Annotated in this window: 50 protein-coding genes and 5 pseudogenes (2 of these 55 only partly in view); 41 read left to right on the top strand and 14 right to left on the bottom strand. The window is 38.9% G+C overall.

Annotation, left to right across the window (positions count from 1 at the left end; genetic code table 11):
• A protein-coding gene (hslO, locus tag B6D67_RS00740; RefSeq protein WP_010921808.1) for an Hsp33 family molecular chaperone HslO crosses the window boundary here: on the bottom strand, positions 1 to 546 show its 5' portion. The gene continues 327 nt to the left of window position 1, outside the view; 546 of the gene's 873 nt are visible here — the first part of the coding sequence; its start codon is at positions 544 to 546; the stop codon falls past the left edge of the window.
• Between the two features lie 146 nt (positions 547 to 692).
• Positions 693 to 2,186, bottom strand: coding sequence for a transcriptional regulator RofA (gene rofA / locus B6D67_RS00745; RefSeq protein ID WP_029714181.1), 1,494 nt, complete (start codon positions 2,184 to 2,186; stop codon positions 693 to 695).
• 262 nt (positions 2,187 to 2,448) lie between these two features.
• Between rofA and cpa the strand changes: the two genes are divergently transcribed.
• The 5 genes from cpa to fctB are packed head-to-tail and all read left to right on the top strand — an operon-like array spanning position 2,449 to position 7,719.
• Positions 2,449 to 4,722: an FCT-2 pilus tip adhesin gene (cpa, locus tag B6D67_RS00755; RefSeq protein WP_029714186.1), complete on the top strand. Its 2,274-nt coding sequence runs from the start codon at positions 2,449 to 2,451 to the stop codon at positions 4,720 to 4,722.
• The gene (gene sipA, locus B6D67_RS00760) at positions 4,715 to 5,272 is read left to right on the top strand and encodes a signal peptidase-like pilus assembly factor SipA (protein ID WP_011285358.1); all 558 of its coding nucleotides are present in this window, start codon (positions 4,715 to 4,717) and stop codon (positions 5,270 to 5,272) included. The genes cpa and sipA overlap by 8 nt, the downstream gene beginning before the upstream one ends.
• Positions 5,273 to 5,304: 32 nt before the next feature.
• A complete protein-coding gene (gene fctA, locus B6D67_RS00765; RefSeq protein ID WP_010921811.1) occupies positions 5,305 to 6,327 on the top strand; it encodes an FCT-2 pilus major pilin FctA/T1 in 1,023 nt (340 codons plus the stop codon).
• Positions 6,328 to 6,336: 9 nt separating this feature from the next.
• Positions 6,337 to 7,050, top strand: coding sequence for an FCT-2 pilus polymerization class B sortase SrtC1 (gene srtC1 / locus B6D67_RS00770; RefSeq protein WP_010921812.1), 714 nt, complete (start codon positions 6,337 to 6,339; stop codon positions 7,048 to 7,050).
• A gap of 21 nt (positions 7,051 to 7,071) precedes the next feature.
• Positions 7,072 to 7,719 carry an FCT-2 pilus minor pilin FctB gene (fctB, locus tag B6D67_RS00775; RefSeq protein WP_010921813.1) on the top strand — a complete coding sequence of 216 codons (648 nt, stop codon included), beginning with the start codon at positions 7,072 to 7,074 and terminating at the stop codon, positions 7,717 to 7,719.
• Between the two features lie 186 nt (positions 7,720 to 7,905).
• Here the strand turns inward: fctB and B6D67_RS00780 are convergent, their stop codons facing one another.
• The 4 genes and pseudogenes from B6D67_RS00780 to B6D67_RS10340 form a co-directional block, all read right to left on the bottom strand.
• Positions 7,906 to 9,258, bottom strand: a complete 1,353-nt coding sequence (locus tag B6D67_RS00780; protein ID WP_010921814.1) for an IS66-like element short variant transposase — start codon at positions 9,256 to 9,258, stop codon at positions 7,906 to 7,908.
• A complete protein-coding gene (locus tag B6D67_RS00785) occupies positions 9,191 to 9,418 on the bottom strand; it encodes an IS66 family transposase (protein WP_015055898.1) in 228 nt (75 codons plus the stop codon). The genes B6D67_RS00780 and B6D67_RS00785 overlap by 68 nt, the downstream gene beginning before the upstream one ends.
• 50 nt (positions 9,419 to 9,468) lie before the next feature.
• Positions 9,469 to 9,819, bottom strand: coding sequence for an IS66 family insertion sequence element accessory protein TnpB (gene tnpB / locus B6D67_RS00790; RefSeq protein ID WP_010921815.1), 351 nt, complete (start codon positions 9,817 to 9,819; stop codon positions 9,469 to 9,471).
• Positions 9,800 to 9,984, bottom strand: a pseudogene (locus B6D67_RS10340) (hypothetical protein). The gene tnpB and the pseudogene B6D67_RS10340 overlap by 20 nt, the downstream one beginning before the upstream one ends.
• Positions 9,985 to 10,048: 64 nt before the next feature.
• Between B6D67_RS10340 and B6D67_RS00800 the strand changes: the two are divergent.
• Positions 10,049 to 10,878 (top strand): annotated as a pseudogene (locus tag B6D67_RS00800) (class C sortase).
• 193 nt (positions 10,879 to 11,071) lie between these two features.
• Here the strand turns inward: B6D67_RS00800 and B6D67_RS00805 are convergent.
• On the bottom strand, positions 11,072 to 11,737 hold the full coding sequence (locus B6D67_RS00805) for a hypothetical protein (RefSeq protein ID WP_010921817.1): 666 nt from the start codon (positions 11,735 to 11,737) through the stop codon (positions 11,072 to 11,074).
• A 348-nt stretch (positions 11,738 to 12,085) separates the two neighbouring features.
• Between B6D67_RS00805 and B6D67_RS00810 the strand changes: the two genes are divergently transcribed.
• Positions 12,086 to 13,492: a short-chain fatty acid transporter gene (locus tag B6D67_RS00810; RefSeq protein WP_029714188.1), complete on the top strand. Its 1,407-nt coding sequence runs from the start codon at positions 12,086 to 12,088 to the stop codon at positions 13,490 to 13,492.
• A 67-nt stretch (positions 13,493 to 13,559) separates the two neighbouring features.
• Here the strand turns inward: B6D67_RS00810 and B6D67_RS00815 are convergent.
• A pseudogene (locus B6D67_RS00815) lies at positions 13,560 to 14,470 on the bottom strand (LysR family transcriptional regulator).
• Between the two features lie 120 nt (positions 14,471 to 14,590).
• Here B6D67_RS00815 and B6D67_RS00820 point away from each other — a divergent pair.
• The 3 genes from B6D67_RS00820 to B6D67_RS00830 are packed head-to-tail and all read left to right on the top strand — an operon-like array spanning position 14,591 to position 17,096.
• Entirely contained in the window at positions 14,591 to 15,775 is a 1,185-nt protein-coding gene (locus B6D67_RS00820; RefSeq protein WP_010921819.1) for an acetyl-CoA C-acetyltransferase, read from the top strand.
• Positions 15,776 to 15,786: 11 nt separating this feature from the next.
• Entirely contained in the window at positions 15,787 to 16,446 is a 660-nt protein-coding gene (locus tag B6D67_RS00825; RefSeq protein ID WP_010921820.1) for a CoA transferase subunit A, read from the top strand.
• 2 nt (positions 16,447 to 16,448) lie between these two features.
• The gene (locus B6D67_RS00830) at positions 16,449 to 17,096 is read left to right on the top strand and encodes a 3-oxoacid CoA-transferase subunit B (protein ID WP_002987854.1); all 648 of its coding nucleotides are present in this window, start codon (positions 16,449 to 16,451) and stop codon (positions 17,094 to 17,096) included.
• Between the two features lie 121 nt (positions 17,097 to 17,217).
• On the opposite strand, the gene B6D67_RS00835 is transcribed toward B6D67_RS00830, so the two are convergent.
• The gene (locus B6D67_RS00835) at positions 17,218 to 17,898 is read right to left on the bottom strand and encodes a helix-turn-helix transcriptional regulator (protein WP_002986450.1); all 681 of its coding nucleotides are present in this window, start codon (positions 17,896 to 17,898) and stop codon (positions 17,218 to 17,220) included.
• 173 nt (positions 17,899 to 18,071) lie between these two features.
• Here B6D67_RS00835 and B6D67_RS00840 point away from each other — a divergent pair, with 173 nt between their 5' ends.
• From B6D67_RS00840 to B6D67_RS00890, 11 genes are all read left to right on the top strand, one after another.
• Complete coding sequence (locus tag B6D67_RS00840; protein WP_002986446.1) at positions 18,072 to 18,437, top strand: RidA family protein; 366 nt, start codon at positions 18,072 to 18,074, stop codon at positions 18,435 to 18,437.
• A 36-nt stretch (positions 18,438 to 18,473) separates the two neighbouring features.
• Positions 18,474 to 19,493: a PTS fructose transporter subunit IIC gene (locus B6D67_RS00845; RefSeq protein ID WP_002986443.1), complete on the top strand. Its 1,020-nt coding sequence runs from the start codon at positions 18,474 to 18,476 to the stop codon at positions 19,491 to 19,493.
• Positions 19,494 to 19,947: 454 nt separating this feature from the next.
• A complete protein-coding gene (locus tag B6D67_RS00850) occupies positions 19,948 to 20,268 on the top strand; it encodes a hypothetical protein (RefSeq protein WP_002986440.1) in 321 nt (106 codons plus the stop codon).
• A complete protein-coding gene (locus B6D67_RS00855) occupies positions 20,258 to 22,258 on the top strand; it encodes a V-type ATP synthase subunit I (RefSeq protein ID WP_010921821.1) in 2,001 nt (666 codons plus the stop codon). Before B6D67_RS00850 ends, B6D67_RS00855 begins: the two co-directional genes overlap by 11 nt.
• A 1-nt stretch (position 22,259) precedes the next feature.
• Positions 22,260 to 22,739 carry a V-type ATP synthase subunit K gene (locus tag B6D67_RS00860; RefSeq protein ID WP_002993834.1) on the top strand — a complete coding sequence of 160 codons (480 nt, stop codon included), beginning with the start codon at positions 22,260 to 22,262 and terminating at the stop codon, positions 22,737 to 22,739.
• Positions 22,740 to 22,806: 67 nt separating this feature from the next.
• Positions 22,807 to 23,391, top strand: a complete 585-nt coding sequence (locus B6D67_RS00865) for a V-type ATP synthase subunit E (RefSeq protein ID WP_002986431.1) — start codon at positions 22,807 to 22,809, stop codon at positions 23,389 to 23,391.
• A gap of 15 nt (positions 23,392 to 23,406) precedes the next feature.
• Complete coding sequence (locus B6D67_RS00870) at positions 23,407 to 24,405, top strand: V-type ATPase subunit (protein WP_010921822.1); 999 nt, start codon at positions 23,407 to 23,409, stop codon at positions 24,403 to 24,405.
• On the top strand, positions 24,402 to 24,722 hold the full coding sequence (locus B6D67_RS00875) for a V-type ATP synthase subunit F (protein WP_002987866.1): 321 nt from the start codon (positions 24,402 to 24,404) through the stop codon (positions 24,720 to 24,722). The genes B6D67_RS00870 and B6D67_RS00875 overlap by 4 nt, the downstream gene beginning before the upstream one ends.
• A gap of 200 nt (positions 24,723 to 24,922) precedes the next feature.
• Positions 24,923 to 26,698, top strand: coding sequence for a V-type ATP synthase subunit A (locus B6D67_RS00880; protein WP_010921823.1), 1,776 nt, complete (start codon positions 24,923 to 24,925; stop codon positions 26,696 to 26,698).
• Positions 26,699 to 28,114 (top strand): V-type ATP synthase subunit B, encoded by a 1,416-nt coding sequence (locus B6D67_RS00885; RefSeq protein WP_002986419.1) that lies wholly within the window; start codon positions 26,699 to 26,701, stop codon positions 28,112 to 28,114.
• A 44-nt stretch (positions 28,115 to 28,158) separates the two neighbouring features.
• Entirely contained in the window at positions 28,159 to 28,785 is a 627-nt protein-coding gene (locus B6D67_RS00890; RefSeq protein WP_010921824.1) for a V-type ATP synthase subunit D, read from the top strand.
• Positions 28,786 to 28,904: 119 nt separating this feature from the next.
• Here B6D67_RS00890 and B6D67_RS00895 read toward each other — a convergent pair whose 3' ends face one another.
• Positions 28,905 to 30,167, bottom strand: coding sequence for a toxic anion resistance protein (locus B6D67_RS00895; protein WP_010921825.1), 1,263 nt, complete (start codon positions 30,165 to 30,167; stop codon positions 28,905 to 28,907).
• 12 nt (positions 30,168 to 30,179) lie between these two features.
• Positions 30,180 to 31,058: a hypothetical protein gene (locus B6D67_RS00900; protein ID WP_010921826.1), complete on the bottom strand. Its 879-nt coding sequence runs from the start codon at positions 31,056 to 31,058 to the stop codon at positions 30,180 to 30,182.
• Positions 31,059 to 31,495: 437 nt separating this feature from the next.
• On the opposite strand from B6D67_RS00900, the gene B6D67_RS00905 reads away from it, so the two are divergent.
• From B6D67_RS00905 to B6D67_RS00935, 7 genes and pseudogenes are all read left to right on the top strand, one after another.
• Positions 31,496 to 32,788, top strand: a complete 1,293-nt coding sequence (locus B6D67_RS00905) for an adenylosuccinate synthase (RefSeq protein ID WP_010921827.1) — start codon at positions 31,496 to 31,498, stop codon at positions 32,786 to 32,788.
• Between the two features lie 326 nt (positions 32,789 to 33,114).
• On the top strand, positions 33,115 to 34,158 hold the full coding sequence (locus tag B6D67_RS00910) for a BMP family lipoprotein (protein WP_011528187.1): 1,044 nt from the start codon (positions 33,115 to 33,117) through the stop codon (positions 34,156 to 34,158).
• 172 nt (positions 34,159 to 34,330) lie between these two features.
• On the top strand, positions 34,331 to 34,870 hold the full coding sequence (gene nusG / locus B6D67_RS00915; RefSeq protein ID WP_002987881.1) for a transcription termination/antitermination protein NusG: 540 nt from the start codon (positions 34,331 to 34,333) through the stop codon (positions 34,868 to 34,870).
• A gap of 371 nt (positions 34,871 to 35,241) precedes the next feature.
• Positions 35,242 to 36,585: a nicotine adenine dinucleotide glycohydrolase gene (nga, locus tag B6D67_RS00920; protein WP_010921829.1), complete on the top strand. Its 1,344-nt coding sequence runs from the start codon at positions 35,242 to 35,244 to the stop codon at positions 36,583 to 36,585.
• A gap of 4 nt (positions 36,586 to 36,589) precedes the next feature.
• Positions 36,590 to 37,075, top strand: a pseudogene (locus B6D67_RS00925) (NAD glycohydrolase inhibitor).
• A gap of 23 nt (positions 37,076 to 37,098) precedes the next feature.
• Positions 37,099 to 38,813: pseudogene (gene slo / locus B6D67_RS00930) on the top strand (cholesterol-dependent cytolysin streptolysin O).
• A 249-nt stretch (positions 38,814 to 39,062) separates the two neighbouring features.
• On the top strand, positions 39,063 to 39,491 hold the full coding sequence (locus B6D67_RS00935) for a hypothetical protein (protein WP_029714194.1): 429 nt from the start codon (positions 39,063 to 39,065) through the stop codon (positions 39,489 to 39,491).
• A 201-nt stretch (positions 39,492 to 39,692) separates the two neighbouring features.
• Here B6D67_RS00935 and B6D67_RS00940 read toward each other — a convergent pair whose 3' ends face one another.
• The 3 genes from B6D67_RS00940 to B6D67_RS00950 all read right to left on the bottom strand — a co-directional run bounded on the left by B6D67_RS00940 (position 39,693) and on the right by B6D67_RS00950 (position 40,983).
• Positions 39,693 to 39,893 carry a SpoV family signaling peptide gene (locus tag B6D67_RS00940; protein ID WP_010921833.1) on the bottom strand — a complete coding sequence of 67 codons (201 nt, stop codon included), beginning with the start codon at positions 39,891 to 39,893 and terminating at the stop codon, positions 39,693 to 39,695.
• A 411-nt stretch (positions 39,894 to 40,304) separates the two neighbouring features.
• Positions 40,305 to 40,472 (bottom strand): SpoV family signaling peptide, encoded by a 168-nt coding sequence (locus tag B6D67_RS00945; RefSeq protein WP_010921834.1) that lies wholly within the window; start codon positions 40,470 to 40,472, stop codon positions 40,305 to 40,307.
• 184 nt (positions 40,473 to 40,656) lie between these two features.
• A complete protein-coding gene (locus tag B6D67_RS00950) occupies positions 40,657 to 40,983 on the bottom strand; it encodes a SpoV family signaling peptide (RefSeq protein WP_010921835.1) in 327 nt (108 codons plus the stop codon).
• Positions 40,984 to 41,466: 483 nt separating this feature from the next.
• Here B6D67_RS00950 and B6D67_RS00955 point away from each other — a divergent pair, with 483 nt between their 5' ends.
• The 13 genes from B6D67_RS00955 to polA all read left to right on the top strand — a co-directional run.
• Positions 41,467 to 42,606: a trans-sulfuration enzyme family protein gene (locus B6D67_RS00955; RefSeq protein WP_010921836.1), complete on the top strand. Its 1,140-nt coding sequence runs from the start codon at positions 41,467 to 41,469 to the stop codon at positions 42,604 to 42,606.
• Positions 42,607 to 42,780: 174 nt separating this feature from the next.
• Positions 42,781 to 45,282 carry a leucine--tRNA ligase gene (gene leuS, locus B6D67_RS00960; protein WP_010921837.1) on the top strand — a complete coding sequence of 834 codons (2,502 nt, stop codon included), beginning with the start codon at positions 42,781 to 42,783 and terminating at the stop codon, positions 45,280 to 45,282.
• 306 nt (positions 45,283 to 45,588) lie between these two features.
• Complete coding sequence (locus B6D67_RS00965; protein WP_009880700.1) at positions 45,589 to 47,022, top strand: PTS sugar transporter subunit IIC; 1,434 nt, start codon at positions 45,589 to 45,591, stop codon at positions 47,020 to 47,022.
• A gap of 70 nt (positions 47,023 to 47,092) precedes the next feature.
• Positions 47,093 to 47,371: a PTS sugar transporter subunit IIB gene (locus tag B6D67_RS00970; protein ID WP_002986367.1), complete on the top strand. Its 279-nt coding sequence runs from the start codon at positions 47,093 to 47,095 to the stop codon at positions 47,369 to 47,371.
• Between the two features lie 121 nt (positions 47,372 to 47,492).
• Positions 47,493 to 47,978, top strand: a complete 486-nt coding sequence (locus B6D67_RS00975) for a PTS sugar transporter subunit IIA (RefSeq protein WP_002992541.1) — start codon at positions 47,493 to 47,495, stop codon at positions 47,976 to 47,978.
• A 90-nt stretch (positions 47,979 to 48,068) separates the two neighbouring features.
• Positions 48,069 to 48,731, top strand: a complete 663-nt coding sequence (locus B6D67_RS00980) for a 3-keto-L-gulonate-6-phosphate decarboxylase UlaD (RefSeq protein WP_010921839.1) — start codon at positions 48,069 to 48,071, stop codon at positions 48,729 to 48,731.
• Positions 48,732 to 48,735: 4 nt separating this feature from the next.
• Complete coding sequence (locus B6D67_RS00985; protein ID WP_010921840.1) at positions 48,736 to 49,599, top strand: L-ribulose-5-phosphate 3-epimerase; 864 nt, start codon at positions 48,736 to 48,738, stop codon at positions 49,597 to 49,599.
• Position 49,600: 1 nt separating this feature from the next.
• Complete coding sequence (locus tag B6D67_RS00990; RefSeq protein ID WP_002987910.1) at positions 49,601 to 50,305, top strand: L-ribulose-5-phosphate 4-epimerase; 705 nt, start codon at positions 49,601 to 49,603, stop codon at positions 50,303 to 50,305.
• A 324-nt stretch (positions 50,306 to 50,629) separates the two neighbouring features.
• Positions 50,630 to 52,276, top strand: coding sequence for a BglG family transcription antiterminator (locus B6D67_RS01000; protein WP_029714196.1), 1,647 nt, complete (start codon positions 50,630 to 50,632; stop codon positions 52,274 to 52,276).
• Between the two features lie 252 nt (positions 52,277 to 52,528).
• Positions 52,529 to 53,620, top strand: a complete 1,092-nt coding sequence (gene ulaG / locus B6D67_RS01005) for an L-ascorbate 6-phosphate lactonase (protein ID WP_002986347.1) — start codon at positions 52,529 to 52,531, stop codon at positions 53,618 to 53,620.
• A 487-nt stretch (positions 53,621 to 54,107) separates the two neighbouring features.
• Positions 54,108 to 55,304 carry a quaternary amine ABC transporter ATP-binding protein gene (locus B6D67_RS01010; RefSeq protein ID WP_002986345.1) on the top strand — a complete coding sequence of 399 codons (1,197 nt, stop codon included), beginning with the start codon at positions 54,108 to 54,110 and terminating at the stop codon, positions 55,302 to 55,304.
• Positions 55,305 to 55,319: 15 nt separating this feature from the next.
• A complete protein-coding gene (locus B6D67_RS01015; protein WP_010921843.1) occupies positions 55,320 to 57,047 on the top strand; it encodes an ABC transporter permease/substrate binding protein in 1,728 nt (575 codons plus the stop codon).
• 130 nt (positions 57,048 to 57,177) lie between these two features.
• Positions 57,178 to 57,671, top strand: partial view of a DNA polymerase I gene (gene polA, locus B6D67_RS01020; RefSeq protein ID WP_010921844.1) — the 5' end (the start) only. 2,149 nt of this gene lie beyond the right edge of the window; 494 of the gene's 2,643 nt are visible here — the first part of the coding sequence; it begins with the start codon at positions 57,178 to 57,180; its stop codon lies beyond the right edge, outside the window.

A 57,671-nucleotide genomic window follows, 5' to 3' on the forward strand; every position in this document is an offset into this window, starting at 1 on the left:
AGCGCCTGGTAGCACCTGCACCATAAAGCCACCAGCAACCTTAACCTTATCATTTTCATCTAAAAGCACATTAAGTCCGATTGCAGATGGTGTTTGCTCTGATTCGGTTAAGTAGTAGGCAAAATCCTCACCAATTTCCCCAGTAATAAGAGGCGTTGTTGAGGTGTAAGGGTTACCTGTGCCATAATCAATAATCGTCACAAAATGACCATTCCCCATAAAAGGCCCAACAAGGACTTCACCTGTTGCGGTCTTTTTAATATCGACACCAGTATTTTGAATGTAACCTTTCACATGTCCTTTGGTATCTGCCACAGAGATAATGTGTCCAAAAGAAGAATCACCAATCACTTTGACGGTGATTTTACTATCGCCTTTTTGATTAGCCGCCAAAATCTGGTTGGCGATCAAGGTACGGCCAAGCGCAACAGTAGACGATGACAGCGTGTTGTGTTTTTCTTGAGCTAATGCAACCGTCTCAGTGCTATCAAGGACATAAGCCCTAAAAGCCCCTGATTGTGCTATTGATTTAATTATTTTATCCATAACTTAGATTATAGCATAAAGTGTAAAACTTGTATTGACAGGATTGCTTGAAAAATCAATACAGATAGACAGTAAAAAATCCCAGAGAATGACTCGGGATTAAGTTAAGGTGTGGTCTAAAGTCGCGCAATGTGGTGACATGGCGCTTATGTTAATTGCTTGGTTAAATCAGCTTGGAATTTTTCCTCTTTAACTTGATACATCAATTCTTGGATAGACAGAATCGATTCATCAAAAGATATTTCAGCAACAGCAATTCCTTTTGTAAGTTCATGGTGAACAAAAGGAATCAGTTGACTGTGAGTGATGACCAAATCTGGCTTTAAATCAGGAATTTGATAAACATTATCTTGCAATAGATAATAGGAATGAAAATCAATGCTTTTATCCGAGAAATACCTTGGAAAAGAATCCGTTAGGAGATGAGCACTGATAAAATTACTGGCTACGAAAACAACAACTAAAGGAGGTTGGATATTTCTTAGACTTTGCTCGACATAGTGGCAAAAAAGATGAAAATGCTTATGGTTCAAGTCACGCTTACCAGGAAGTTTGGCCATCCACTCTTCGACAATTAACTTTAAGGACGTATAGAGTTTTTGGTTTCCTTTATAGTACGGAGAAACGAATAAGTTGGTCTCAGGAATAAAATGTTGCAGATTAAACAAGAATGATTTTGAAAAAAACATAAGAGCTTTTACTAAACTAGCCTTTTGCTCTTTTAGGTTAGGTAAAAGAGTGATGATAGGATTTAAAAGCAGGCGAAAAGTATCATTTTCTTCAAAAAGTTGACAACATTGTCTGATATGCTCAGGTGTCCATTGTAAGCTCGCAAAAGAATTATTAGCGGTGATATAAATTAAATAGAGGTAGTCCAAATCTCCTGCTGAAAAGTTTAGTTGGCAGTAAGTTTCGATAATATCATGGCTACTTTTTTTCAAAGAATCGTAGACAAAAAGTTTTTTTAATTGTTGAAAAATTCTGGTTTGGGGAATAGTTACCGAAAATTGATGCCGCTTCCACGATAAAGCTAATAAAATGTCATAGAAAGAAAACGATTCCGATAACCAAGGAGAGGTTTTAAGGTGGGTGGAACTATGGGATAAAAAGCTATGAATAGTGTTTTTGTCTTGCTGCGTCAAGTCATAAACTTTAATGCCAAACTTACTATATAGCAGAGCGATGAGGTAACGGATGCGATATTCCTCACCGACAATCTTGTTCTTAGAGAGTTTTAATTCAAAGTTTCTTAATAAAGGAATCAATGCTTCGCGCATCCGATAAGCTGAGGAGTTTGATAAAAAATGACTTCTTGCAAAATCCGTAAGGGGACGAGAGTGGGAACCATTTTTTATTAAAAAGGCTAGTAATTGTAAGACATTAGATGATGCATAGAGTTGGTAAAGATAAGTTTCTTTAAAAGGATGTGTAAATTGGCAAGATATCATCCTTTTTTGGATGGTCATAGACAGACTACCAGGGAAAAAGGCATTCAGTTCCTCACAATAATGGTTTAGTTGTAAAAAGGTTAAGCCAGTTTTTTCTGCTACCTCAGTTATTGGCAAATAAGATGTCTTAAAAAACAAGACAATTAACTGACATTTTGATTCGATTGATGATTCCAAGTATTTTTCTATCAAGGAAAGGGACCTCTCTTCCTACACTTAGAAAGCCAAATAAGTCTTTGATAAGTGTATTCTCCTATTTCAATTCTATCTAAGCTAAAAATAGAAGTCAAATCTAATGGTTTTTGGTAAAAAGTCGAAACCTTTTGAAATAGCTTTAAAGCAATATTTTCTCAAAAAATCATTTTCAAAAACACTAATTTGGTGAAAAACTTAGTACGAATATATTTCTTTGACTTCAATAGAATGATATGATGTCACATTGAGAGGAGAGAAAATGAAAAAAACAAGGTTTCCAAATAAGCTTAATACTCTTAATACTCAAAGGGTATTAAGTAAAAACTCAAAACGATTTACTGTCACTTTAGTGGGAGTCTTTTTAATGATCTTCGCTTTGGTAACTTCCATGGTTGGTGCTAAGACTGTTTTTGGTTTAGTAGAATCCTCGACGCCAAACGCAATAAATCCAGATTCAAGTTCGGAATACAGATGGTATGGATATGAATCTTATGTAAGAGGGCATCCATATTATAAACAGTTTAGAGTAGCACACGATTTAAGGGTTAACTTAGAAGGAAGTAGAAGTTATCAAGTTTATTGCTTTAATTTAAAGAAAGCATTTCCTCTCGGATCAGATAGTAGTGTTAAAAAGTGGTATAAAAAACATGATGGAATCTCTACAAAATTTGAAGATTATGCGATGAGCCCTAGAATTACGGGAGATGAGCTAAATCAGAAGTTACGAGCTGTTATGTATAATGGACATCCACAAAATGCCAATGGTATTATGGAAGGCTTGGAACCCTTGAATGCTATCAGAGTTACACAAGAGGCGGTATGGTACTATTCTGATAATGCTCCTATTTCTAATCCAGATGAAAGTTTTAAAAGGGAGTCAGAAAGTAACTTGGTTAGTACTTCTCAATTATCTTTGATGCGTCAAGCTTTGAAGCAACTGATTGATCCGAATTTGGCAACTAAAATGCCAAAACAAGTTCCGGATGATTTTCAGCTAAGTATTTTTGAGTCTGAGGACAAGGGAGATAAATATAATAAAGGATACCAAAATCTTTTGAGTGGTGGTTTAGTTCCTACTAAACCACCAACTCCAGGAGACCCACCAATGCCTCCAAATCAACCTCAAACGACTTCAGTACTTATTAGAAAGTATGCTATAGGTGATTACTCTAAATTGCTTGAAGGTGCAACATTACAGTTGACAGGGGATAACGTGAATAGTTTTCAAGCGAGAGTGTTTAGCAGTAATGATATTGGAGAAAGAATTGAACTATCAGATGGAACTTATACTTTAACTGAATTGAATTCTCCAGCTGGTTATAGTATCGCAGAGCCAATCACTTTTAAGGTTGAAGCTGGCAAAGTGTATACTATTATTGATGGAAAACAGATTGAAAATCCCAATAAAGAGATAGTAGAGCCTTACTCAGTAGAAGCATATAATGATTTTGAAGAATTTAGCGTTTTAACTACACAAAACTATGCAAAATTTTATTATGCAAAAAATAAAAATGGAAGTTCACAGGTTGTCTATTGCTTTAATGCAGATCTAAAATCTCCACCAGACTCTGAAGATGGTGGGAAAACAATGACTCCAGACTTTACAACAGGAGAAGTAAAATACACTCATATTGCAGGTCGTGACCTCTTTAAATATACTGTGAAACCAAGAGATACCGATCCTGACACTTTCTTAAAACATATCAAAAAAGTAATTGAGAAGGGTTACAGGGAAAAAGGACAAGCTATTGAGTATAGTGGTCTAACTGAGACACAATTGCGTGCGGCTACTCAGTTAGCAATATATTATTTCACTGATAGTGCTGAATTAGATAAGGATAAACTAAAAGACTATCATGGTTTTGGAGACATGAATGATAGTACTTTAGCAGTTGCTAAAATCCTTGTAGAATACGCTCAAGATAGTAATCCTCCACAGCTAACTGACCTTGATTTCTTTATTCCGAATAACAATAAATATCAATCTCTTATTGGAACTCAGTGGCATCCAGAAGATTTAGTTGATATTATTCGTATGGAAGATAAAAAAGAAGTTATACCTGTAACTCATAATTTAACATTGAGAAAAACGGTGACTGGTTTAGCTGGTGACAGAACTAAAGATTTCCATTTTGAAATTGAATTAAAAAATAATAAGCAAGAATTGCTTTCTCAAACTGTTAAAACAGATAAAACAAACCTCGAATTTAAAGATGGTAAAGCAACCATTAATTTAAAACATGGGGAAAGTTTAACACTTCAAGGTTTACCAGAAGGTTATTCTTACCTTGTCAAAGAAACAGATTCTGAAGGCTATAAGGTTAAAGTTAATAGCCAAGAAGTAGCAAATGCTACAGTTTCAAAAACAGGAATAACAAGTGATGAGACACTTGCTTTTGAAAATAATAAAGAGCCTGTTGTTCCTACAGGAGTTGATCAAAAGATCAATGGCTATCTAGCTTTGATAGTTATCGCTGGTATCAGTTTGGGGATCTGGGGAATTCACACGATAAGGATAAGAAAACATGACTAGAGCTGATTTCAGAACTTCTAATTCATCTGGAGAACTTAACAAACTATCATTTTCAGATAAAGAAGCAATAAAGCCCTTACTCATAGGACTTGTTAAAAAAATAGCCCTTATTCTTATTGGCGGCTATCTACTTTTTCACTTTGTTTTTGGATTTATGATTATCAAAAGAAACGATATGGCTCCTAGTGTAAAAGCAGGAGATGCTATTTTATTTTATCGCTTATCTCAGACTTATAAAGTAGAAGAAGCAGTTGTTTATGAGGACTCTAAAACATCTATAACGAAAGTCGGTCGGATTATTGCTCAAGCAGGTGATGAAGTGGACCTGACAGAACAAGGTGAATTAAAAATTAATGGCCATATTCAAAATGAAGGACTAACTTTTATAAAATCAAGAGAAGCTAATTATCCGTATCGAATTGCTGATAATAGTTATTTGATACTCAATGATTACTATAGCCAAGAGAGTGAGAATTACCTACAAGATGCAATTGCTAAAGATGCTATAAAAGGCACGATTAATACACTTATTCGATTAAGAAACCATTAAGCTAAAGGCTTATTTAAAAAAGGAGAGAAACAATGAAATTACGTCACTTACTATTAACGGGAGCAGCCCTAACTAGTTTTGCTGCTACAACAGTTCACGGGGAGACTGTTGTAAACGGAGCCAAACTAACAGTTACAAAAAACCTTGATTTAGTTAATAGCAATGCATTAATTCCAAATACAGATTTTACATTTAAAATCGAACCTGATACTACTGTCAACGAAGACGGAAATAAGTTTAAAGGTGTAGCTTTGAACACACCGATGACTAAAGTCACTTACACCAATTCAGATAAAGGTGGATCAAATACGAAAACTGCAGAATTTGATTTTTCAGAAGTTACTTTTGAAAAACCAGGTGTTTATTATTACAAAGTAACTGAGGAGAAGATAGATAAAGTTCCTGGTGTTTCTTATGATACAACATCTTACACTGTTCAAGTTCATGTCTTGTGGAATGAAGAGCAACAAAAACCAGTAGCTACTTATATTGTTGGTTATAAAGAAGGTAGTAAGGTGCCAATTCAGTTCAAAAATAGCTTAGATTCTACTACATTAACGGTGAAGAAAAAAGTTTCAGGTACCGGTGGAGATCGCTCTAAAGATTTTAATTTTGGTCTGACTTTAAAAGCAAATCAGTATTATAAGGCGTCAGAAAAAGTCATGATTGAGAAGACAACTAAAGGTGGTCAAGCTCCTGTTCAAACAGAGGCTAGTATAGATCAACTCTATCATTTTACCTTGAAAGATGGTGAATCAATCAAAGTCACAAATCTTCCAGTAGGTGTGGATTATGTTGTCACTGAAGACGATTACAAATCAGAAAAATATACAACCAACGTGGAAGTTAGTCCTCAAGATGGAGCTGTAAAAAATATCGCAGGTAATTCAACTGAACAAGAGACATCTACTGATAAAGATATGACCATTACTTTTACAAATAAAAAAGACTTTGAAGTGCCAACAGGAGTAGCAATGACTGTGGCACCATATATTGCTTTAGGAATTGTAGCAGTTGGTGGAGCTCTTTACTTTGTTAAAAAGAAAAATGCTTAAATTATTATTATGATAGTAAGACTGATTAAGCTCCTTGACAAGTTGATAAACGTCATTGTTCTTTGTTTCTTCTTTCTTTGTTTATTGATTGCGGCACTTGGAATCTACGATGCTTTAACAGTTTATCAAGGAGCTAATGCTACTAACTATCAACAATATAAGAAAAAGGGTGTTCAGTTTGACGATTTATTAGCTATTAATTCTGATGTTATGGCATGGCTGACTGTTAAAGGAACGCATATTGATTATCCAATTGTACAGGGAGAGAATAATTTAGAATATATCAACAAATCAGTAGAAGGAGAGTACTCCTTATCAGGAAGTGTTTTTCTAGATTATCGTAATAAAGTAACTTTTGAAGATAAATACTCATTAATCTATGCACATCATATGGCTGGAAATGTTATGTTTGGCGAATTACCTAACTTTAGGAAAAAATCATTTTTTAATAAACACAAAGAATTTAGTATTGAAACCAAAACAAAGCAAAAACTGAAAATCAATATTTTTGCATGTATCCAAACAGATGCTTTTGACAGTTTACTGTTTAATCCAATTGATGTTGATATTTCTAGTAAAAATGAATTTTTAAACCATATCAAGCAAAAATCGGTACAGTATCGTGAAATATTGACAACAAATGAAAGTCGTTTTGTTGCCTTATCAACCTGTGAGGATATGACAACAGATGGTAGGATTATCGTTATTGGACAAATTGAATAATTGTAAGAGAAAGGAGGTCATATGAAAAAATCTATATTAAGAATTTTAGCTATTGGTTATTTACTTATGAGTTTTTGTTTGTTAGACTCCGTAGAGGCAGAGAACCTCACTGCAAGCATTAATATTGAAGTTATTAATCAAGTTGATGTTGCTACCAACAAACAATCCTCTGACATAGATGAAACGTTTATGTTTGTAATTGAAGCGTTAGATAAAGAAAGTCCTTTACCTAATTCGGTAACTACTTCTGTTAAGGGAAATGGGAAAACATCATTTGAACAGTTGACTTTTTCAGAAGTTGGACAATATCATTATAAAATTCATCAACTGTTAGGTAAGAATAGTCAATATCATTATGATGAAACAGTATATGAAGTTGTTATTTACGTATTGTATAATGAGCAAAGTGGTGCTTTAGAAACTAACCTAGTTTCTAACAAACTTGGAGAAACCGAAAAATCGGAGCTTATTTTTAAACAAGAATATAGTGAAAAAACACCGGAACCTCATCAACCAGATACAACTGAGAAGGAAAAACCTCAGAAAAAACGTAATGGTATTTTGCCATCAACTGGTGAAATGGTGAGTTACGTATCTGCTTTAGGAATTGTCTTAGTGGCTACCATTACTTTGTATTCTATTTATAAAAAGCTAAAGACAAGCAAATAGATTCAATTTTAAGCAGAGTAATTCTCCTTGAGGATTTAGGAAAGATATGTAAGAAAAACCAAAAATTCCTTTACTTAATGATAAAGGAATTTTTTATTGCCCCACGACAGCAAATTGTTCGTAAGCGTCCAATAACAAGGTATATTGAAAACCTCCAAAGTTTCTAATTGACTCTGGAGGTTTTGATTATTGACAATTTGTTTGTACTTTTTTAGCCCATGGCAAATAAGCTTCTAGCACTTCTCTTTTAGCGAGAGTTTCTTCATTAGGAAGGCGGTCTAGAAGGTAGCTAATATATTTTTCGGAGTTCAGTCCATGTCGCTTAGCCGTTTCAAGCAAACTCATGATGATAGCTGCCGCTTTGGCTCCTTCAAAACTTTGAGAAAACAACCAATTTTTTCGGCCCATCACTAAGGATTTGATAGCTCTCTCTGCCATATTGTTAGACAGAACAATATGGCCATCCTCTAAAACAGTTCTAAAGGTTCTTTCATGCTTGAGACTATAAGCGATAGCGAGACCCAGCTTCGATCCTGAAAGGACAACTTGCTCGCGACACCAATCAAAGAAGGTGGTCATTAATGGCGTCAAGATTTCTTTGCGTTTAACCAGACGCTCTTGAGGGGGTAACTCACACCATTCAGCTTCTAAGGCGAACAACTTGTCACAGTAAACAAGTCCTTTACGCCCTAGAGAAGTCTTATCAGCTTGCTTCGGGGTGGCCTCAAAGAACTTCCGCCTCACATGTGCCCAACAACCAACAAGCTTGGCATGCTCTAATTGACGATAAGCCCCATGCATATCACAATGCACATAACCTGAGTAATCGCCGAGAACCTCTTGAGTAACGAGGCCGCTACGCCTTTTATCATGATGGTAAAGGGTAATCCCTTTTTTCTCATGCTTACCAGACAAAAAAGTCCAGTAATAGGTCAACTGAGTGTCACTTTCAAGAACTCTATAAGATGTCTCATCCGCATGAATGACCTCTTGACTTAATAAGATGTCACGAAGCAAGTCATAAAGAGGCTCAAAATAATACTGGCTAGACTTGATATGCCAGTTAGCGATTTCCTTGCGACTAATGGACAGTCCTAATTTATTCCAATCCTCTTCCTGTCTGTAGTTAGGAACTTTAAGGGTGAATTTTTGATGAACGGTATGGGCAATAATAGAAGCCGAACCAAGGCTATGAGCTAATGGTGCCTTAGGAACAGGCGCTTTGATGATCTTGTCACTGAGGCTATTATCGCTACAAGTTTGGCACTTATAAGCGTGTTGCACATGATTTATACGTTTCAATTGTGCTGGGATAAAGACTAATTCTTGACGTTGAACCACCGAGCCAATTTCTGTCAATGTTCCATGACAATCCGGACAAGTACAGCTGTCACCAATTAATTCGTGGTGAACAAGCTCAGGTTCAAATTGAGCTAGAATAGCTTGACGTCTTCCTTTGATTTTCTTGCGTCTATAAGTAATGTCTTCTGTTTCTACTGGGCAAGTCATCCGCTTCTTCTGGTAATTGGTCCTGGTCAAAGAGACTGAGTTGACCGGTCATAGGCATAGCTTTTTCAGAAGATTTCCCATAAAGCTTTTGAGTTAAATAAGCCACTTGTTCACGCAGGAGGGCTAGCTCATTAGCCATTGTTTCAATGGTTTTGGCTTGTGTTTTAATGACTTTATCTTGTGAACTCATGGTCTTCCTCCTGATATTTTCTTCATTATACCTGAAGAAAAGCCATGAGTTCAATAGAAATCATGACTTTTTGAAATTTTTATGTTAGGACTAATGAAAAATCCCTTCATAAGCCAGTCCACCTGTACAGCTGTCAAGCATTTGACCTCATCCCTATTTCTTGGCCAGGCTAGTTTCCCATTTTCAAAGCGTTTATAAAGTAACCAGAAACCTTGACCATCCCAGTAAAGCGCTTTGAACCGATCACGTCGCCCACCACAGAAGAGATAAACAGCACCTGAAAAGAGATCTAACTCATGTTGGGATTTGACAAGATAGGCTAGGGAATCAATGCCTTGTCGCATATCTGTTTTTCCACAAACCAGATAAACTTGTCCTAGGTCATTTAGCCGAATGGTCATCGTTCAGTACCTTATCCAAAATGCTTTCCAACAAGTCCTGATTGAGTGCTTGAAATAAACTAAGTTCCAGTTTTCCAAGGCGAACTTTAAGCAAGATATCATTTCTGTTTTTTTCTCAAATCGACGAGATTGGGGAACTTCCAAAGGAACAATAGGGTGTGATATTTAAATTATCCTCCGATAGACTAGTTTTACTAACAGTATACTGGAGGATTGAGAATCACGGTAGATACCCTGTTATTGGACGCTTACATTATTTTTATTGGGAACAGCCATTTTTCTTTACCCTACGTTAAGTAGTCAGTGGAATGCTATCGTGATCGTCAATTGTTATCAACTTATCACAAACAAGTGACTCAAAAGAAGCCCTCAGAAATGGAGGAGGTGTGGCAAAAGGCTAAGGCGTATAACGCTAGGCTTGGGATTCAGCCTGTTCCAGATGCTTTTTCATTTAGGGATGGCATTCATGATAAAAACTACGAAAGCCTACTTCAAATTGAAAACAATGATATTATGGGATATGTTGAAGTGCCCTCTATTAAAGTGACGTTACCCATATACCACTATACGACAGACGAGGTGCTAACTAAAGGAGCAGGTCACTTATTTGGAAGTGCCTTACCAGTTGGTGGTGACGGGACTCACACGGTTATTTCTGCTCATAGAGGCCTTCCATCGGCAGAAATGTTTACTAATTTGAATTTAGTGAAAAAGGGAGATACTTTTTACTTTCGTGTGTTAAATAAAGTATTGGCTTATAAAGTTGATCAGATACTAACTGTTGAACCAGATCAAGTCACATCACTTTCTGGAGTCATGGGGAAAGATTATGCTACTTTGGTTACCTGCACACCATATGGTGTTAACACCAAGCGTCTATTGGTCCGAGGTCATAGAATTGCATATCATTATAAAAAGTATCAACAGGCTAAAAAAGCAATGAAACTCGTGGATAAATCAAGAATGTGGGCAGAAGTAGTGTGTGCTGCTTTCGGGGTGGTTATAGCTATTATTTTAGTGTTTATGTATTCGCGAGTAAGTGCTAAGAAAAGCAAGTGATAGTTAAATAAGAGATTGTAATAGAAACTGGTGGACTTTGCCCACCAGTTTTTTGGGGTACGGTGGGGATATCGTACAGAAGAGCTCCTTCGGTTACTTTAAGTATAATAAAAGAAATAAAAAGAGTCTGAGCAATCATGTTGTCTTAGACTCTGACTGTATTATGCAAAAGATGATGGACTGGCAGCTTCATTTACTCACCGAATTCCCCTTTATAACTTGGGAATGATGCTGCTAATGGGTTGTTTTGTTTAATACCTGCTATAAACGGTAATTTATCCCATTTATTTTTGTAATTATCTTCAAGCTCAGTTTTAAACTTCCAAACCATTTTATGAGAAAAATAAGTGTGTGATTGACGGCCATAGGTATCTACTAAAACGTGAGAAAATTTTCCGTCGTTTTTTAGTTTGTAAAATTTATCTAGAGAAGGACTCCAACCAGTATAACCAGGGAATTTATCAAATTCTTGATTAAAATTTGTTTGTTGGCTTTTCCAATCATAATGCCATTGTGTATTATTGCGTGTTTCAGAACGAACTGTACCGTCCCAATAATGATGCTCATAAGTTATCTCTGTAGGAGCTTTTACACCCTTAGGAAGAAAAACTGAGAAATCAGGGTAAACCCATTGTTCTTTAGCTGAATTAAAGGTTACAGTCCATTCAATATTTTTATCGCTATCGACCAATTTTTTAGTATAGTCGACATAGTTATCAACATAGTAATTTCCCTGCCAGTAAAGGTGCACTTTACCTTTCTCATCAATGTTATCATGGGCATGTACTGATTTATACGAACTAAACAGCATCGAAGCTGCTAGTAGTGAAGTGAAGAGATATTTATTACATCGTTTCATATCATGAAAAACCTTTCTTTTAATACTAATATATTATAACAAAAAAACTAAAAAGTAAATTATTTTTTAGTTTTTTATCATAATTATTTAATTATTCAAATATAACAAAGATATTGTTGATGAGTGAAGCGCCATTCTTTTTGCTATAAATAAGGGTTATGGAAGCAATAAAAAAATCATAGTTGTTTATGAAAACGCTGTCATAATAAAAAGGGGACAAAAGTGTTTTTTGTGGATTTAAACTTATTGATAACTAAATGAACTAAAGAAACGCTTATTAATATTATCGACAGGTTACTGGTCAAAAGAATAAAAGTGCTTTTGGACAATGTGAAAGGAATTGACAACATGAATAACATCAAAACCAAAAAAAGGTTTATGGATCGCTATATTGATGGCTTTATGAAATGGATGCCAGAATCGCTTTTTATCTGTTTTATTTTAACCTTTTTAGTCGTTACTATGTCTGTGTTGATGACGGATAGTCCCTTTATTGGTACGGAAAAGACGGGCGGGATTATCTATGGCTGGGTAAATGGTTTTTGGGGGCTGTTGTCCTTTGCCATGCAGATGACTATTTTACTTGCGACAGGGAATGCTGTAGCGAGTTCTCCACCTGCTCATAAGATGTTTAAGTCCCTTGCCAAACTGCCTCAAACCAGGACTCAGATTTTTATCTTTTCCATTGTAGTAGGCTCTATCTTTGGCTTTTTACACTGGGGTCTTGGTATGATGGTTGCTATTGTGTTTGGGAAAGAGTTGCTTGTTCAGGCTAGGCAAAAAGGGATTAAGGTGCATACGCCTTTGTTTGTTGCTACTTTATTTTTTACCTTTTTACCAGCTACTTCTGGTCTATCTGGTGCTGCGGTGCTTTATTCGGCTACTCCAGATTATTTGCGAAATAGTGTCGCAGATGCTTATAAACAGGTTGTTCCTGAAAGTGTTCCTCTGACAGAATCAGTTTTGAATCTTCCATTTATCAGTCTTTTAGTGGTGTGTATGCTGGTACCGCTTTGCTTTGCTTTATTGGCGCACCCAAAAGATGAAACTAAAATCATGGAACTTGATGATGAGATCTATCACCATAGTCTTGATACCGCTTCACATGTTGTTATTGCAAGAAACACACCTGCTGAAAAGATGAACGCATCTCGCTTAGTGATGTATCTTGTTGGTGGGGCCATTGTTAGCTATAGCCTTTATCATTTTTCGGTGGTGGGCTTGTCTGGTCTAGATCTCAATTGTTTTAACTTTTTATTTTTAGGCTTAGGCTTGCTTCTTTGTGGTCAACAAGGACCAGAATATTATGGTTCCTTATTCAAAGATGGGGTCATGTCATCTTGGGGCTTGGTGCTTCAGTTTCCATTTTACGCTGGTATTTTTGGAATCATTCAAAGTACAGGTTTAGGATTAGAGATTTCCCATTTCTTTGTCGCTATTTCAAATGGGACAACATGGCCGGTCTTTGCTTATCTTTACTCGGCTTTGCTGAATATTGCGGTACCATCAGGAGGCTCAAAATTTGTGATTGAAGCTCCCTATATCGTCCCTGCAACTATCGAAGTTGGTAATGACTTAGGTAAGATTTTGCAGGCTTATCAATTAGGAGATGCCACAACAAACTTGATAGTTCCTTTTTGGGCCTTATCTTACCTCTCAAACTTCAAACTAAAATTCAATCAAATTGTGGCTTATACTATTCCTTGTGTCTTGGTGGTCACAGGTATTGCCATCATTTACCTATTTGTATTTTAGGAAATAACTACATGAAACGCTTGGGATTGTTTCCTTCAGGCGTTTTTTTAAGGTCTGAGTCCAGCAATTAGAAGCGCTGGTTCATGAAATAATCTAAGATGGTGTGCTTGATATAATGTTTTAAATGGCTTGTTTTGTTGTGCTTGAGAGAGGCTAGAACAACTTCCCATTTTGGATGTTCGGTCAGTTGGACCTCCACTAAACCGTCCATATGAGCAAAATGAGTAATAGGTCTTGGTAGGATTGTTAGGTAAGAGGAATAGCGCGTGCAATTTAATAAAAAATCCCACGAGGCAGAATAACATTTGACTACAGGAAGACTATTTGCTTCTTCAAATAAGGTGGTAAGCTGATGATTAATCATAAAGGTTTTATCAAAAGTTACTAAGTTTTGACGATGTAATGCTTTGATAGAGATGTTAGGATTACTATCAAACGTCTCTTGAAAGGTTTTGTGACTCATATAAAGGCAGAGTTGATCTCTTAGGAGAATGTCGATATCAGCAATAGTAGCATCTAGTGTAGTGGGTGTTAATAAAATCGCAAAATCGACTTCTTTTAGAAACAGTTTTTTTGCAGTTCATAAGCACCCGTTTCTACAATATGAAATTTAACTTCGGGATTTTCTTCGATGAGTTTTGGAATGAGCTCAGAAAAAACAATGCCAGAGATGAGTTGAGGAATACCGATTGAAATTTCTCCTTTGTATTTTTTGGATTCACTCCGCAAATCAGCCATTAATTGCTCATGTGATGCGATAACCACCTTAGCATTTTCAAAAAAGCGTTCGCCGACTGAAGTTAGTCCAACTAGACGCCCTTTTTGACGCTGGAATAAAACGACTCCTTCTTCTTTTTCGATAGTCTTGATATAACTACTAAGGGCGGGTTGCGAAATATGACTTTTTTGGGCTGCTTTGGTTAAGTTAAAGTCACAATTAACAATCTCAATAAAATAAGCCAAGCTTGAGATATTCATATTTTCCTCTTTCGATAACGTTTAGTTATAGCATATATAAAAAAACGATATTTGTTTATTATAGTTCACATTATATAATAAAAATGTAAGCGTTTCAATAATGAAAAAGGAGAAGTTTCTATGACTAAAGAAGTGGTGATCACATCTGCTTATCGTACCCCGATAGGAAATTTTGGAGGAGTCTTTAAATCTTTATCAGCCGTAGATTTGGGGGTGACAGTTGTTACAAAAATTTTAGCTGATACCGGTCTTAAAAGTGATGCCATTGATGAAGTGATCTTTGGGAATGTGTTACATGCAGGTCTGGGTCAAAATGTTGCCCGGCAAGTAGCGCTAAATGCGGGGCTTTCTTATGATACCCCTGCTTTTACGATTGATATGGTCTGTGGTTCTGGCTTAAAAGCAGTTGAGTTAGGTGCTCAAAAGATTCAAACGGGCAACGCTGATATTGTTTTAGTTGGTGGTACCGAAAACATGAGTCAAGCACCTTACGTTTTACAAGGCCAACGTTGGGGATCTCGTATGGGAGATAGTAAAGTAGTAGATACCATGCTTAAAGATGGGTTGAGTGATGCTTTTGCAGGTTATCACATGGGTATAACAGCCGAAAATATTGTGCAACAGTATGGACTGACCAGAGAAGAACAAGATGCCTTTGCAGCTGATAGCCAACGTAAAGCCCAACTTGCCATAGAAAAAGGTCGTTTCAAAGAAGAGATTGCACCTGTCACTATTCCTCAGCGTAAAGGTGAACCTTTACTCGTTGATCAAGATGAATACCCTAAATTTGGAACGACAGTGGATAAGTTAGCAAAGTTACGCCCTGCTTTTATCAAAGATGAGGGGACAGTAACTGCTGGTAATGCTTCAGGAATCAATGATGGAGCAGCGGCAATTTTATTGATGAGTAAAGAAAAAGCTGAAGAATTAGGGCTCCCTATTTTAGCTAAAATCACTAGTTATGCAAGTGCAGGTGTAGACCCAAGTATTATGGGCTGCGGACCAATACCTGCTACGAAAAAGGCTCTTGCAAAGGCTCAGCTGACAATTGATGACATTGATTTGATTGAAGCAAACGAAGCTTTTGCTGCTCAGGCTTTAGCGGTTTCACGAGACCTTGGTTTTGACAATGAAAAAGTTAATGTCAATGGAGGAGCTATTGCTTTGGGTCACCCGATTGGAGCATCAGGTGCTCGTATTTTAGTCACCTTATTAGCAGAAATGGCTAAGCGTGATGTGAGACATGGCTTAGCAACGCTTTGTATTGGTGGTGGCCAAGGTCAAAGTATCATCGTAACAAGATAGAAGGTAACCGTATGAAAGAGAATAAAAGAATAGCAATAGCAGAAGCTATCAGTCATATTAAAGATGGTGACACGATTATGGTCGGTGGTTTTATGGCTAATGGAACACCAGAAGCGTTAATTGATGCACTGGTTGACAAAGGCACAAAAGACTTAACCTTGATCTGTAATGATGCTGGTTTTGTTGATCGCGGTGTTGGAAAAATGGTGGCTAATCATCAATTCAAAACCATTTATGCAACACATATTGGATTAAATAAAGAAGCTGGGCGCCAAATGACTGCCGGTGAAACGACGATTGAGCTCATTCCTCAAGGAACCTTCGCCGAAAAAATTCGCATCGGAGCTTATGGCATTGGTGGCTTTTACACGCCAACAGGGGTAGGAACCTTAGTGGCAGAAGGCAAGGAAACAAAAACCATCAAGGGAAAAACCTATCTCTTAGAATACCCATTTGAGGCAGATGTCGCCTTGATATTTGCTAATCAAGCTGATGAAATGGGAAATTTACAGTATAGTGGTTCTGAAAATAATTTTAATCAATTGATGGCAGCTTGTGCAAAAACAACAATTGTTCAGGCGCGAGAAATAGTACCAGTCGGCACCATACAACCAGAATGCGTTCATACACCACATATTTTTGTAGATTACATTGTTAAAGAAGGAGTATAGTTATGGCGGTTGCATTAAGTAAAGAAGAGATTCAAAATCGTATTGCAAAGCGTGTGGCCAAAGAATTAGAAGATGGTACTTTGGTAAATTTAGGTATTGGTCTACCAACCAAAGTAGCAAATTTTGTGCCTGAAGAAATGACAGTGTATTTTCAATCTGAAAATGGGTTTATTGGACTAGGTCCTAAGTCAGATGATCCGAATTCGACTATCGTTAATGCAGGAGGACAGCCTGTGACGGTTTATCCAGGAGCCGCTTTCTTTAATAGTGCAGATTCTTTTGGCATTATACGTGGTGGTCATGTTGATTTGACCGTCTTGGGTGCTTTAGAAATTGCAGAAAATGGAGATATCGCCAATTACCTGATTCCAGGCAAAATGGTTCCTGGTATGGGAGGAGCGATGGATTTATTAGTTGGTGCTAAAAAAGTCATCGTAGCTATGGAGCATACCAATAAAGGAAAGCATAAGCTCCTAAAAGAATGTACCTTACCTTTAACAGCAAAAGGTGTGGTTGACCTTATTATCACAGAAATGGGTGTGTTTAAAGTAACGCCAGATGGTATCCAAGTAATTGAAATCAGTGAAGGGTTTACTTTTGATGAGGTTCAAGCTGCGACAGGTGTACCTCTAAGCATAGCTGAAGGTTAATGACCAGTAGCCTTTTCTTGCCATAAAGGCATATTGAGTAAAAAAAACGTCAGTCATCGGTATATCAGAGATTGTGATGCTTATCTGAAATACTTTTAACTGGCGTTTTATGGTGATTTGGTTATTGATCGGCTTCAATTTTTTTAAGGTAGCGGTAAACACTTGGTTCGGAAATACATAGAATATCAGCGACTTTTGAGACGGCTCCTTTTAGCTGAAAGACCCCTTTTTCATAAAGCTTGGCAACAATGTCTATTTTGACATCTTGGCTAAGATGTACATTGTGTCTCAGTAACGAGGGATCAATAATTTGACCGATAATATCTTGGATGTTAGAGGTTAAAATTTCAACAGCTTCTTCTGGCTGGGGTGTGACTGTTTTAGGCTCTTTAGCAGTTGGGATGAAATGTTCTAAATTGAGATTGACAAGTTTTAAGAGGTCCCTAGCTACTCCTTGATAGGCTGAAATATCTAAGTTAATACATAGCATTCCCTCGAGATTACCCTTTTTATCTTTAATAAAAAAAGTAGATCCCCGAACTTCTTTGTGCTGAGGACTAACGATTGCTTTGTAATTGGTCACAAAATCTTTTTCCTTATAGACTTTATTAGTAATCAAATCAAGAGCAAAGGTGGTGAGAGGAGACTGTTTAGACCGTCCACTGATATGACTATTAACGAGTTCTCCAATATAGATATCATTTTTATCAATCACATGTAAAATAATTTCATAGTTATCACCTAAGACATCGTGAAGAAATGTGATAACCGTTTTCCAGTAGTTTAGCGTTTCTTTATCCATGTCAAACTTCCTATATCTATCTTCTTATTTACAAATATAGTAATACATTTTAGACTAAAAAACAATTGCCAATCACCTTAATAATAATTTTTTATCAAAAAGAGAATTTATTATTGACTGTGAATGCGGTTTCCTGTAAAATTTAACTATATTATCAATGAGGAGGTTCGTATATGAAGAGCTACCCAGAACCAATGGGCCCTTATTCAACTTATACGATTGAAGGACATTTTCTATACACCGCAGGCCAATTACCCCTTAATCCAGTGACAGGTCAATTGTCAGATGGTTTTGAGGCACAGTGTCGCCAGGTTTTTGTTAATTTACAATCTATTTTGGCAGAGCAAAAGTTGGACTTGAATCATATCTATAAGCTAAATGTGTATTTAACAGATGTGACCAATGTGGAAATATTAAATCATGTCATGACTGATTTGTTTGAAGAGCCCTACCCTGTTCGGACAGCGGTTCAAGTGTCGGCGCTTCCTTTGCAAGCTTTGATTGAAGTCGAAGCTGTCGCCAGAGTGAAGCAGTTATAGTGTCTTATGTAATGAGATAGATTGGTGGAATAGATTATGGATATTATTATTGGAACAAGTCTTTTGATTCTTGTTTTAGCTATTTTTAGCTTGTTTAACTATAAGGCTCCTCATGGTGCCAAGGCAATGGGAGCTTTGGCTTCGGCAGCTTGTGCCTCTTTTTTAGTTGAAGCCTTTCAAGATTCTTTTTTTGGTAAGGTTTTAGGCTTTCAGTTTCTAAGTGAAGTAGGCGGAGCAAATGGCTCATTATCAGGGGTAGCTGCTGCTATCTTGGTTGCCATTGCAATTGGTGTGTCTCCAGGTTATGCCGTTTTGATTGGTTTGTCAGTTTCAGGAACGGGTATTATCCCAGGTTTTGTGGCTGGGTATGTGGTATCTTTTTTAATCAAGTGGATGGAAAAAAATATTCCTGGTGGGCTTGATTTAATCTCGATTATTATTGTCGGTGCACCATTAACTCGTTTCTTGGCGCAGTTAATTACGCCAGTGATCAATAGTACTTTATTGACTATTGGAGACATCCTGACCTCAAGTGCTAATAGCAACCCTATTATCATGGGAATGATACTAGGCGGTACGATTGTTGTTGTAGCAACAGCTCCGCTGTCATCAATGGCTTTGACAGCCATGCTTGGTCTAACAGGTATTCCGATGGCTATAGGTGCCTTATCTGTCTTTGGCTCTTCTTTTATGAATGGTGTTCTTTTTTACCGATTAAAATTGGGTGAAAGAAAAGACAATATTGCTTTTGCTATTGAACCACTAACGCAGGCAGATGTGACGTCAGCCAATCCCATTCCGATTTATGTGACTAATTTTGTTGGTGGTGCTGCATGTGGTGTTTTGATCGCCCTAATGAAATTGGTTAATGATACGCCAGGGACAGCTACTCCGATTGCCGGTTTTGCGGTGATGTTTGCCTATAATCCTGTCGCTAAAGTGTTGATAACAGCCCTTGGATGTATTATTATCAGCTTAATTGTGGGTTATATTGGAGGTTCTGTCTTTAAAAATTACCGTTTAGTAACAAAACAAGAATTACAAGCGAGAAACTAATAAACATCTTTTTGACAGGACTTTTAACAAGATAGCAGTTATACTGTTATCACATTGGCTTGGCTATTGGCTGGTAAAGGTACCTTACCGTCAACTAGATCAAGGTTACTAAATGCCTAAAGAAGTATAAGATAACACACGAAAGACAGCAATACAAAGCTTTAGAGTTCTGTGTCATCTTACTGCTTTGACAGGTTTTTAGCTAACCTTTTTCTGAACTAAGCCATTGTTTTTATGGATAGAATTGAAAGCGCTTAACTTAAAGATGCTGTTCGTTTAATTAAGCCATTATCCTATCTCAAAAAAGCTGTTAGTAGATAGGTTAGAGATTTAGCTCTAGCTTATATTCACTGGTTGATTAACCCCCCAAAAGTAGCCTTTCTTGTAGCTTTGTTTTTAAGTACCTAGTGAGTCAAAGAATTAGCAATAGATAAAGATAAGGAGTTGATATGTGATGAATACCCTATTGTCACTAATGAATAGTATCGAACAAGAGGCTAGAACAATTTATGACAGTTACGATGCTAAGAAAAAAGCTCTAGCTGACAAAAAAGAAGAAGAGTTAAAGCAGCTGTTCCTTGAGTACGAACAAGAAACTCAGCTACTATTAGAAGCTAAACGTGAGGTGTTTTTTGAAGCTAATCGTCAAGAACAAAAAGCTTCAAAAAAGAGATTAGCGACGCAACAGCTAGCCCTTCATGCCATTTTAGAAGAGCATAAGCTAACCGTTGTTAGGGAGTTAGTGGATAAGGTGGTGGAGACATATGGCCATTAGTCAAATGAAAAAGCTGGCAATGGTTTTTGAAAAAGATTATCTTGATCTTGTTTTAAAAACACTTCAACAATCTCAATTAGTTGAAGTTCGTGACATGAAGCAACTAAAACATTGGCAAGATGCTTTTAACAAAGGCAACGTCAAGTTGCCACAAATCGTCCAATACGATCTGACGCATCAAAAACCTCTACTAGATGATGAAGCTTTACAATACCTTTTACAAAGCCAACAAGAGTTAGAAAACGGCCTTGCTAGCTTATCAGCGTTTTTACCACCAATAGGAAAGTTAACAGCCTTGAGACAAAAAACGCCATCTCTTTCGTTTAAACAGTTCGAAGAACGCCATCGACAACAAGCAGCTCAAACGGCTTTGAAAATGATGTCACAAAAGATAGAGCGACTAGAGCAGCTGCAAAGCAAAATAGACCAGCTAACAGAATACTGTCAGGAGTTAGAAAAGTGGCGTTCCTTGACTGTTTTGCCTCAGGACTTAGCGCAATTTCATTTTTTGTCGGCAAGAGTTGGAACGATTCCTAGTACAGCAAATAATCATTTTTATCATCAGCTAAAGCAGCACAAAGGTCTTTTTATTGAGGAAGTATACCATACAGAATTTGAGTACGGCCTTGTCTTATTTTGGCAAGCACAAGATACGATTCATTTACAGAAATATCAGTTTAAACCCTTATTATATAAAGAACAGTTACTGCCATCAGAACAACTTCGTATAAACAAAGAGTTACTAACGAATTGGCTAGCTGAAAAAGATAGTCTACTAAAAGAGCTTAGGCAGTCTCAAAAGATACTGGCACAGTTACAGGTTGAAATAGACTATGTCCTTAGTCAGTATCAACGGCAGCAAACTAAAAAGCAATTACTCGGTACAAGACATCTAATAGCCTTAGAAGGGTGGATAGAAGCTGATTCGGTTAACCAATTAAAAGGGCTAATGACTAAGACACTAGGTGATATGTTTTATCTGGATAGTTACGATGTCACGCCAGACGATTGGGAAGATGTTCCCATTAAGCTACGTAATCACCGCTACATTGCACCGTTTGAATTGGTTACAGAAATGTACGCTTTGCCAAAATATCAAGAAAAAGATCCGACACCTTTTTTAGCTCCTTTATACCTTACTTTTTTTGGCATGATGGTAGCTGATTTGGGCTATGGTTTGTTGCTATATGCTGTGACACTAGCTGCATTGGTCTTTTTTAATCTCCAAAAAACCAGTAAACGGTTAGTGACCTTCTTTAATATTTTAGCTATTTCAGTAGCCATATGGGGGCTTATTTACGGTTCTTTCTTTGGTTTTGACTTACCTGTGGCATTATTATCAACTAAAACGGATGTGATTACTATTTTGGTTGTTTCTTTGCTATTTGGGTTTGTTACACTTATATTTGGGCTTTTGTTAGGAGCATGGCAACAAGTAAGGATGAAAGCATATGCTACGGCCTATACGTCAAGTCTAGCTTGGACTTTTATTTTATTAGGTCTGCTGTTATTTATTCTTGGTAAGAATGTATCTGGCCTTGCTTACTTATCGGTTATTGGTAAGTGGCTTGCATTGGGCAATGCCTTTGGGATTTTGGTTGTTTCTTTACTAAAAAGCAAAAGCCTTTTAGGTCTAGGTAGTGGATTATATAATTTATATGGCATTAGCTCTTACTTAAGTGATTTGGTTAGCTTTACTCGTCTAATGGCATTAGGGCTTTCTGGAGCTAGTATTGGAGCGGCTTTTAACATGATTGTTGGGATTTTTCCACCAGTCACGCGCTTTACAGTAGGTATCTTTATTTTTATTCTTTTGCATGCGATCAATATTTTCTTATCAATGCTTTCAGGATATGTGCATGGTGCTCGTCTTATTTTCGTAGAGTTTTTTGGAAAATTTTATGAAGGTGGAGGAAAAGCTTTCAATCCTTTAAAGTTAGCTGATAATTATGTCAATGTCAATGAAGAAACAGATTTGGAGGACAATTAACATGGAACATTTAGCACATTATTTTACAGCACATGGTGGCGTTTTCTTCGCAGCCTTAGGAATTGTTTTAGCCGTAGCTCTTAGTGGCATGGGCTCAGCTTATGGTGTCGGTAAAGGTGGTCAAGCGGCAGCTGCGCTCTTAAAAGAAGAACCCGAAAAATTTACGTCTGCGCTTATCTTGCAACTGTTACCCGGTAGTCAAGGAATCTACGGCTTTGCTATTGGTATTTTAATTTGGATGAAACTGACACCAGAACTTTCAGTTAACCAAGGATTAGCTTACTTTTTGGTATCTCTTCCAATTGCTATTGTTGGTTATTTTTCGGCCAAGCACCAAGGCAATGTTTCTGTAGCTGGTATGCAAATCTTGGCTAAGCGCCCTAAAGACTTTATGAAAGGTGTCATTTTAGCAGCTATGGTTGAAACCTATGCTATTCTTGCCTTTGTCGTCTCCTTTATTCTCTTAAATAAAATTGGATAAGGTATGGTCCTTATCTAGATTTTAAAAAACGGTGACACCACTAACACTATCAAAAGGGGGAAATTAGGTGAATGATATAACACAGTTAAGACAAAACGTTCTTGAAAAAGCACATCAAGAAGGTCAACAGTGCCTAAAGATAGCGACAGATAGTCTTGATACTGACTTTAAAGAGCGTCAACAGCAAGGACTACACGATTTAAAAGCAAAGCGTCAAAAAGAGTTAAAAGCTCTTGAACAGCAATTTCAGGTTGCGCAGCAGCAACTCAAAAATCAAGAAAGACAAGCTCTACTAGCATTAAAACAAGACAGTATAAAGGAGCTATTTGAAGCTTCTTTGGAGAAGATGACGAACTTTTCTAAGGAAGAAGAATTGGCTTTTTTGAAGCAAGTCTTGTCTAAATATCCAGAACAGCCATTGCAAGTTACTTTTGGCGAAAAAACAGGGCAAAAGTTCAGTTCTTATGATTGTGCTGAGCTGAGATTAGCATTTCCTCAATTAAGCTATAATCAAGAGCTAATTCCTCAGGAAGCAGGATTTTTAGTCAGTTTAGACCAAGTCGATGACAATTATTTATACCGTTACCTTTTAGAATCAGTTCTTAAAGAAGAAAGCTCCCGCATCATTGATATGCTTTTTTCAGAGATATAGGAGGTTTGACTAGCGATGCCAACATTTCTAGAATTAAACACTACTATCAGTGTCAAAGAAAAAGAGTTATTGACTAAAGAGCAATTTGATAAGCTATTGCAGGCTCCCAATACAACAACCTTAGCTCGACTGTTGCACCAGTCAGTCTATCACCTAACTGTTGACGATCTCAACGATTTGGATCGGCTAGAATCTATCTTAATGGCTGAGCTAACCAAGACCTATCGCTGGGCTTTTGCAGAAACCCCTCAACCTGACATAGTACAATTATTTACCTTGCGTTACACCTATCATAATGTCAAAGTGTTGTTAAAAGCTAAAGCTAGTCAAGCAGATCTGAGTCACTTATTACTACCAATTGGTGACAAGCCTTTGGTGGCTTTGGAACATTTGATTAGGACGATGACTTCTGATGAGTTTCCAAAAGAGGTGGTAACAGAAATCCAGTCCATTTGGGCCGAATATCAAGATTATCAAGACATACGCGTCTTAGAAATTGGTACTGACTTAGCTTATTTTAAGGCGTTGAAACAAATAGCACAAAGATTAGAGGACCCTGTTTTCCAACAAGCTGTTCTTATTGTGATTGATTTGTATAATCTGATTACCGTCAGACGGGCCAAATCGCAAAATAAACCAATAAGTTTCATGATGCAGTTATTATCTGATGAAGCAAGTAGACCAAGTAAAACATTTATCACACTTGAAGATGATAAGGATCTGATGACGTGGTTTGAAAATGTAACACCTGATAGCTATATGACAGCCCTAAAACCTTATTCAGAGAAACTTCGCCAAGGCACTCTTCAAACGACTGAGTTAGAATACCTTGTTGATGAATGCCTTTACCATTTATTTGCGAAGGCCAAATATCAAGTCGATGGGCCTTATGTGCTTGCTCGCTTTTTGCTCGCTAAATCGTTTGAAGTAAAAAACCTACGGCTTTTAGCGGCTGCTTTAGCTAATGATTTACCCAAAGAACGTGTCATAGAAAGGATGAGACCAATAGCATGACCAAAACATTGTATAAAGTCGGGGTAATTGGTAACAGAGATGTTATTCTACCTTTTCAGATGATTGGGTTTCAAACTTTTCCAGTAATAAAACCACAAGACGCTATTAACCAGTTGCGTCAACTAGCAATGGAAGACTTTGGTATTATTTATATCACAGAAGATATTGCTGCAGCTATTCCAGAAGCCCTCACTCACTATGACAATCAAGTTCTACCAGCAGTCATACCATTACCAACTCATCAAGGAGCGCAAGGGATAGGCCTGTCACGCATACAAGCCATGGTTGAAAAGGCTGTCGGTCAAAATATTTTATAACACTAAGACGTTAGGCAAAGAGGACTTATACTCTGTTTGAGGCTTATGAGTAGCTAACTGATGAAATGCAAGGACAGGAAAATTGGTGAAGTTAGCAGCTGAACGCATAGGATAGTTTGCTGACTATTCAAAATAGTCACATTAAACCTTGACAGTATAGATTAGTTAGTATGATTTGGAAAAAATAAAGGAGGAAAAAGGTGAACCAAGGAAAAATAATAACCGTTTCGGGACCTCTTGTTGTGGCTTCTGGGATGCAAGAAGCTAATATTCAAGATATTTGTCGTGTGGGACATCTTGGCTTAGTCGGAGAAATTATTGAAATGCGTCGCGATCAAGCGTCTATTCAGGTTTATGAGGAAACATCAGGGATCGGTCCAGGAGAACCAGTAGTGACTACTGGTTGTCCTTTGTCGGTCGAGTTAGGCCCGGGCCTGATTTCAGAAATGTTTGACGGTATTCAGCGACCGCTTGATCGTTTTCAAAAAGCAACGGACAGCGACTTTTTAATCCGTGGTGTGGCTATCCCAAGTCTTGATCGAAAGGCTAAGTGGGCATTTATTCCCAAGCTAAGTGTTGGTCAAGAAGTAGTTGCAGGTGATATTTTAGGAACTGTGCAAGAAACAGCTGTCATTGAGCACCGTATCATGGTTCCTTATAAAGTTTCAGGGACCTTGGTGGCTATTCATGCAGGGGACTTCACAGTAACAGATACAGTTTATGAAATTAAGCAGGAAGACGGTTCCATTTACCAAGGTAGCCTCATGCAGACTTGGCCAGTTCGTCAAAGTCGCCCTGTTGCTCAAAAGCTTATCCCAGTCGAACCTTTGGTTACAGGTCAACGGGTTATTGACACCTTTTTCCCTGTTACAAAAGGTGGTGCCGCTGCCGTTCCTGGACCATTTGGGGCAGGAAAAACAGTTGTGCAGCATCAAATAGCTAAATTTGCCAACGTTGATATTGTTATTTATGTCGGTTGTGGGGAACGCGGCAACGAGATGACCGACGTTTTGAATGAGTTTCCAGAGTTAATTGACCCAAATACAGGCCAGTCCATTATGGAGCGCACGGTGTTAATTGCAAACACCTCTAATATGCCAGTAGCAGCGCGTGAAGCGTCGATTTACACAGGTATTACCATTGCCGAATATTTCCGTGATATGGGCTATTCTGTGGCTATCATGGCAGACTCGACATCACGTTGGGCAGAAGCTCTGCGCGAGATGTCAGGACGCCTACAAGAAATGCCTGGTGATGAAGGCTACCCGGCTTACTTAGGGAGTCGTATTGCCGAATATTATGAACGGGCTGGTCGTGTTCGGACCTTGGGAAGTCAAGAACGTGAGGGAACCATTACAGCCATCGGCGCGGTTTCTCCTCCTGGAGGGGATATTTCAGAGCCTGTCACTCAAAACACCCTTCGGATTGTCAAAGTTTTCTGGGGGCTCGACGCGCCTCTTGCGCAACGGCGTCACTTCCCAGCGATTAACTGGCTGACGTCTTATTCATTGTATCAAGATGATGTAGGAAGCTATATTGACCGTAAACAGCAATCTAATTGGTCCAACAAGGTAACTCGTGCCATGGCTATTTTGCAGCGTGAAGCCAGTCTAGAAGAAATTGTACGCTTGGTGGGGCTTGATTCACTGTCTGAACAAGATCGTTTGACCATGGCTGTTGCCCGGCAAATTCGGGAGGATTATCTCCAGCAAAATGCCTTTGATTCGGTGGATACCTTTACTTCCTTTCCGAAACAAGAGGCCATGCTAACCAATATTTTGACCTTTAATGAGGAAGCCAGCAAAGCCCTTTCTTTGGGAGCTTATTTTAATGAGATTATGGAAGGCACTGCTCAGGTACGCGATCGCATCGCACGCAGCAAATTTATCCCAGAAGAAAACTTAGAGCAGATTAAAGGGCTTACTCAGAAGGTTACCAAAGAGATTCACCACGTTTTAGCAAAGGGAGGAATTTAGATGAGCGTTCTCAAAGAATATCGGACGGTTAGCGAAGTGGTTGGCCCTTTGATGATTGTTGATCAAGTTGCAGGAGTGCACTACAACGAATTGGTAGATATTACTTTGCATAATGGAGAAAGGCGTAAAGGTCAAGTCTTAGAAGTCCAAGGTGACAAGGCTATGGTACAGCTATTTGAAGGATCAACTGGCATCAACCTAGCCAAAACCAAGGTTCGATTTACAGGGCATCCTTTGGAATTAGCCGTATCAGAAGATATGGTAGGGCGCATCTTTGATGGAATGGGGCAGCCCATAGACGGCGGTCCAGAACTTATTCCCGAAAAATACCTTGATATTGATGGTCAAGCGATCAATCCTGTCGCTCGTGATTACCCAGACGAATTTATCCAGACAGGTATCTCAGCTATTGATCACCTCAATACCCTCGTTCGTGGTCAAAAGTTACCAGTTTTTTCGGGCTCAGGGTTACCTCATAATGAATTGGCCGCACAGATTGCTCGTCAGGCAACTGTTCTAAACTCTGATGATAACTTTGCGGTTGTGTTTGCAGCTATGGGTATTACTTTTGAAGAGGCAGAATTCTTTATGAATGACTTGCGTGAAACGGGTGCCATTGATCGATCTGTTTTATTTATCAATTTAGCTAATGACCCTGCTATTGAACGCATTGCAACACCACGTATAGCTCTGACAACAGCCGAATACTTGGCTTATGAAAAAGGTATGCATGTTTTAGTCATCATGACAGATATGACAAATTATTGTGAAGCCTTACGAGAAGTATCAGCCGCTCGCAGAGAAGTTCCAGGCAGACGAGGTTATCCTGGCTATCTCTATACTAATCTCTCCACCTTATATGAACGGGCTGGTCGCTTGATCGGGAAAAAAGGGTCAGTGACTCAAATTCCTATTTTAACCATGCCAGAAGATGACATTACCCACCCTATCCCCGATTTGACAGGTTATATTACCGAAGGTCAGATTATTTTGTCGCAAGAACTATATAAAAATGGTTTTAGACCGCCTATTAATGTCTTGCCATCGCTATCTCGCCTAAAAGATAAAGGCTCAGGTGAAGGTAAGACTCGACAAGACCATGCTGCTACAATGAATCAGCTCTTTGCAGCCTATGCCCAAGGAAAACAAGCTAAGGAATTGGCTGTTGTGCTCGGTGAATCAGCCCTTTCTGAAACGGATAAACTATATGTGGCCTTTACCAACCGGTTTGAAGAAGAATACATTAACCAAGGATTTTACACCAACCGTAGCATTGAAGAAAGTCTTGACTTGGGTTGGGAATTGTTGTCGATTTTGCCACGTACCGAATTAAAACGCATTAAAGATGATATGTTAGATCGTTATTTGCCTAAAGCAGATACCACGATGACAAAGGTTTTTGTTGCAAATGATTGAGTTGACCATGCAATTTCAAGCCCTTGACGAAAGGAGTTATATCAATGGCACGATTAAATGTTAAACCAACACGCATGGAACTTAGTAACTTGAAAAATCGCTTGAAGACAGCTACAAGAGGTCATAAATTATTAAAGGACAAGCGGGATGAGTTGATGCGCCGCTTCGTTGATTTAATTCGTGAAAACAATGAGCTTCGGCAAACTATCGAAAAAGAACTTGCTGCCAATATGAAGGAGTTTGTCTTGGCAAAAGCATCCGAAAATAGTCTAATGGTAGAAGAACTCTTTGCTGTTCCAGTCCATGAAGTGACCTTATGGATTGATATTGAAAATATCATGAGTGTCAATGTGCCTAAATTCCATGTCCAGTCTAATACGGCAAGAGAGCAAGAACAAGGTGAGTTTGCTTATAGTTACCTCAGCTCAAATAGTGAGATGGACAATACTATCCAAAAGACAAAAGAACTATTAGAAAAGCTCTTACGGTTAGCTGAAGTTGAAAAAACTTGTCAACTAATGGCTGATGACATTGAAAAGACTAGACGTCGCGTCAATGGCTTAGAGTATTCTATTATCCCGCAACTGAAAGAGACGATTCACTACATTGAGTTGAAATTAGAAGAGGCCGAGCGTGCGAGCCTTGTTCGTATTATGAAAATAACATCATAAAAGATAAGTGTTATATCAAACAAGGCGATTATTCGTTAAGTAGTAAAAAAGCAAGCCATCAAAGGGATTAACCTAACTGATGGCTTGCTTTTTAAGTAGCGTGACAGGTGATGTTTAGCTTATGCGCGAGTTATTTTATCAATTGTTTTTTGAGTTTCCTTGCCTTCACTAAGAAGTGCTTGCACAATATTTTGGTCACGTAGTTTGACAGAATCGTTAATGGTTTCGGCAGACCTGATAATAGCACTTTCTAGTTGTGCTCGTTCTTTGCGTCCATGATCAATCGCCGCAATGATCCCATTATTTTGTGCTACTAAACTTTCTGCCAGACTTGTCACAGATTTCATAGACAAAGTAGGGTTTTGTGCTGATTGTTCCAATGCTGGGATGGCTTCTTTACTTGTTTCTGCTAGCATCTGAAGGGCAGCATTATTAGCATTAATAATGGCATCAGCAGTCATTCCAGATTTAACCGATTGTTGCATCATGCCTAACTGAGCAATAGATAGTTTCATCGTTGGAATGGTATTGCGGCGTAACATGCCTAGTTTTTGACGCATGTCAGAAGAGACCTTGACTAGATTACGCATTTGCGGAGTTGTCGCCCAAGCAACATAGAGGCGACTCAAGTATTCGGTGTGTTGTTGTTCGAGAGTGTTGATGACTTCGGTAGTTCTTGCCAAAAGATCAGCTTTTATTTGATAGTCTGGTGTAGCACTGTCTTTGGTTTTTAGGTCTTTTTGTAAAGCCGCAGCGCGCTGACTAGCTTCTTTTTGACTAGCTTCGATAAAAGCAATGACGCCTACCAAATGTTCAATGGACTTAGTATTATCTTCAATTAACAATTCTGCTGAGACAATATTGCGAGCTAAGGTATCTTCTTGCTTGACAACCGCTGCAGCCATACTATCCATTTTTTGCTCAATGTTTTGAGAATCAAAATAAAACTCTTGCAGGGTATCACGGCTTTGTTTAAAGAGTTTTTGAAGAAAGTTTGGCTTTTTATCAAGGTCCACAGGTGTGGCATCCTTGTATTTAGCGATAAAACCATTGAGTTCACGATTGGTTGATTTTAAAAGATCATCCACTTGTGGAATCTGTAATTTTTTTTGCTCTGCCAAGATATGATTAACCGTTGCATTGACCCCTTCAACAGCAGACTGACCAAAATCAAGTAGCGCATTTTGGTCTGCCAAAAAGGTATCTACCAATGCCGGGGCTTTGGCAGTAATAGCTGTCTGCTGGTCAGCACTTAGTTTCTCAAAAAAAGAGATTTGGCCATTTGTGTCAGTTGGTAAGTCTGAGATAATATCGGTGGTTTTATCGGTTTTGATAACAGCATTGTCAGCAATTTGGTCAATGTCAAAATTAAAATCTGCCATAAAGGGACTCCTTTAGTCTTTTTGGTGATGCGTTGTTCGTCTTTGAGTAGCACCTTGCATGATTCGAAGGCTAATATCAAAATCTTTAAGATCACTTTCATTGAGTCGACGAAGGGTTTCGTCAAGATCTTCATCAAATTGTTGGATAGCTTGTTTGGCTTGTTCTAAACGAGCAGCAGCGTTATAGTAATTTTTAGGCTCTTCTTTGATTTTTAAGTAGCCTGTTAAGATATCCTCAAACCTCCTCATGTTAGCATCATGCAGCGCAAGCAATTCTTCTTGATTGTCGGCTCCTTGGATTTTAGCAAGGATAGCTTGATGATCTGTCTGAATATTATCATAATACGGTTTGAGCTCAGGTGCTTTGTTAATAAGATTAGGAGATGGGGTTTTCAAAGGCTGAGGGTTAAGAGTTGTGGCAATCTGCAGTGTTTCGAGTTGAAGGGTAATATCACTTTCAACGTCATTGGCTTTTTTGGTGATACGACGATAAATTTGGGGATCTAACTGGTCTTTTAACGTAATAGCTTTTGCTTTGATGTCACTAAGTTGTGGTAATAATTGCTGAGCTAGTACGTTATATTGGAAGTCATCATGGTCTGCCAGATAAGTGTCTAACAGCCGAACTTTACGATCAGCTAGCTGAATTTTTGCTTTTAGATCTTCTAATTGTTTGGCAATCTTGGCCTTTGCTAGCCGCTTTTGATGAGATCTAACACGAAAAATAGCATAACCTGTACCACCAATGGCTATGGCAGGCAAAATGTCTAGAAGTGACTCAGTAAAAGAAGAGCCACCTATAAAGCTTGAAATCATAAAAAAAGCAATGATTAGCCAAATCCAGTTTAGTGATTTCTTTTTTGTGCTCGTGCGGTCATACTTTCTAATCATGTGATATTTCCTCGATATGTTTTTACTGGCTATCTCATAGAGGTAACTTACTATTATTTTACCTTAAAACCGCTATTTCTGAAAGAAAAGAGCTAATGTTTTAAGAGAATCGTTTAACCCTGCTAAAGCTTAGGAGAAACGAGGTTAAAAGCTTTTCTCTTATAATGTTCGTTTTTTTAGGATTGTTTACCATGGTTAAAAAAAGAGTTTCTCTTTTTCCTTAATAATGCTAAGAAATCTAGCAGAAAAAATCATTTTTTGCTATAATAAGTTGTAAGATATATGCTAGCAGGTGAGATTCCTGCCTGTTTTCTTTAAATATCAAGAGCTACATTGCTGATCTTACAGATCTGACCTTCTTTTTGGTTTTTAAGCAGTGGTTAGCTTGCCTATGATTTTTATTGAGAATAAGTGTTTCAGAAAGTTAGGACAATGATATGACATCTGTAGTTGTTGTTGGTACCCAGTGGGGTGACGAAGGTAAAGGTAAAATCACTGATTTCTTGTCAGCGGATGCAGAAGTAATTGCACGCTATCAAGGTGGTGATAATGCTGGTCATACGATCGTGATTGATGGTAAGAAGTTTAAACTTCACTTGATCCCATCAGGAATTTTCTTCCCGCAAAAAATTTCCGTTATTGGTAATGGCGTTGTGGTCAACCCCAAATCTTTGGTCAAAGAGTTGGCGTACCTGCATGATGAAGGAGTGACGACAGATAACCTTCGCATTTCAGACCGAGCTCATGTCATTTTACCTTATCATATCCAGCTGGATCAACTGCAAGAAGATGCAAAAGGTGACAATAAAATCGGAACAACTATTAAAGGGATTGGTCCAGCTTATATGGATAAAGCTGCTCGAGTTGGTATCCGTATCGCAGATTTACTGGATAAGGATATCTTTGCAGAGCGCCTACGCATTAATTTAGCTGAGAAAAACCGTTTATTTGAAAAAATGTATGACAGTACACCTCTTGATTTTGATGCTATTTTTGAAGAATACTATGCTTACGGTCAAGAAATCAAGCAATATGTGACAGATACTTCTGTAATTTTAAATGATGCACTTGATGCCGGTAAACGTGTTCTTTTTGAAGGTGCACAAGGGGTTATGCTTGATATTGACCAAGGAACGTACCCATTTGTAACGTCTTCAAACCCAGTTGCTGGTGGTGTAACCATTGGTTCTGGTGTTGGCCCAAATAAAATCAACAAAGTAGTTGGTGTCTGTAAAGCCTACACAAGCCGTGTCGGTGATGGGCCATTCCCTACAGAACTCTTTGATGAAGTGGGTGAGCGCATTCGTGAAGTGGGTCATGAGTACGGGACAACGACCGGCCGTCCACGTCGTGTCGGTTGGTTTGATTCGGTTGTCATGCGCCACAGTCGTCGTGTATCAGGTATTACTAACCTCTCTCTGAATTCAATTGATGTTCTTTCAGGGCTTGATACGGTTAAGATTTGTGTGGCTTATGACCTTGATGGGAAACGTATTGACTATTACCCAGCAAACCTTGAACAACTCAAACGTTGCAAACCAATCTATGAAGAATTACCAGGCTGGCAAGAGGACATCACAGGTGTTCGTAGCCTTGATGAGCTTCCTGAAAATGCCCGCAACTACGTTCGTCGTGTTGGAGAATTGGTTGGCGTTCGCATTTCAACCTTCTCAGTTGGTCCAGGGCGTGAACAGACCAATATTCTTGAGTCAGTCTGGGCATCTATCTAAGGTGTCTAGTATGACAAAGAGTTGGATAGCGTTTCCAGCTCTTTTTACCGTTTGTTGGATTGTATAGTTAGTCATGCTATTACTAGTTGCTTGAGTTTTGTCGTTGTCTTATCTCCTTAAGAGGTGATTTTTAAGGAGATAATGGGTTTTACCAGTTGATCTCACTTTCTCGTTCGGTCATTTTGGTGAAAAAGAGATTTTTCAGCAAAAATAGTAGGATAAAACTGATTTTTTTGATATACTAAACTTTTCGTTCTAGAGCATAAGTAGAACGTTAACAATGACACATCACTTTAGGATTAAACATTTAGGAGGTTCATTTTCACATGAACAAAAAAGTAATGTCACTTGGTCTTGTTTCGACTGCCCTATTCACATTAGGAGGCTGTACCAATAACTCCGCTAAACAAACAACTGACAATTCATTAAAAATCGCTATGATTACTAATCAGACGGGTATTGATGACAAGTCATTTAACCAGTCAGCCTGGGAAGGCTTACAAGCTTGGGGAAAAGAAAATAAACTTGAAAAAGGAAAAGGCTATGATTATTTCCAATCAGCCAATGAATCAGAGTTTACCACAAACCTTGAGTCAGCAGTAACCAATGGTTATAATCTTGTTTTTGGGATTGGATTTCCATTACATGACGCTGTAGAAAAAGTAGCCGCAAACAATCCTGACAACCATTTTGCAATTGTGGATGATGTGATTAAAGGTCAAAAAAATGTTGCAAGTATCACCTTTTCAGACCATGAAGCGGCATACCTAGCCGGTGTTGCAGCAGCTAAAACGACAAAAACCAAGCAAGTTGGTTTTGTAGGTGGTATGGAAGGAGATGTTGTCAAGCGCTTTGAAAAAGGTTTTGAAGCTGGTGTGAAATCAGTAGATGATACCATCAAAGTAAGAGTTGCTTATGCAGGCTCTTTTGCAGATGCTGCCAAAGGCAAGACGATTGCAGCTGCTCAATACGCTGAAGGCGCAGATGTTATTTATCATGCAGCAGGAGGCACAGGGGCGGGTGTCTTTAGCGAAGCTAAGTCTATCAACGAAAAACGTAAAGAAGAAGATAAGGTTTGGGTTATTGGTGTTGACCGTGACCAAAGTGAAGATGGAAAATACACTACAAAAGATGGCAAGTCAGCTAATTTTGTTTTGACCTCAAGTATCAAGGAAGTCGGAAAAGCTTTAGTAAAAGTAGCCGTAAAAACCTCAGAAGACCAATTCCCAGGTGGTCAAATAACCACTTTTGGTTTAAAAGAAGGTGGTGTTAGCCTTACAACGGATGCTCTGACACAAGACACTAAAAAAGCTATTGAGGCTGCTAAAAAAGCGATTATCGAAGGAACCATCACAGTTCCTGAAAACTAAAACTGTACAATACCGTCCAGAGTCGTCACGAACCGACTTTGGACTTTTTAATAAAGGTGTCAAGTAGCTCCACAGATACGTTGACAGCAGCCCTGCCTTTTATTATAATGAAGGTGATAGAAAACAGCGCAAAAGCCAAAAAAAGGGCTTTTTTATAATGAAAGGAAACATCATGCTAGATTCATTTGATAAGGGCTGGTTCGTCCTCCAAACTTACTCAGGCTACGAAAACAAAGTAAAAGAAAACCTCTTGCAACGTGCCCAAACCTATAACATGTTGGACAATATTTTGCGCGTCGAAATTCCGACACAAACGGTTAACGTTGAAAAAAATGGGCAAACCAAAGAAATCGAAGAAAATCGCTTTCCAGGGTATGTCTTGGTTGAAATGGTCATGACAGATGAAGCTTGGTTTGTTGTGCGTAACACACCAAACGTTACAGGTTTTGTGGGATCACACGGGAACCGATCAAAACCAACACCACTTCTTGAAGAAGAAATCCGTGCTATCTTGTTGTCTATGGGTCAAACCATTGATGTCTTTGATACCAATATCAAAGAAGGCGATGTGGTTCAGATCATAGACGGTGCCTTTATGGGACAAGAAGGCCGTGTGGTAGAAATCGAAAACAACAAAGTGAAACTGATGCTCAACATGTTTGGCTCTGAAACAGTAGCAGAAGTTGAACTTTATCAAATTGCAGAACTATAGGCTCTCAAAGGTTTGATGGTATAAGTATTACCATCAGACCTTTTTTAGTTGGAAGTGAAGCGTGTGTACAAACAAACGGATGACTATTGTTAACATCATTGTAATCAGAGATAATTAACAGATCTATTACTGATAACGGTGCTACTATCAAATATTTAACTAGTACTTTTAATCTGGTTTAAATAGAACAGATGTGAAGGTTCTGTGATAATAAGATGGAAATATCCCCTTGAAACTTGTAACAGTTGGCTACTTGTTTTTTTTGTGTTCATTTTTTTGATAGAAAAGCCTAAAACGATGTTAATAAATCGCATTGACAAAAACTATTTGCTAATGTATAGTTTACTTAAAAATAATATAAGGTGGTTTACATGAGAAACAAAAAAGTAACATTAGCTCATATTGTCGCAAAGACAAGTGTTGCTATTGCTTTGGCTGGAGCAATGGGTAGCAGTTTATTAGCTAATAGCACAACGTACGCTGTTAGTGGCAAAGAAAATAAAAAAAGCGATGTCAAATATGAAACGACCAAAGTTATGGAAGCTAACGCAACTTCCTCTAAAGAAGACAATCATGTCATGCACACATTAGACGGCTCAATGAGTACTGTCTGGGAGGAAAATTCACCTGGTGGTGGTGTTGGTGAAGTACTTTCCTACAAGTTTGCGTCCCCGATGCATATTGGGAGAATTTTAATTGTTAATGGAGATACATCTAGCAAGGAGAATTACTACAAGAAAAATAGAATTGCAAAGGCTGATGTTAAATACTATAACAGGAATAAATTGGTCCTCTTTCAAAAAATTGAATTAGGCGACACCTACACTAAAAAACCGCATCACATTGAGATTGATAAAAAATTAGATGTTGATCGTATTGATATTGAGGTAACAGAGGTCCATCAGGGACAAAACAAGGATATTTTAGCCTTGTCAGAGGTCACTTTTGGCAATATAGAACGCGATATTTTTGAAAAAAAGTTTAAAGAAATTAAAGATAAATGGGTAACAGATAAACAAGCAGATGAGTTTATTGAAACTGCCGACAAGTATGCTGATAAAGCTGTTCAGATGTCTGCTGTTGCGTCACGTGCTGAGTATTACCGGATGTACGTTAGCCGCAAATACCACTACAAAAAAGAGTTTGTTGAAAAACTAAAACAAGTCTACAAAGAAAGCGGAGCTTCCCACGTTACAAGCAAAAAAGATGTGATGTTAGCTTTTGACGATGCTAAAAAAAAGTCAACGATTGGTCGACAAGAAAACGGTCTTTTTGTGACAAGTTTTGCTGAGGATATGGCTTTGCTCTTTACTGATCAAGGTAAGTTAAAATCAGCTGACCAAATTGAAAATATAAAAGATGTCGATAGCGGAAAATATAGCGATGGGGTTTATCAATATGAGTACGATTCTGAACTAACAAAAAACATTGATAAGCTAGGCTATATCCGAACAGCTAGCGGAGATACTCCTGGAGCAAATTCGCTCAACGTTCCTGGTTGCCAAACGTGGTCAGGAAAACACATTGAAAATTCAGAAAGTGAATTAATTTTCCCATCGATTAGTGTTAAAGATCTAAAATCTAAAGCTGTCTTAGCAGAGATTGATGCCAAAGGCTATTTTGAAATTATTGATCCTACCATCATTGCTCCAAATGGTGACCATAAAAAAGTAACTGGTCGCTTCAAAATTAAGAAAATGCAAGATAGGAAGTAACAATATGTATAAGGTGCCAAAGGGTTTAGAACATTACCAAAAAATGTTTCAAAAAGAAGTAACTGTTAATGATTAAAAAAAATACTTGATAGGTAGTGACAAAGAGTATCGTATCACTAGAAGAGACTCTTATATGGAAGATATTTCTGATCCAGAAGTTATTTTAGAGTATGGGGTTTACCCTGCTTTCATAAAAGGCTATACCCAATTGAAAGCTAACATCGAAGAAGCATTATTAGAAATGTCAAATAGCGGTCAAGCATTAGACATTTACCAAGCAGTTCAAACCCTAAACGCTGAAAACATGTTATTAAATTATTACGAAAGCTTGCCATTTTATTTAAACCGTCAAAGCATACTAGCTAATATGACCAAAGCGTTAAAAGATGCGCATATTAGAGAGGCTATGGCACATTACAAATTAGGAGAATTTGCTCACTATCAAGATACTATGCTTGATATGGTCGAAAGAACAATAAAAACATTTTAGAATGATAAAAAGGTATGAAGGACATGTCTAATAAAAAAACATTTAAAAAATACAGTCGCGTCGCTGGGCTACTGACGGCAGCTCTTATCATTGGTAACCTTGTTACTGCTAATGCTGAATCGAACAAACAAAACACTGCTAGTACAGAAACCACAACGACAAATGAGCAACCAAAGCCAGAAAGTAGTGAGCTAACTACTGAAAAAGCAGGTCAGAAAACGGATGATATGCTTAACTCTAATGATATGATTAAGCTTGCTCCCAAAGAAATGCCACTAGAATCTGCAGAAAAAGAAGAAAAAAAGTCAGAAGACAAAAAAAGAGCGAAGAAGATCACACTGAAGAAATCAATGACAAGATTTATTCACTAAATTATAATGAGCTTGAAGTACTTGCTAAAAATGGTGAAACCATTGAAAATTTTGTTCCTAAAGAAGGCGTTAAGAAAGCTGATAAATTTATTGTCATTGAAAGAAAGAAAAAAAATATCAACACTACACCAGTCGATATTTCCATTATTGACTCTGTCACTGATAGGACCTATCCAGCAGCCCTTCAGCTGGCTAATAAAGGTTTTACCGAAAACAAACCAGACGCGGTAGTCACCAAGCGAAACCCACAAAAAATCCATATTGATTTACCAGGTATGGGAGACAAAGCAACGGTTGAGGTCAATGACCCTACCTATGCCAATGTTTCAACAGCTATTGATAATCTTGTTAACCAATGGCATGATAATTATTCTGGTGGTAATACGCTTCCTGCCAGAACACAATATACTGAATCAATGGTATATTCTAAGTCACAGATTGAAGCAGCTCTAAATGTTAATAGCAAAATCTTAGATGGTACTTTAGGCATTGATTTCAAGTCGATTTCAAAAGGTGAAAAGAAGGTGATGATTGCAGCATACAAGCAAATTTTTTACACCGTATCAGCAAACCTTCCTAATAATCCTGCGGATGTGTTTGATAAATCGGTGACCTTTAAAGAGTTGCAACGAAAAGGTGTCAGCAATGAAGCTCCGCCACTCTTTGTGAGTAACGTAGCCTATGGTCGAACTGTTTTTGTCAAACTAGAAACAAGTTCTAAAAGTAATGATGTTGAAGCGGCCTTTAGTGCAGCTCTAAAAGGAACAGATGTTAAAACTAATGGAAAATATTCTGATATCTTAGAAAATAGCTCATTTACAGCTGTCGTTTTAGGAGGAGATGCTGCAGAGCACAATAAGGTAGTCACAAAAGACTTTGATGTTATTAGAAACGTTATCAAAGACAATGCTACCTTCAGTAGAAAAAACCCAGCTTATCCTATTTCATACACCAGTGTTTTCCTTAAAAATAATAAAATTGCGGGTGTCAATAACAGAACTGAATACGTTGAAACAACATCTACCGAGTACACTAGTGGAAAAATTAACCTGTCTCATCAAGGCGCGTATGTTGCTCAATATGAAATCCTTTGGGATGAAATCAATTATGATGACAAAGGAAAAGAAGTGATTACAAAACGACGTTGGGACAACAACTGGTATAGTAAGACATCACCATTTAGCACAGTTATCCCACTAGGAGCTAATTCACGAAATATCCGTATCATGGCTAGAGAGTGCACTGGCTTAGCTTGGGAATGGTGGCGAAAAGTGATCGACGAAAGAGATGTGAAACTGTCTAAAGAAATCAATGTCAATATCTCAGGATCAACCTTGAGCCCATATGGTTCGATTACTTATAAGTAGGACTGGTTCAAGAGATAAGCACCTTGATGCTGCTTATCTCTTGAGGCCTTGTGCCCACTCCTCTCACAAATACAGAAAAAAGCTTGTCTATGAGATACCTTCATAGACAAGCTTTTTTGATATACTAATCAAAAAATTATTCTTTTCTCACATCGTGACCTTGAAGCTAAGCTGCTTCTAATCTATAATACTAACAAACTGCTTTTTAACAAGCAAAGCATAACATAAAAGGGAGAGATAACTACTATCATGAAACAACAATCTTACCAGCCTCTACGCTTCGTCTACCTCTTGGTGGCTCTATTTGCTGCTCTGTTGCTTATAGCAAGACCTGTTATGGCAGATGAGGGAACAAATAGTGCTGATGCGGCGTATTATAAAGGGCAAAGTGCTGGAGAAGAAGCAGGGAAAAAAGCTGGAAAAGAAGCTACTTGGACTGATTTGACCCCAACTGTCCCAACTAATCCAGAAACACCTAGTGACATCGGAGAGACTACTAATAAACAGCTCTATAAAGAAGGGTATAAAGATGGGTACAAAGAGGGTTATAATGAAGGCTGGAAATCTCAGTATCCCGTTTTGACTCCGGTCAAGGTTATATGGGATTTGATCTCTTATTGGCTACAGCGATTATTCCCCAATAATCAGTCAAGTACCGCAGCACAAAGCATGTCATAAAAAAATGAATTAAAAACAGCCTTTAACTGCTAATGTGAAAGGCTGTTTTTTTAGGATATGGGAATGAAAAATAAAAAAAGAGTTTGTGAAAGAGTCTCTCGGCCACACAAAAAAGCAATAGCTTTGACGCCATTGCTTTTCTAGCATAATCAAGAGACTACTGTCTCAGACTATGTTGATTTTACTTAAAGCTGTTTGAAATTAGAAGAAACTTGTTACTGCTTTGTACCAGTCTTCTACATTATACTTTAAGCAGGTTAGAGGGCAACAAGTCCAACACACGCTGGCATCTCTAGTTGCGGTCACTTCGTATGCTGAAACAGTTTGGTTTTCTGGTGTTGCAAGGCTAAGGCTTACGACAGCAGCAGTTGCGATCATAAATAAAGATAATTTCTTTTTCATTTGTAACTCCTTAAATTATAGTATACCTATATTATACTCATATTCTATTAATTATTCAACATCACATTTTAATCTTTTTGTGATGTGTTTGACCGAAAAAGGCAAAGAAAGCTAATATTAAAGTATTTCTTTATCTTATACAAATCACATTAATGGCTAATAATATTAATCTGGTTATCATTCTATTTGAGATGTTACAGCTTTTTTGGTGCTGGTTAGCTAGCAACTGTTACGACTTGTGTTTTGGGCTCCTCTCCTTTTATAGGCAGTGTACCTTTTCTTTTTTACCTTGAGGGATCATTGGCAAAAACGTTTTAGCCAATCAAAAAGCCTAAGGCTGCTTATGCAGTCCTAGGCTTTTCATAACCGTAGTCTTACGAAGAAGATAGCTTCTATGTTACGGTATTAGGCTTACCATACAGTGTAAAGTAACCAGCTGTCAGGACCAGTGTGTCCGTAGAAACCGTTACTATAGCTAGCATCATTTGCTGAAACAGTTTGGTGGTCTCCTAGTGTTGCAAGGCTAAGGCCTGCAACAGCAGCAGTTGCGATCATAAATAAAGATAATTTCTTTTTCATAGATAACTCCTTTAATTTGTAGTATGACTATATTATACTAACTTTTTGTTAATAAATCAAGTGTTGTTTTAATGTTTTTATTATTATTTATCTGAATAAGAAATGTGGCGACCTAGGATTAGAAAACCGCCACGAGATGGTTTTTTATTTTAATAGTTAGCGGTAGACTATGCTGTGACTAGTATTACGAAACCCAGCTTTTTATTGTAGTCCAAAGATAATTTAAAAAGCACCAAAACCAATTAGAACAATCATTTTTGGTGCTAGAAGTTTCACTCTCTTTTATGTCTCTATTTTCGTAACCCACACAAATGGTTCCCTTTCCGTCAGCTGTTAATTTACATACTTCACCATCTACGTTTTCGTAGCCAAAACATACTGTTCCGTTTTTATCACATGTCTCAGTTAATGTTACATCACTAGCATGCACGGTCTGGTGATGAGGGGTTGCTAAAGACGGCCCTAGGACAGTTACGGTCGCAAGGGCAACTAAAAATAATTTGTTTTTCACTATATTTCTCTCCTAAAAATAAATAGTACTTTAGCAGTGTACTATAAGACGCATGGTGAAAACAAGTTCTGTTTCTCATTAAATGAAATAAATTGTGACCTTTTAATGAAATTTTGATGGCAATATTGCCCTATTGAGTAGGTGACGATGCAAAGTAGGACTGTCAGTGTGATAAGCTGAGCTTTTGAGACGATGGGGCCAAAGGTAGCTATACTTTAACTTGCTGGAGAGGTGTTGGCAGCTTGGTCAAAGATGATAAAAGGGCTTGCAAACTTAGCTAAAGGTTGTATAATAAACGTAATCGATCTAAAAATGATATTGTTGGAAAAATTCATTATCCATTTAAAAGGTGCCCACTACTTTTCTTATAGGTTAGCAGATCACGCTTTTTTGAAGAGCTTTTTGGTTTGTGCAACCATTGGGGTGGGACCATTGTCTAAAAGAGAGTTCATTGGAGTTAACGCTATTGCGGAGGTGTACGAAATGAGAGAAAATACGACCTTATTACATGGCTATACGGTTATTGATGAGTTTACAGGAGCAGCTTCAGTTCCCATCTATCAGACTTCGACGTTCCACAATTCAGAACTGTATTGTCCTAGTCAAAAACATTTGTACACACGCTTTTCAAACCCAACGACTGAAGCTTTAGAAGACGGGTTAGCCTGTTTAGAAAAAGCGACTTATGCGGTGGCTTATGCATCTGGTATGGCTGCTATTTCAACTGTTTTGATGCTCTTAAAAGCTGGAGATCATGTGATTTTCCCATTGGAGGTCTATGGAGGGACTTGCCAATTTGCGACAGCTATTTTACCCAATTATCAGATTGAAACAAGCTTTGTAGATATGGCTGATTTAGCAACAGTAAAAGCAAGTATCAGGCCTAATACGCGTATGATTTATCTAGAGACACCGTCAAATCCGCTCTTGAAAATTTGTGATATTTCAGAGCTTGTGCAACTCGCCAAAGCTTATGGTGTGCTAACTGTGGCTGATAATACCTTTATGACAAGTTTGTATCAAGAACCCTTAGCTATGGGTGTGGATATTGTGGTAGAAAGTGTGACCAAATTTATCAATGGTCATAGTGATGTGGTAGCTGGTTTAGCTGCTACCAATAATGAGGCTATCTACAACCAGCTCAAGCTTTTTCAAAAAAACTTTGGAGCAATTGTTGGGGTCGAAGACGCTTGGCTGATTCTTCGTGGCATGAAAACTATGGGGATCCGTATGGAACAAGCGGTAAAAAATGCTCAGCAGCTCGCTAACTATTTAGCGAAGCACCCCAAAGTTCTTAAGGTACATTACCCTGGCTTAGACAGTCATCCTAATCACGACACCCACCTGCAACAAGCTAAGAATGGTGGTGCTGTTTTATCCTTTGAGTTGGCTTCTAAGGAGGAGCTGATGACCTTTACCCATCGTATTCAGTTGCCGATTTTAGCCGTTAGTCTAGGTGGAGTAGAGTCCATTTTGTCACATCCAGCAACGATGTCTCATGCTTGTTTATCACCACAAGCGCGGTTGGAACAAGGGGTTGTTGATGGTTTGCTGCGCTTGTCTTGTGGTGTTGAAAATATCGAAGACTTATTAGCCGATTTTGAGCAAGCACTTGCTTTTTAAGTCTGGCTTTTTTATTAGCTTTTTGTGAGGATGGTTGATGCTAAAGCAGGGTTTAAAAATAGCTAATCGTCTGAAGTCTCAAAAGCCAAGGTGCTAGTCATGTCTTGACCATTCCTAAAAGCTTCATCTCATGCTATAATAAGAAGACTAGATTTTTTACATGGGAGATTTCACATGACATTTTACGATCACACCGCTATTGAACCCAAATGGCAAGCCTTTTGGGCAGATAATCATACTTTTAAAACAGGAACAGACGCATCAAAACCTAAGTTTTATGCCCTAGATATGTTCCCATACCCATCTGGAGCTGGTCTCCACGTTGGTCACCCAGAAGGCTATACAGCAACTGATATTCTCAGCCGTTTCAAACGTGCCCAAGGTCACAATATTCTCCACCCAATGGGTTGGGATGCCTTTGGACTTCCTGCTGAGCAGTACGCTATGGATACTGGTAATGACCCAGCCGAGTTTACAGCTGAAAACATCGCTAACTTCAAACGCCAGATTAATGCTCTTGGTTTCTCATACGACTGGGATCGTGAAGTTAACACAACTGACCCTAACTACTACAAGTGGACACAGTGGATCTTTACCAAGCTTTATGAAAAAGGCCTAGCCTACGAAGCTGAAGTTCCCGTTAACTGGGTTGAAGAATTGGGAACAGCTATCGCTAACGAAGAGGTTCTCCCTGATGGGACATCAGAACGTGGCGGCTACCCAGTTGTCAGAAAACCCATGCGCCAATGGATGCTCAAAATCACTGCCTATGCAGAGCGCTTGCTAGAAGACTTGGAAGAAGTTGACTGGCCAGAATCAATCAAGGACATGCAACGCAACTGGATTGGTAAATCAACTGGTGCTAATGTAACCTTCAAGGTTAAGGATACAGATAAGGACTTCACTGTCTTTACAACACGTCCTGACACGCTTTTTGGTGCAACTTACGCCGTTCTTGCTCCTGAGCATGCCTTGGTTGATGCTATTACAACAGCTGACCAAGCAGAAGCCGTTGCCAAATACAAACGTCAAGCAAGTCTCAAATCAGACCTTGCTCGTACAGATCTTGCCAAAGAAAAAACTGGTGTGTGGACAGGTGCCTATGCGATTAACCCAGTTAATGGTAACGAAATGCCAGTTTGGATTGCGGACTATGTCCTTGCCAGCTACGGTACTGGTGCTATCATGGCTGTTCCAGCCCACGATGAACGTGACTGGGAATTCGCAAAACAATTTAAGCTAGACATCATCCCTGTTCTTGAAGGTGGTAATGTTGAAGAGGCTGCCTTTACAGAAGACGGTCTTCACATCAACTCAGGCTTCCTAGATGGTCTTGACAAAGCGTCAGCTATTGCCAAAATGGTCGAATGGCTTGAAGCAGAAGGCGTCGGTAATGAGAAAGTCACTTACCGTCTTCGTGACTGGCTCTTTAGCCGTCAACGTTATTGGGGTGAGCCAATCCCAATCATCCACTGGGAAGATGGGACCTCAACAGCGGTTCCTGAGAGTGAGTTGCCACTGGTTCTTCCAGTAACGAAGGATATCCGTCCTTCAGGTACTGGTGAGAGCCCACTTGCTAACGTGACAGACTGGTTGGAAGTGACTCGTGAAGATGGTGTGAAAGGTCGTCGTGAGACTAACACCATGCCACAATGGGCAGGTTCAAGCTGGTATTATCTTCGTTACATCGATCCACACAACACTGAAAAACTGGCTGACGAGGAACTCCTCAAACAATGGTTGCCAGTTGATATCTATGTCGGTGGTGCAGAGCATGCCGTGCTTCACCTTCTCTACGCTCGCTTCTGGCACAAGGTTCTTTACGATCTCGGTGTTGTACCTACCAAAGAGCCATTCCAAAAACTCTTTAACCAAGGGATGATTTTGGGGACAAGCTACCGCGATAGCCGTGGTGCTCTTGTGGCAACTGACAAGGTTGAAAAACGTGATGGTAGCTTCTTCCATGTGGAAACTGGGGAAGAGCTTGAACAAGCACCAGCTAAGATGTCTAAATCACTTAAGAACGTTGTCAACCCAGATGATGTTGTTGAGCAGTACGGTGCTGACACTCTTCGTGTTTACGAGATGTTCATGGGACCACTTGACGCTTCCATCGCCTGGTCTGAAGAAGGTCTTGAAGGCTCACGTAAGTTCTTGGACCGTGTTTACCGTTTGATCACAACTAAAGAGATCACTGAGGAAAATAGCGGAGCCCTTGACAAGGTTTACAACGAAACCGTTAAGGCCGTTACTGAGCAAGTTGACCAAATGAAATTCAACACAGCTATCGCTCAACTCATGGTATTTGTCAATGCAGCCAACAAGGAAGACAAACTCTTTAGCGACTATGCCAAAGGCTTTGTTCAATTGATTGCACCATTTGCACCGCACTTAGGTGAGGAACTCTGGCAAGCCTTGACAGCCTCAGGTGAGTCAATCTCTTACGTGCCATGGCCAAGTTATGATGAAAGCAAATTGGTTGAAAACGATGTGGAAATCGTTGTCCAAATCAAAGGTAAGGTCAAAGCTAAACTTGTAGTTGCTAAAGACCTTTCACGCGAAGAATTACAAGAAGTTGCTCTTGCTAACGAAAAAGTCCAAGCCGAAATCGCAGGCAAAGACATCATCAAAGTCATCGCAGTACCAAACAAACTCGTTAATATTGTTATCAAATAGTTTGAGGTGACACAGCCCTTCAGTGGTTATTTGCGTCACGTCACAGTTAATGCCAAAGAGCTGATCTATTCAAAAAGCAACTTATCTAGAAAAACCACAAGAACGAAGGTTCTTGTGGTTTTTAATCGTTGTTTAGGGGTATTTTCTCTTTATTATTAAGTGTAGTTAAATTTTAAAATAAGTTAACTTAAGTCTAATATTGAACACTTCTTTGTGTGATAGTTGGTCTTTTTTAAAACGCTTTCATTACCTATAATGAACATATAAACACTTTATCTTTATTAACTTTGAAAAGAGGTAGTTCTTATGGAAATGCTCCTAGCTCCCCTAAACTGGTTCTCGCAAAATATTTTGCAAAACCCAGCGTTCTTTGTAGGTCTTTTGGTTTTAATCGGGTATTTACTCCTTAAAAAACCCATTTATGAGGTCTTTGCTGGTTTTGTAAAGGCTACCGTTGGTTACTTGATTTTGAACGTTGGAGCAGGCGGTCTTGTAACGACTTTTCGTCCGATCTTGGTTGCTCTTGCCAAGAAATTTGAATTGAAAGCCGCCGTTATTGATCCTTATTTTGGTTTGGCTGCTGCTAATACTAAGTTAGAAGAGATGGGCTTCATCAGTGTTGCTACGACAGCTCTCTTGATTGGATTTGGGGTCAACATTCTTTTGGTTGCACTTCGCAAGGTCACTAAAGTTCGTACCCTTTTCATCACAGGTCACATCATGGTCCAACAGGCAGCGACGATTTCGGTCTTTGTCCTTCTTTTAATCCCTCAATTCCAAAATGCTTTTGGGGCATGGGCAGTCGGTATCATCTGTGGGCTTTACTGGGCTATCAGCTCAAACATGACCGTTGAAGCAACTCAACGCCTTACAGGTGGCGGTGGGTTTGCGATTGGTCACCAACAACAATTTGCGATTTGGTTTGTGGATAAGGTTGCACCGTTCTTTGGTAAAAAAGAAGAAAACCTTGATAACCTAAAATTACCGACCTTCTTAAACATTTTCCATGATACTGTTGTTGCGTCAGCAACTTTGATGTTGGTCTTTTTCGGAGCTATCTTGGCTGTCCTTGGTCCAGACATTATGTCTGATGTGGACTTAATCGGACCTGGAGCATTCAACCCAGCTAAGCAAGCTTTCTTCATGTATATTTTGCAAACCTCTCTCACCTTCTCAGTTTATCTCTTTATCTTGATGCAGGGTGTTCGCATGTTTGTTTCTGAATTGACCAATGCTTTTCAAGGGATCTCAAGCAAATTGCTTCCAGGGTCATTCCCAGCGGTTGACGTTGCAGCTTCCTATGGCTTTGGTTCTTCAAATGCGGTGCTTTCAGGATTTGCCTTTGGTTTGATTGGTCAATTAATCACCATTGCTCTTCTTGTTATCTTTAAAAATCCAATCTTAATTATCACAGGATTCGTTCCCGTATTCTTTGATAATGCGGCAATTGCGGTTTATGCAGATAAACGTGGTGGCTGGAAAGCAGCGGTAGCTCTATCATTTATCTCAGGTATTTTGCAAGTTGCACTTGGTGCTGTTGCTGTAGGTCTTTTAGGACTTACAGGTGGTTATCACGGTAATATCGACTTGGTTCTTCCATGGTTACCATTTGGGTACCTCTTCAAATTCCTTGGTATTGCAGGGTATGTGCTTGTTTGCATCTTCTTACTTGCCATTCCACAATTGCAATTCGCAAAAGCTAAGGACAAAGAAGCTTACTACCGTGGGGAAGCTCAATAACACTGCATCTTAAGAAATAGCTCTGCTATTTTAACAAAACAATAATAAAACATTTTCGGAGGAAAAAACAATGGTTAAAGTCTTAACAGCATGTGGCAATGGTATGGGGTCATCTATGGTGATCAAAATGAAAGTTGAAAATGCGCTTCGTCAACTTGGTGTGACAGATATTCAGTCAGCTTCTTGCTCAGTTGGTGAAGCTAAAGGTCTAGCTTCTGGTTATGATATTGTAGTGGCATCAAACCACTTGATTCATGAGCTTGATGGTCGTACCAAAGGCCACTTGGTTGGTCTTGATAACCTGATGGATGATAATGAAATTAAAACCAAACTACAAGAAGTGCTATAAGCTAATTCTGAATCAAAACGAAGGAGTTGTGACGAAGGTTTTCAGCTCTTTCTCTTTAGTAGGATAAAACTAGTAAAATGGTGTGTGTTGCAAAGCAAGACACTAGAAAGAGATAGTTTTTATGAATTTAAAACAAGCCTTTATTGACAACAACTCCATCCGATTGGGGCTAAGTGCTGATACTTGGCAAGAGGCTGTTCGATTAGCTGTTCAACCTTTGATTGATAGCAAAGCAGTGACGTCAGCTTACTACGACGCCATCATTGCATCAACAGAAAAATACGGCCCTTATTATGTGTTGATGCCAGGTATGGCTATGCCCCATGCGGAAGCAGGTTTAGGCGTTAATCGTAATGCATTTGCTTTGATTACACTAACAAAACCAGTCACCTTCTCAGATGGTAAAGAGGTTTCTGTTCTTTTGACGTTGGCCGCTACAGACCCTTCTATTCACACAACAGTGGCTATCCCACAAATTGTGGCCTTGTTTGAACTAGATAATGCCATTGAACGCTTGGTGGCCTGCCAAAGTCCTAAAGAGGTTCTAGAGATGGTAGAAGAATCTAAAGACAGTCCTTACTTAGAAGGTATGGACTTGAATGCTTAAGCTTTCCTTACACAGGATACTAACGAATGATGGAAAGGATAAGAACTCTTAACCAGTTTGCACGGTGGCTAAGAGTTTTAGGAAAAAGAGATGACACATATTCCAAATTTACAAGTTGCTTTAGACCATTCTGACTTACAGGGGGCTGTTAAAGCAGCCGTTGCTGTGGGTCACGAAGTAGATGTGATTGAAGCTGGTACCGTTTGTTTGCTTCAAGTGGGAAGCGAACTAGTTGAGGTATTACGCAGCCTCTTCCCAGAGAAAATTATCGTAGCAGATACCAAATGTGCTGACGCTGGCGGTACGGTCGCTAAAAACAATGCAAAACGTGGTGCTGACTGGATGACCTGCATTTGCTGTGCGACGATTCCAACCATGGAAGCAGCCCTCAAGGCTATTAAAGAAGAGCGCGGTGACCGTGGGGAAATTCAAATCGAACTTTATGGTGATTGGACTTATGAGCAAGCTCAATTATGGCTTGACGCTGGGATTTCCCAAGCGATTTACCACCAATCTCGTGATGCCCTTCTTGCTGGAGAAACTTGGGGTGAAAAAGACCTTAACAAGGTGAAAACATTGATTGACATGGGCTTTCGTGTCTCAGTAACTGGTGGGCTTGATGTAGACACTTTGAGACTTTTTGAAGGGGTTGATGTCTTTACCTTTATCGCAGGGCGAGGCATTACTGAAGCAGAAGATCCTGCTGCAGCGGCGCGTGCCTTCAAAGATGAAATCAAACGTATCTGGGGGTAACTTTATGGCGCGTCCTATTGGTATTTATGAAAAAGCAACGCCAAAACAGTTTACCTGGCGTGAACGCTTGCAATTTGCAAAAGACTTAGGTTTTGATTTTGTGGAAATGTCTGTTGATGAATCAGATGCTCGCTTAGCGCGCTTAGAGTGGACTAAGGAAGAACGGCTTGATTTAGTGAAAGCCATTTATGAAACAGGCATTCGCATCCCGACCATTTGTTTTTCTGGTCATAGACGTTACCCACTAGGCTCAAATGATCCTGCTATTGAAGCTAAGTCCCTTAAACTGATGAAACAATGTATTGAATTGGCACAGGACTTAGGCGTTCGTACCATTCAATTAGCTGGTTATGACGTTTACTATGAAAAAAAATCGCCTGAAACCCGTGCTCGTTTTATCAAAAACTTGAGACAATCTTGTGACTGGGCCGAAGAAGCCCAAGTGATGCTTTCTATTGAGATTATGGATGACCCTTTTATCAACTCTATTGAGAAATACTTGGCAGTTGAAAAAGAGATTGACTCGCCTTATCTCTTTGTTTATCCTGATGCAGGCAATGTTTCTGCTTGGCATAATGATTTGTGGAGTGAATTTTACAATGGGCACAAATCCATTGCAGCCCTCCACTTGAAAGATACTTATGCTGTCACGGAAACCTCAAAAGGGCAGTTTCGTGATGTGCCATTTGGTCAAGGTTGTGTGGACTGGCAAGAGCTGTTTGCGGTCCTCAAGAAAACCAACTACAATGGGCCTTTTTTGATTGAAATGTGGTCAGAAAATTGTGACACGGTGGAGGAAACAAAAGCTGCTATCAAAGAAGCTCAGGACTTCCTTTACCCACTTATTGAGAAAGCGGGGTTGACATAATATGGCGAAAAACTTGCAAGAAATGCGTGAACGTGTCTGTGCGGCTAACAAGTCTCTACCACAACACGGTCTTGTCAAATTTACGTGGGGCAATGTCTCTGAAGTTTGTCGTGAATTAGGACGTATTGTCATCAAGCCTTCTGGGGTGGACTACGACCTCTTGACACCAGAAAATATGGTTGTTACAGACCTTGATGGGAATGTGGTCGAAGGTGATTTGAACCCTTCTTCAGATCTGCCAACCCATGTGGAACTTTATAAAGCTTGGCCAGAAGTGGGCGGTATTGTCCACACTCACTCCACAGAAGCTGTTGGTTGGGCACAGGCAGGTCGTGATATTCCGTTTTATGGGACTACGCATGCTGACTACTTCTATGGACCAGTTCCGTGTGCTCGTTCTCTCACAAAAGCAGAAGTTGATGGGGCTTACGAGCAAGAAACTGGCAACGTGATTTTGGAAGAATTTAGCAAGCGAGGCTTAGATCCTATGGCGGTTCCAGGAATCGTGGTTCGCAATCATGGCCCATTTACGTGGGGGAAAACCCCAGAGCAAGCCGTTTACCACTCGGTTGTCTTAGAAGAAGTGGCTAGGATGAATCGCTTGACAGAACAAATCAATCCACGCGTAGAGCCAGCGCCAAGATACATTATGGATAAGCATTATTTGCGTAAACATGGCCCAAATGCTTATTACGGTCAAAAATGAGGTCGCGATATGGCTTATTAGCACAGGTTCTCACTAGAAGCCAGAAAGTTCAAGGTTTTGTTAATCATTGTTTGGGCAAGTCCTTTTGACTTGTCCTTTTCGATGAACTGTTTAAACGCCAATGAGCACAAACTGGATGAACCGTATGTTGTGGAGTTCTTAGAGACCAGATATAAGGTGTTGGTGTTGGATCAGTTGAGGTGATTAGCTCGAATCATATTAAGTGAATCTTATTATGGTGAGTTTTTAAAAACTTGGCTGCGCAGTCACTGAAATCATGATAAAATAAGCAAGGATGGATTTTCAGAGAGGAGGTTTGTAAACATGATGATTTTAGATAAAAAGAGTTATGACTTGCTGTCTTATTTACTTAAACTAGAAACACCTGAGACAGTTATGGCCATTTCTCATGCTTTAAATCAGTCACGTCGTAAAGTTTATTACCAGCTTGACAAAATTAATCAGGCTTTGCCAAAGGGAGTAGATCAGATTATCTCTTATCCTAGACTTGGCATTCTTTTAACGGCGGATCAAAAAGCTGCTTGTCGCTTATTATTAGAAGAAGTGACTGATTATAATTATGTCATGAAAAGTGATGAGCGCAGACGACTATCCTCGATTTATATTGCGGTTTCCACTGAGCGCGTGACCATTGATAAACTGATGCAGATCAATGATGTGTCTCGTAACACGATTTTAAATGACCTGACTGAGTTAAGGGAAGAACTGGAAGACAAACAATACAAGATTCAGCTTCATGCGACAAAGGCTAGGGGATATTATTTTGGTTGTCATCCAATGGCTCTTATTCAATACCTGTACAAATTGTTAGTGGACGTTTACCAAGGTGGCAATACTAGCTTTATTGATATATTCAACCGTAAACTCTCAGAGATACAAGGCTTATCGGTTTATTTTTCTAAAGATATTTTGACCTATTTTCATGAGTATCTTTTTTTATCTCAAGCTAGTTTAGGAAAGACAATTAATACCCAAGATAGCCAATTCATGTTGCAGATTTTACCTTTCATGCTTTTAAGTTATCGTAATATGCGTCTTGATTCAGAAACAAAGTCTGCTCTTAAACAAGAATTTCATTTGATTTGGAAACGTAAAGAATATCACATTGCTCAGGACTTAGCTAGAGAGCTTTACCATAATTTTAAGCTTCATTTGGATGATATCGAAGTTAGTATGGTAGCGATGTTGATGTTGTCTTTTCGAAAAGATCAAGATCATCACGTGGAAAGTCAAGATTACGATGACATGCGAGCAACCATTAGTCACTTTATTGACCAGTTGGAGAGCCGTTATCAGTTACATTTCACGCATAAACAGGATTTGCTGAAGCGGTTGACGACCCATTGTAAGGCGCTCGTTTACCGTAAAGCTTATGGGATTTTTTTAGTTAATCCCTTAACAGACCATATTAAAGAAAAATACGAAGAATTGTTTGCTATGACTCAATCTTGTGCCACTATTTTGGAACAAGATTGGACGATTAGCTTGACAGACGATGATATTGCCTACTTGACTATCCATCTTGGGGGAGAGCTGCGTCACAATAATACAGAGCAAGAAAAGACCAAACTCGTTATTGTTTCAGATGATGGGATAGGCATTCAAAAGTTATTGTTCAAACAGTGTCAAAGGTATCTAGCAAATGGTCAGATTGAAGCTGTTTTTACGACAGAACAGTATCAGAGTGTTTACGATCTTTTAGCAGTCGATATGATTGTTGCTACTACAGATACGCTAAAGACTAAAATCCCGATGCTTATTGTTAACCCTATTTTAAGTGACGATGATATCATCAAATTGATACGCTTTTCAAAGCAAGGACGCTTGAGTGAGCACTCCCGCTTTTCTACAGAGCTCACAAAAGCAATTGAAGCTGTTGTAAAAGATGAATCAGATCGTTATGCCTTGGTTTCTAAAATTGAAAAACTCATTCATCGCGAGCTGCTATGAGTAAGTGTTAAGTCGTCAAAGTACCTCAGTTTTCTATGACATAGAAAAATATAACTGAGGTTTTTAATATAGCTTTGAATACAGTATTGATGCGAGATACAGTGTGCAAAATGAGACAGTATTAGACTGAGCTAATGAAAAAGTCAGTCCACTTTTGAACACAGATCTGTGTGACACTTGGTCTTTTTATCATTGACAAGAAAGTCTATACTTAAAGTATAGAAACGAAGAACAAATTCGGAGGAAACCCTAATGACTAAAGTACAAGATATTACACGTGAATCATGGATCCTTAACACGTTTCCAGAATGGGGAACATGGTTAAATGAAGAAATCGAGCAAGAAGTCGTGCCAGCTGACAACTTTGCGATGTGGTGGTTAGGAAACTGTGGTATCTGGATTAAGACACCAGGCGGTGCTAATGTTGTCATGGACTTATGGTCAAATCGTGGGAAAGCGACCAAGCAAGTTAAGGATATGGTTCGTGGACATCAAATGGCTAATATGGCAGGAGCTCGTAAATTACAGCCCAATCTTAGGGCCCAACCAATGGTGATTGATCCATTTATGATTAATGAGTTGGATTATTATTTGGTTTCTCATTATCATAGTGACCACATCGATATCAATACTGCGGCAGCCATTATCAATAACCCAAAACTTAATCATGTTAAATTTGTAGGACCTTATGAATGTGGTGAAGTTTGGAAAAATTGGGGTGTGCCAAAAGATCGTATTATGATCTTAAAGCCAGGTGATAGCTTTGAATTCAAAGATATTAAGATCACCGCTGTAGAGTCGTTTGACCGCACCTGTCTGGTAACTCTCCCAATACAAGGAGCTGATGCTCAAGATGGTGATTTAGCAGGTTTAGCTATCACAGATGATGACATGGCTCGCAAAGCTGTTAACTATATTTTTGAAACACCAGGTGGTACCATCTATCATGGTGCGGATTCTCATTTTTCGAACTACTTTGCTAAACATGGACGTGATTATGATATTGACGTTGTGTTAAATAACTATGGGGAAAACCCAATTGGGATTCAAGACAAGATGACTTCTGTTGACCTTCTTCGTATGGCAGAAAATCTCCGTGCCAAAGTCGTTATCCCAGTTCATTATGACATTTGGTCAAACTTTATGGCATCAACAGATGAAATCCTTGAACTGTGGAAAATGCGCAAAGAACGTCTCCAATATGATTTCCATCCCTTTATCTGGGAGGTTGGTGGCAAGTATACTTATCCACAAGACCAAAATCGTATCGAATACCATCATCCTCGTGGATTTGATGACTGCTTCTTAGAAGATTCTAATATCCAATTTAAAGCTTTACTATAAGCAACACCCTACTCACCTAAGATGATAGTGCCTAATTAAGCTAACTCGCTTCATAGGACATTGTCTTAGGTGAGTTTTTTTGGAGAGATGAGCAAATGTTTAAGAGTCACCGTGGTCGTTATTTACGATGGCCGCAAAAGAGATATTATAGGTAAAAGAAGGATTTCTAATGTAACAATAGCCTAATCAGCAAAGAAATAGTCATCAGTTGTGATAAAAAATTGTACTGGTTAAAAGACCATACCTAAAAGAATGAAAGCGATCACCTATCATTGTGGCATTACCAGATCGAGTTATTGTCCTTGACAAAAAGTGACCACACGTGATAATATAGTTATGTTCTGTTCCGGCAGATTCTTTTTTTAAGTAAAAAAGTGACCACACGTTTATTAATTGTGTAGAGCTACTTTGTTAAATATTGGCTAATATTTCGCCAAAGCTATGTCATTATTTCACATGATAAACGATTACCTAGGAGAAAAAACGAATGGAAACAATTTTAGAAGTCAAACATCTCAGTAAAATTTTTGGCAAAAAACAAAAAGCAGCTCTTGAGATGGTAAAGACTGGCAAAAATAAGAGTGAGATTTTTAAGAAAACAGGCGCTACTGTAGGTGTCTATGACGCTAGTTTTGAGGTCAAAAAAGGTGAAATCTTTGTTATTATGGGGCTATCAGGAAGTGGGAAATCAACCCTTGTCCGCATGCTAAATCGTTTGATTGAACCTTCAGCAGGATCTATCTTGCTGGAAGGTAAAGACATCTCAACCATGTCAGCAGATCAGCTGCGTGAGGTGCGCCGCCATGACATTAACATGGTTTTCCAAAGCTTTGCCCTCTTTCCTCATAAAACCATTTTGGAAAATACCGAATTTGGTTTGGAATTACGTGGCGTTCCCAAAGAAGAACGCCAGCGATTGGCAGAAAAAGCCCTTGATAATTCAGGCCTATTAGATTTTAAAGACCAGTACCCAAACCAACTATCTGGTGGGATGCAGCAGCGTGTCGGCCTAGCCCGTGCGCTAGCTAATAGCCCTAAAATTCTCTTAATGGACGAGGCATTCTCAGCGCTTGATCCTTTGATTCGTCGTGAGATGCAAGATGAATTACTTGATTTGCAAGACAGCATGAAACAAACCATCATCTTTATCAGTCATGACTTGAATGAAGCCTTGCGGATTGGTGATCGGATTGCTTTGATGAAAGACGGACAAATTATGCAAATTGGTACTGGTGAGGAAATCTTGACTAACCCAGCCAATGACTTTGTGCGTGAATTCGTTGAGGATGTGGACCGTTCTAAAGTCTTGACAGCACAAAATATCATGATCAAACCGTTAACAACTACTGTTGAATTAGATGGACCTCAAGTTGCCTTGAACCGTATGCACAACGAAGAGGTGTCTATGTTGATGGCGACGAATCGCCGCCGCCAATTAGTCGGTAGTTTGACGGCCGATGCCGCTATAGAGGCGCGCAAAAAAGGGTTACCGCTATCAGAAGTGATTGATCGCGATGTGAGAACTGTCTCAAAAGATACTATTATTACAGATATTTTGCCTCTTATCTATGATTCATCTGCTCCGATTGCAGTGACAGATGATAATAATCGTCTGTTAGGTGTCATTATTCGAGGACGAGTGATTGAAGCCTTGGCTAATATCTCAGACGAAGACCTTAACTAAAAGGAGTGATGCATTTTGGAAACGATATTACAAACAAAATTACCAGTAGCTCAACTGGTGGAGCAGCTAACGGAGTGGCTAACTAAAACTTTCTCAGGTCTATTTGATATTATGCAAGTAGTTGGTAGCTTTTTGATGGATTGGATGACCAAAACACTTTTATTTATCCACCCGTTACTTTTTATTGTTCTAGTAACAGCAGGGATGTTTTTCCTTGCTAAGAAAAAATGGCCTTTGCCAACCTTTACCTTGTTAGGATTGCTCTTTATTTACAATCAAGGGTTATGGAAGCAGCTAATGAATACCTTTACTCTGGTGTTAGTAGCTAGTTTGATTTCGGTACTTATTGGTATTCCGCTGGGGATTTGGATGGCTAAAAATGCCACTGTCCGTCAGATTGTGAATCCTATTTTGGACTTTATGCAAACCATGCCGGCTTTTGTTTACTTGATTCCTGCCGTTGCCTTTTTTGGTATTGGTATGGTGCCTGGAGTATTTGCTTCAGTCATCTTTGCCTTACCACCAACGGTTCGTTTCACAAATTTGGCCATTCGTGACATTCCAACAGAATTGATTGAGGCCTCAGATGCCTTTGGGTCAACTGGGAAACAAAAGCTCTTTAAAGTGGAATTGCCTTTAGCTAAAAATACTATTATGGCAGGTGTTAATCAGACCATGATGTTAGCCCTTTCCATGGTAGTAACAGGCTCCATGATTGGTGCTCCTGGTTTAGGACGTGAAGTCTTGTCAGCCCTTCAACACGCTGATATTGGTAGTGGATTTGTCAGTGGTCTTGCCTTGGTTATCTTGGCGATTGTGCTTGACCGTATGACACAGTTGTTCAATAGCAAACCTCAAGAAAAAGCCAAAGCTGGCAAAACCAATAAATGGATTGGTTTAGCAGCCCTTGCTGTCTTTTTGATAGCTGCTTTAGGACGCGGTATTATGGCTATGACTTCTGGTATGGCAGATAAGGGTGAAACTGTTAACATCGCTTACGTGCAGTGGGATTCTGAGGTTGCCTCAACTCATGTGATTGCAGAAGTTTTGAAAAACGAAGGTTACCATGTGACCTTGACTCCGCTTGACAATGCCGTTATGTGGCAAACCGTTGCAAATGGGAACGCTGATTTTTCAACTAGTGCTTGGTTGCCAGTCACCCATGGCCAACAATATCAGAAATACAAGTCAAAATTAGATGATTTAGGACCTAACCTAAAAGGGACCAAACTTGGTTTAGCTGTTCCAAAATACATGACAGATGTCAATAGTATTGAGGACTTAAGCAAACAAGCCGATCAAAAAATCACAGGGATCGAACCAGGTGCAGGTATCATGGCAGCAGCCCAAAAGACTCTAAAAGAGTATCATAATCTATCTAGTTGGGAGTTAGTGGCGGCATCAACAGGAGCCATGACGACTTCCTTGGATCAAGCGATCAAGAAAAAAGATCCTATTGTTGTGACAGCTTGGTCACCACACTGGATGTTTGCCAAGTATGACTTGAAGTACCTTAAAGATCCTAAAGAAATCTTTGGCTCGACTGAGAACATCAATACCATTGCTCGTAAAGGCTTGAAAAAAGAACTTCCAAATGTCTACAAAATCATTGATAAGTTCCACTGGACCCAAAAAGATATGGAAGCAGTCATGCTTGACATCAACAAAGGCATGAGTCCAGAAGCTGCCGCCAAAAAATGGGTAGAGGCAAACAAATCTAAAGTATCAAGTTGGACAAAATAAGTGCTTTTGTCTAAATAGCAAATAGAGAAGTCTAGGAATTATCCTAGGCTTTTTAGGTTAACCATTTACTTATCAGCAAAACCAATGGCTTAAAGGAGAAAAGCCCGTCCCTCTGTGTTATAATAAGCTTATGGAAAACAAGAATAAATTACTATTAATTGATGGGTCATCTGTTGCCTTTCGTGCCTTTTTTGCCCTCTACAATCAAATTGACCGCTTTAAAAACCATAGCGGTCTTCATACCAATGCCATTTATGGCTTTCATTTGATGCTAGACCACATGATGAAGCGAGTCCAGCCCACACACGTGCTGGTGGCTTTTGATGCGGGCAAAACCACCTTCCGGACAGAAATGTATGCCGATTATAAGGCGGGTCGCGCTAAAACCCCAGAGGAATTTCGTGAGCAGTTTCCTTATATTCGTGAGATGTTGACAGCCCTTGGGATTGCTTATTATGAGTTGGAACACTACGAAGCAGACGATATTATCGGGACGCTTGATAAAATGGCGGAGCGCACAGAAGTGCCTTTTGATGTGACCATTGTCAGTGGTGATAAAGATTTGATCCAGTTAACTGACGAAAATACCGTGGTTGAAATTTCTAAAAAAGGGGTAGCCGAATT

It is taken from the genome of Streptococcus pyogenes, assembly GCF_002055535.1.
GTDB classification, from domain to species: domain Bacteria; phylum Bacillota; class Bacilli; order Lactobacillales; family Streptococcaceae; genus Streptococcus; species Streptococcus pyogenes.

What these genes read in the sequence shown, in the direction of transcription:
- cpa (WP_029714186.1), top strand. Translation starts at nt 2,449, where the DNA reads ATGAAAAAAACAAGGTTTCCAAATAAGCTTAATACTCTTAATACTCAA.
- sipA (WP_011285358.1), top strand. Translation starts at nt 4,715, where the DNA reads ATGACTAGAGCTGATTTCAGAACTTCTAATTCATCTGGAGAACTTAAC.
- fctA (WP_010921811.1), top strand. Translation starts at nt 5,305, where the DNA reads ATGAAATTACGTCACTTACTATTAACGGGAGCAGCCCTAACTAGTTTT.
- srtC1 (WP_010921812.1), top strand. Translation starts at nt 6,337, where the DNA reads ATGATAGTAAGACTGATTAAGCTCCTTGACAAGTTGATAAACGTCATT.
- fctB (WP_010921813.1), top strand. Translation starts at nt 7,072, where the DNA reads ATGAAAAAATCTATATTAAGAATTTTAGCTATTGGTTATTTACTTATG.
- B6D67_RS00785 (WP_015055898.1), bottom strand. Translation starts at nt 9,418, where the DNA reads ATGAGTTCACAAGATAAAGTCATTAAAACACAAGCCAAAACCATTGAA.
- tnpB (WP_010921815.1), bottom strand. Translation starts at nt 9,819, where the DNA reads ATGACCATTCGGCTAAATGACCTAGGACAAGTTTATCTGGTTTGTGGA.
- B6D67_RS00805 (WP_010921817.1), bottom strand. Translation starts at nt 11,737, where the DNA reads ATGAAACGATGTAATAAATATCTCTTCACTTCACTACTAGCAGCTTCG.
- B6D67_RS00810 (WP_029714188.1), top strand. Translation starts at nt 12,086, where the DNA reads ATGAATAACATCAAAACCAAAAAAAGGTTTATGGATCGCTATATTGAT.
- B6D67_RS00820 (WP_010921819.1), top strand. Translation starts at nt 14,591, where the DNA reads ATGACTAAAGAAGTGGTGATCACATCTGCTTATCGTACCCCGATAGGA.
- B6D67_RS00825 (WP_010921820.1), top strand. Translation starts at nt 15,787, where the DNA reads ATGAAAGAGAATAAAAGAATAGCAATAGCAGAAGCTATCAGTCATATT.
- B6D67_RS00830 (WP_002987854.1), top strand. Translation starts at nt 16,449, where the DNA reads ATGGCGGTTGCATTAAGTAAAGAAGAGATTCAAAATCGTATTGCAAAG.
- B6D67_RS00835 (WP_002986450.1), bottom strand. Translation starts at nt 17,898, where the DNA reads ATGGATAAAGAAACGCTAAACTACTGGAAAACGGTTATCACATTTCTT.
- B6D67_RS00840 (WP_002986446.1), top strand. Translation starts at nt 18,072, where the DNA reads ATGAAGAGCTACCCAGAACCAATGGGCCCTTATTCAACTTATACGATT.
- B6D67_RS00845 (WP_002986443.1), top strand. Translation starts at nt 18,474, where the DNA reads ATGGATATTATTATTGGAACAAGTCTTTTGATTCTTGTTTTAGCTATT.
- B6D67_RS00850 (WP_002986440.1), top strand. Translation starts at nt 19,948, where the DNA reads ATGAATACCCTATTGTCACTAATGAATAGTATCGAACAAGAGGCTAGA.
- B6D67_RS00855 (WP_010921821.1), top strand. Translation starts at nt 20,258, where the DNA reads ATGGCCATTAGTCAAATGAAAAAGCTGGCAATGGTTTTTGAAAAAGAT.
- B6D67_RS00860 (WP_002993834.1), top strand. Translation starts at nt 22,260, where the DNA reads ATGGAACATTTAGCACATTATTTTACAGCACATGGTGGCGTTTTCTTC.
- B6D67_RS00870 (WP_010921822.1), top strand. Translation starts at nt 23,407, where the DNA reads ATGCCAACATTTCTAGAATTAAACACTACTATCAGTGTCAAAGAAAAA.
- B6D67_RS00875 (WP_002987866.1), top strand. Translation starts at nt 24,402, where the DNA reads ATGACCAAAACATTGTATAAAGTCGGGGTAATTGGTAACAGAGATGTT.
- B6D67_RS00885 (WP_002986419.1), top strand. Translation starts at nt 26,699, where the DNA reads ATGAGCGTTCTCAAAGAATATCGGACGGTTAGCGAAGTGGTTGGCCCT.
- B6D67_RS00890 (WP_010921824.1), top strand. Translation starts at nt 28,159, where the DNA reads ATGGCACGATTAAATGTTAAACCAACACGCATGGAACTTAGTAACTTG.
- B6D67_RS00895 (WP_010921825.1), bottom strand. Translation starts at nt 30,167, where the DNA reads ATGGCAGATTTTAATTTTGACATTGACCAAATTGCTGACAATGCTGTT.
- B6D67_RS00900 (WP_010921826.1), bottom strand. Translation starts at nt 31,058, where the DNA reads ATGATTAGAAAGTATGACCGCACGAGCACAAAAAAGAAATCACTAAAC.
- B6D67_RS00905 (WP_010921827.1), top strand. Translation starts at nt 31,496, where the DNA reads ATGACATCTGTAGTTGTTGTTGGTACCCAGTGGGGTGACGAAGGTAAA.
- B6D67_RS00910 (WP_011528187.1), top strand. Translation starts at nt 33,115, where the DNA reads ATGAACAAAAAAGTAATGTCACTTGGTCTTGTTTCGACTGCCCTATTC.
- nusG (WP_002987881.1), top strand. Translation starts at nt 34,331, where the DNA reads ATGCTAGATTCATTTGATAAGGGCTGGTTCGTCCTCCAAACTTACTCA.
- nga (WP_010921829.1), top strand. Translation starts at nt 35,242, where the DNA reads ATGAGAAACAAAAAAGTAACATTAGCTCATATTGTCGCAAAGACAAGT.
- B6D67_RS00935 (WP_029714194.1), top strand. Translation starts at nt 39,063, where the DNA reads ATGAAACAACAATCTTACCAGCCTCTACGCTTCGTCTACCTCTTGGTG.
- B6D67_RS00940 (WP_010921833.1), bottom strand. Translation starts at nt 39,893, where the DNA reads ATGAAAAAGAAATTATCTTTATTTATGATCGCAACTGCTGCTGTCGTA.
- B6D67_RS00945 (WP_010921834.1), bottom strand. Translation starts at nt 40,472, where the DNA reads ATGAAAAAGAAATTATCTTTATTTATGATCGCAACTGCTGCTGTTGCA.
- B6D67_RS00955 (WP_010921836.1), top strand. Translation starts at nt 41,467, where the DNA reads ATGAGAGAAAATACGACCTTATTACATGGCTATACGGTTATTGATGAG.
- leuS (WP_010921837.1), top strand. Translation starts at nt 42,781, where the DNA reads ATGACATTTTACGATCACACCGCTATTGAACCCAAATGGCAAGCCTTT.
- B6D67_RS00965 (WP_009880700.1), top strand. Translation starts at nt 45,589, where the DNA reads ATGGAAATGCTCCTAGCTCCCCTAAACTGGTTCTCGCAAAATATTTTG.
- B6D67_RS00970 (WP_002986367.1), top strand. Translation starts at nt 47,093, where the DNA reads ATGGTTAAAGTCTTAACAGCATGTGGCAATGGTATGGGGTCATCTATG.
- B6D67_RS00975 (WP_002992541.1), top strand. Translation starts at nt 47,493, where the DNA reads ATGAATTTAAAACAAGCCTTTATTGACAACAACTCCATCCGATTGGGG.
- B6D67_RS00980 (WP_010921839.1), top strand. Translation starts at nt 48,069, where the DNA reads ATGACACATATTCCAAATTTACAAGTTGCTTTAGACCATTCTGACTTA.
- B6D67_RS00985 (WP_010921840.1), top strand. Translation starts at nt 48,736, where the DNA reads ATGGCGCGTCCTATTGGTATTTATGAAAAAGCAACGCCAAAACAGTTT.
- B6D67_RS00990 (WP_002987910.1), top strand. Translation starts at nt 49,601, where the DNA reads ATGGCGAAAAACTTGCAAGAAATGCGTGAACGTGTCTGTGCGGCTAAC.
- B6D67_RS01000 (WP_029714196.1), top strand. Translation starts at nt 50,630, where the DNA reads ATGATGATTTTAGATAAAAAGAGTTATGACTTGCTGTCTTATTTACTT.
- ulaG (WP_002986347.1), top strand. Translation starts at nt 52,529, where the DNA reads ATGACTAAAGTACAAGATATTACACGTGAATCATGGATCCTTAACACG.
- B6D67_RS01010 (WP_002986345.1), top strand. Translation starts at nt 54,108, where the DNA reads ATGGAAACAATTTTAGAAGTCAAACATCTCAGTAAAATTTTTGGCAAA.